The sequence below is a fragment of the Erwinia pyrifoliae DSM 12163 genome, from assembly GCF_000026985.1.
GTDB lineage: Bacteria > Pseudomonadota > Gammaproteobacteria > Enterobacterales > Enterobacteriaceae > Erwinia > Erwinia pyrifoliae.
This window is the reverse complement of the sequence record NC_017390.1, coordinates 3,920,608-3,978,278: the sequence shown is the minus strand read 5'-3', so window position 1 is coordinate 3,978,278 and position 57,671 is coordinate 3,920,608. Positions and strand designations below refer to the sequence as shown.

Sequence of the window (57,671 nt, the reverse complement as noted above, 5' to 3'; positions counted from 1 at the left end):
CGGCGACAAACATCGCCATCGCTTCCCCAATGGTGACGGCATCCAGCGTGCCGTTGGCATCAATAGTCATGTCTTATCCCTCGCGCAGCTGGTCAACGTAATGCCGGGTTATCGCCACCAGGTCGGGGCCTTCCAGCGGAAACTCGATGGCACGCGGCACGTCGTTCGGCAGTAACGCCAGCGTTTCACGCCACAAGCTATCGGCCTGGTCGAGAGGCAAAGCACGCCAGCCGTCACCGTGCGGCGCAGCGGCCTTTACGTGGATGTAATGAACATGGCGGCTCAGAGATTTCGCAGCGGCGAGCGGCTGGTCGCCCACCCACAGCCAGTTACCCATATCAAAAGTCATGCCGCTGACGATACGGCTCTCTTCACCGGCATGGAAGAAGCGCTCAAGGGCGGTCAGCCTGCCGCAGTCGGTCTGATCGTTTTCCACCACCAGCTGTACCGTTTTCCCCGCCAGCCTGTTGCGCAGTTCGCCGTCATCAAAACCCGGCTGAAAATGGCCCAGGGAATATTTTAGCATGCGCGCATTCAGCTGCTGCGCTTCAGCAAAGTGTCGATCCAGCCGTGGGTTAGGCAAGCCATCCGGCATAAATAGCGCCTCCGGCACCGAGTAAAATGCCGCCAGCTGCGCAGCCGCAATCGCCTGTGCCAGCTGCGGTAACTGTGTCAGCTGCTGTGCGGTAAACAGTTCACGGCGGATCTCCACGCCATCAGCCCCGGCGGCGGCAATCATCGGCAGCAGCGCCTGCTGGCCACCCAGCGCGGTGACCTGCTGCTGACCGTAGGCCGCAGTCACGACAATCACATCTCTTTTCATGAATCCTCCATTCGCATAAGAAAAGCGTAGATGGAACCGGTTCCAAAGAAAAGGAACTGAGATGTAACTTATGATGACGCTCACGATGTCGCTATTTTGAGGTAGAGATTTTTCTTAAAGTGATAGGGGGGACGATCGGCAACGGGAGTCAATCAGGAAAATGGCAAAAGCACGCTCTTATGCCCGTTTCGCATGCTCAGACTATTATTGTGAAAGGGTGAAAAAATGCAGTGGAAAATAATAATAAAAATCATCACCAGTGAGTGAAGAAAAAAGGGAATAACGTTTATTCAGCTATTAATCCTCTTTTCAATCGCGCTTGGTGATAAATAGGTTGAGTGAGAAAATTTAATATATTTAACAGATCATCTGTAAAGGGCTGAGCGAGTTTAAGGTGAAAGTTTATTCAGCATGGCGCAGGCATAATGTTGTTTTATGATACATTTCTCCGCCTTTATCATTACAATATTGAGTGATATCAGACAATCGCGTTTTTTAGTTAGCTGTGGAAGAGATGCCTGATATCAGGAAGAAAAGTGGCTTCAGGAAAACACGACATTTTTTATTCAATGATAATAGTCATAAGGTGACGGCAATGAGAATTGAAGGACAATCACAACCCTCCCAACTTACTGAAGTTATACCAGGTAACTCGCAAGAGCATGTCAGAGCGCCACAAAATTCTGTCGTGCCCCGTCTGCAAAAAATCAGGAATACACAAAAAAATCTTTCCTTAAAATTGCCAGAACAAAAATATGGCAAATCCGTTATCTTAAAAACGGTTCTTCATGATAAAAACGACCAGCTAAAACCTTCGGGCAAGAACGATCCCCGCTATGTTAGCGAAGGAGACAAGAAAATTAATCGTTTTGACAATATACCATCAAGAGTTGAAACCCTGGTAGATAAGGGCCTTAATGCTAACTATATTACTATCGCTAATGAAAGAGTTGCTATTGCCTCTCAATATCCCTTAACGGGACACCTGGAGAAATATCTTGAGATGATAGTGGATCAAAGAACTCCCGCGATCGTGGTTCTGGCATCGAAAGCTGAAATTGATGAACCGCGTAATGAAATGCATAACTATTTTGGCCGTTCCGAGAAACACGATAAGATTGAAACGATATCTGAAAAGACGGGAAATTACGAATTGGTCGATAAGACAAAGGTGGAGACTTATAATCTGATTATCAAGGGTCATGGTAATGATTTCCCTGTTAAAGTATACCATGTCACCAACTGGCCTGACCATGGGACTATAAGCGCAAAGGCAACCAAACAGCTTGCAGGCTACATCAATGAAGTACGAGACAGGAATGAAGGCGTGCCAGTTATACACTGTCGTGCGGGTGTCGGGCGTACCGGGGTGGTTATTTGTGCCCAGGCCATAGGGAAAGAGATAAGCGTGGAACGGGCGGTAGTGAGTTGTCGTGAATGCAGAAATCATCATATGGTTCAAACCGACGAGCAGATAGATTGCTTAAAAAAAATAGCCGAGGATAACGGATATCCAATACTCAAAGAAGATGAACCAGGGAGTAAAACGCAACAGAGTACACCTGCGTTGTTAAAAGCCATCCAAAGCGCCGAGGGGAAAAGTGAAAGCGCAGCGGATTCACAAACCCGTGATCCTGTTCAAGAAGCGCCTCCAATACTGCCTCGTTCGACCAAAAATAATAACGTAAACAGGGAAGTTATGAGTAAAGCTCCCGTAAAAACGGGCGTGGAGTCTGTTAATTGGATGCCTGGTAAAATAATTAATGGTGAAGGTAAAAAAGGCGCTTTAGAGATCGACCTCCACGTACTTAAAAATTCGAGGGATTTCATGAAAAAGATTTTAGATAACCGCACTCCTTTAATGGTTATCTTTGAGCCGCATAATGAAACTTCCTCAATAGAAAGTGTGGGTAATTTTTTATCTAAAGGTAAAGATTATACCAATGGACTTAAAATTTTCCCAACGGGGAAAAAAATTAAACTATTTGATCAGTTAGGTCGTCCTTTTTACTCGATGAATCTCGTGCATAAGGGAATCGAAGAAACTAAAATAACGATCCCCGTGATTTATGTTGATAATTGGACCCGTAATTATAGTTCAGGTGATGAGTTAATCAATCTGCTTGCAGATCAAATCAATCATCATTTAACAGATAGCGTCAATTTCTATATATACAACGGCAGCAGTGCTGTTGGTGATCCAAATAAATTATTGCCTGTATTTGCTTACTCTCAAAAATCAAATGATGAGCGAGGACTGATTGATGCCGTGATAAAGCGCATTAAGTAGAGAAACACCCTCACAGTCGCTTACCGCGATTATCGGAAATAAACTGCTTTACGGCTTTTCTTCGTCTGGTGAGAGACATCTAACCGGATGTAAAAGACAGCCGTAACGAAGAATGATTTGCCCACTTCATTATTCTGGCAGTGGGTACGAGTGTTCCCACGGCTAAAACTTTACCTCTCTCCCAACCGTCGACCCCCGCACAATCAGTTCGCCGCTAAACAGCTGTTCGTGCACCGGTGCATCATCACCTTCAATGCGCTTGAGTACCTGCTCCAATGCGGCGTAGCCCATCTGCCAGGTCGGCTGTTTCAGCGTAGTGATGCCCACGCCCGCCAGCTCGGCCCAGTCCAGTTCATCGAAGCCCAGCAGGCCGATTTGCTCCCCCCAGTTGAGGTTCAGACGGCGCAACGCGCGGGCCACCTTCAGCGTCAGTGCGCCGTTAACCACCATCACCGCGCAGGGGGCGGCGTGATGGCGCTGATGAAATTCGCACAGCACCTGCTCCAACTGTTGACTGTCACCCGATGCGATTTCAGCCAGCTGCGCAACCCGATCTGGCTGCTGTGCCATACACTGACGGAAGCTGTGTACGCGCTCCAGCCGGGTATTGACCAAGCCCAGCGGTTCGCTGATAAACAGCAGCGCCCGGTAGCCCCGTGCCAGCAGGTGTTCGGTCGCCTGCCATGCAGCGGCATGATTATCCAGACCGATAACATCACAATGAAAGTCGGCAATTTTACGGTCGATCAACACCATCGGCAGCTGCGACTGTTGTAGCTGGCTTAGCGCCTCTTCGCGCATCCCCACCGCATTAACCACAATCCCCTCCACCTGGTAGCTGTTCAGCAGATTAAGGTAGTGCTGTTCCAGGTGGATTTCATTATTGGTATTACACATTAGCAGGGTGAAGCCGCTGGCGCGGCAGGCGGCTTCAATACCGCTCAGCATATTGATTGAATAGGGATTGGTGATATCCGCGATAATCAGGCCAATCAGGCGTGTGCGCCCGCGTTTCAGTCCACGCGCCATCTGGCTGGGGCGATAGTTCAGTTGGGCGATGGCGCTTTCAATGCGCGCTTTAAGATCGGTAGATAGCGCGCTTAGCTCGCCATTAAGATAGCGGGAAACGCTGGTTTTTCCGGTATTAGCGGCTTTAGCAACATCGCTGATAGTGGCTTTGGCGGCTTTACGGTTCATGGTGCTCCCCGGGGTTAATCATAGATCGAGACTATCATAACTGCCGCACCAGTGCAGGTTTCAGCTTAATGGCCAGGCATCTGAAGGGCAGAGATTTTTTCACTTTCGGTTGGTCGATATTCCGTTTCTGACCCAATAACAAACTTGCCCGCTCAGCGTTTGCTTATTCATGGCCATTCGCTTTCATCACCGCAGACGGGCGAATTGCCCGTAAAGCAGGCAATTATGGCGCTGAATCAGGGATGAATGGGTTAAGTTAATTCCCAAATTTGCCCGCCGGGGCTACTTTTTGTAGTCGGGATGGCTAAAACAGCCGGTGGCGTGCTCGCAAAGCAGCCCGCATGCTTGCATAAATGAGTAACAGGTGATGGAGCCGACAAACCTGAAGCCGCGCTTTTTCAATGCTTTTGACATGGCATCGGAAGTTGCGCTGGTGGTCGGTATGCGGCGATAGTCGCTAAGATGGCTTATTTGCGGCCGATGTTCGACGAAGCTCCAGATAAACGCGTTAAAAGGTTCTCCGGCTGCTTCCATCCGCAGCAGGGCGCGGGCATTAGCGATAATCGCTGCAATCTTGCCGCGATGGCGGATAATCCCGCGTTCTTGCATAAGCCGCTCGATATCAGCCTCATCCATCTTTGCCACCGCCTTTACATCAAAACGGTGAAACAGGCGACGATAGTTCTCACGTTTCTTCAATATCGTCAGCCAGGACAGCCCGGCGACCTGGCCTTCAAGACAGATCATCTCAAATAATGCCTGCGTGTCGGTGTGGGGAACGCCCCATTCACCGTCGTGATAGGCAATATACAGCGGATCTTCCGATACCCAGCCACAGCGTTGCATCGTTATCTTCCTTACTCAGTCAGCTGGCGGGCGGCTCGGTACGCGCAAAGCTGTCACGCTGAAACAGGGTTGTGACCAGCGCGACCAGCTGTGGGCGGCCCACGCACCAGTCGGGTGCCACCCGGCGGAAATTCAGGTAGCCCAGCGTGCAGGCCGTGGCGATATCCGCCAACGTGAGCTGCGAGCCGTTTAACCCTGTGCCCTCTGCGGCTGCGGCTTCCAGCGCGTCCAGCCCACGCTGGATTTTCTCGCGCTGGCGCAGCATTTCATCTGCGCACTGCTGGCTCGGGTCTTTTTGCTGTTCCCGCACGATAAGTAGCGCGGCATCACATATCCCATCGGCCAGCGTTTCCAGCTGGCGCACGGCCAGCGCTGATGGGGGATCGGCAGGCAAAAAGGCCGGTTCAGGATGGTGTAGTTCGAGCCAGGCGGCGATAATCGGCGAGTTGAACCAGGTGCTCCCCGCGTCGGTGACCAGCGCCGGGACCTTGCCTAACGGGTTGTAGTCTTTAACATGGCTTTCAGCGTGCCACGGAGACTGGTTAACAAACTCAAAAGTAATGCCTTTTTCCAGCAGCAGCACCGAAATTTTGCGGACATACGGGCTGGTATAATTTCCAATGAGCTTCATTGTTTATTCCCCCCGGGAATAAAAAAGGATTCAAACTGCTACGGGCAAAACCTTCCTGCTCCATGCGTGCATCAAGGATAAGCGATGCCAGGTCATCCGCAACCGGGTCGACCGCCGGGTCTTTTTCCTGATACAGCAGTTTCAGCCACGTACCGCAGTCACCGCAGCTTTCAGCCTTTATCGCCGCACTGTCGAGCGACCAGTAATGCAGGTCACGCGTTTGTTCACAGTGGCTACAACTGGCCTCCACCACATGCCACTCGCTTTCGCACAGATTGCAGTGCAGGTAGCGCACGCCGTCCATATGCACCATGCCGGAGACCGGCACGCTGGCACATACCGGGCAAAACTGGCGCTGCCCACCAGCCTGAACTTGCGCACTGCCTGGAATAAGCGCCGCCATCTGCGCCTGGCAGAGTGACAGAGCGGCCCAGATAAACGGCGCTTTATCACTGTTTACCTTAGCGAATTCATTAGCAAACAGCGCGCTGGCCATGGCTTCCAGCTCGGCTGATGACGATTTCTCCAGGTTTTCCAGCACCGAGAGCGCCTGACCGGTCATTTCCGGCTTAAGCTCGGCAATTAGCGAATGCAGCAGCCGCTGCCAGTGTGCATCGCGTGGCTGGGTGGTGATATCAAGCGGAGGTCTGCCGAGGCGGGCGCTTTCCTCCAGGCGGGCGCGCAGATCCATCCGCAGTGGATGGTCGTACAGCACGATTTCCTGCGCGCTGGCAATCACCGCAGCAAAACGCAGGTAGTCGCCTAAAGGGTTTTTTGCTGCCAGCTGGCGTAAGCGCGCGGCGCGACGGCTGTAAAAATGCTTCAGCCTGGGGAAAAGTAAGGGCGGAATGGCATCTTCCACCGTCCGATCGCTTTTCTCCTGTGGATTCTGCGGGATAATGCGCATCGTCATCAGAGACCTTTTTTCGGTTGTTTATACCTGTTTTGCCGTATGTGCAGGCTGCAATGGCAACGGGCCACGTTAATTTATCTCGCCTGACCATCGCGGCGAAGTTATCGCACCAGGATGAAACGGGGCAGTTATCATCAAGAATACGCGCTTCTGGCCGAGATTATAGTCCCCGCCAGCGCCGGATTCTGCTTTTTTGCCGGGATCAGCCCTGTGCATCGTGCCAATGCTTTCGATTCGTCTGTGGCGCACGGACAATATAGCTGCGCTGATTCAGCGCTGCTGAATAATTTTTGCGGCATTGATGTTGAAGGCTCACAATGAAGAAAATGCATTTTTTACGCGCATATGACAACAACCCGGCCACCGCAATGTGTGGCGCAGATGATGAGTGCATTCCGTGAAAGACGAACAGCAAGAAAGCGAAAAGCAGACCGGTGCACGGCAGGCGATGGTGTGGCAGCGTGATGCGCGACAGCCGCAACCGGACTGGCTGGCGGAAGAGGTGCCGGTGGCGCTGGTCTATAACGGCATCTCGCATGTAGTGATGATGGCTACGCCAAAGGATTTAGCCGCCTTTGCTGTCGGCTTCTCGTTGTCGGAGGGAATTATCGCGGTGCCGGGCGATATTTTCGCCATTGATATTGTGCCAACCTGCAACGGTATTGAAGTCCAGGTGGAGTTGTCCAGCCGCCGTTTTATGGGGCTGAAGGAGCAGCGGCGTGCAATGGCCGGGCGTACCGGCTGCGGAGTATGTGGCGTGGAACAGCTGGCCGAGATCGGCAAACCGCTGCGGCCGCTGCCGTTTACCCAGCATTTTGACCTTGGTCAGCTGGATAGCGCACTGCGCCAGCTAAAGGATTTCCAGCCGGTAGGGCAGTTAACTGGTTGTACCCACGCAGCGGCATGGATTGCTCCGGACGGACGGCTGCGCGCCGGCTGCGAAGATGTTGGCCGCCATGTGGCGCTGGATAAGCTGCTCGGCATCCGCAGTAAGGCCGAATGGGCCAGCGCAGACGGCGCACTGCTGGTCTCCAGCCGCGCCAGCTATGAAATGGTACAAAAAGCAGCCATGTGCGGGGTGGAGATCCTGTTTGCCGTCTCTGCCGCAACTCGCCTGGCGGTGGAGGTGGCAGAGCGCAGCAATCTGACGCTGGCAGGCTTCAGTAAACCGGGGCGCGCAACAATTTATACTCATCCGCAGCGGCTGATCGAGGCCAGTATCACCTCTGGCAGCACCTGATTCAGGGCAACCAGCGCCGGCAGCGCGGCCGCGCTGCTGTCGGTCACCAGCGTGCTGACCTGATGGATGCCGGCATAGTTCAGGCGGCTGCAGATGCCAAGTTTACTGTGATCGGCCAACAGGATCAGGCGGCTGGCCTGGAGAGTCATCGCTCTGGCAATCGCGGCTTCATGGGGATGAAAGCTGCTGGCCCCGTGATTTTGCTCAATTCCAACCGGGGAGAGCAGCGCCACATCGGCGCGATAACGATAAATCTCACCAACGGTCAGCTCGCCGCGCGTCTCCTGTGCACCGGCCTGCATACTGCCTCCCAACAGGATCACCTGATTGTTCAGCGTTTCATCCTCTTCCGCTGCGCAAAGCTTCAGGGCGGCATTCAGGCTGTTGGTAATCACCGTCAGGCCGGACATCGTACGCAGCTCTTCCGCCAGCATGGTGGTGGTACTGCCGGCATCAAGGAACACCGTCTGACCGGGCTGCAACAGACGGGCGGCGGCGCGCGCAATCGCCCGCTTCTCTTTCGCCATCACCGAACTGCGCACCGTTAGCGGCGGTTCAGGCGTGGCGTCCAGCGCCACCAGCCCGCCGTGAACGCGTTTAGCCAGCCCCTGTGCTTCCAGCACAATAATATCGCGCCGGGCGGTTTCCCGAGAAATGCCCAGCTCTTTGATGATTCGTTCGGTGCTGACCTGGCCCAGGGTGCTGAGCAGCGCCCGGATGCGATGTAAGCGTGTTTCCTGCAGCATAGTTCAGATTCCCTGACGACAACTCACGGCGACAGCCTAACCGATCATGCGCCACTCTGCATGTGTATTTTATTGCGTTTGTGTATTTTATTGCATTTTATTCAAAATTTGCCATGATGGGGTCAGACAGCGCTGACTGCCTGCCGCCAGGCGAACCTCAATTTTGCAACGGGAGTGATCATGGCTACACGTTCAACCATCATGGATACCAACAGTTTTCGCGCCGAGCATGCCGACGGCCTGAGCGCAGACGTGCGCAAACTGACGGATAAACGCAGTAAGGTGTTGGGCGAGTCTTACCGTCTTTTCTACCGTAAGCCGGTTCATCTGGTGCGTGGTAAGGGCCAGTATCTGTGGGACGCCGCCGGAGATAAGTACCTTGATGTGTATAACAACGTAGCCAGTATTGGTCACTGTCATCCGGCGGTGATTGATGCGGTGTACCAGCAGATGAACCAGCTGAACACCCACACCCGCTATCTGCACGAAGCGATCCTCGACTACTCCGAACAGCTGCTGGCTACCGTCCCGGCGGCGATCGACCGCGCCATGTACATGTGCACCGGTTCGGAAGCCAACGACCTGGCCATCCGCGTGGCGCGGGCTTACAGCGGCGGTAGCGGGATCATCGTCACCCAGGAGTCTTATCATGGCACCAGCGACCTGACGTCCGGGGTTTCCCCGGCGCTGGGCAGCGGGCAGCCGCTGGCGGCCACCACGCGCCTGGTGCCGCCGCCCGATCGCTACCGCGTTGATGCGCCGGATCTTGGCGCCTGGTTTGCCGAACGGATCCAGCAGCAGATTGATGATATGGCCGCACACGGCATCAAATTTGCCGGATTCCTTGCCGATGCGATCTTCTCCTCCGACGGCGTGCTGCCGGGGCCAAAAGGGTTCCTGCAGCAGGCCATTGATGTGGTACATCGTAACGGCGGCATCTTCATTGCGGATGAAGTACAGCCCGGTTTCGCCCGTACCGGCGAAGCGTTCTGGGGCTTTGCGCGACACAATGTGGTGCCGGATATCATCACCACCGGCAAGCCGATGGGTAATGGCATTCCGGTGTCCGGGCTGCTGGCGAAAAGCGACGTGCTGACAGCGTTCAGCGATGATATTCCTTACTTCAACACCTTTGGCGGCAACCCGGTGGCAATGGCGGCGGCACAGGCGGTGCTGAAGGTCATTAAAGAGGAAGAGCTTCAGGAACATAGCCGCGTCGTCGGCGCGAAATTGCTCGCAGAGCTGGCAATGCTGAAAGACAAATATGAGTGCGTGGGCGATGTGCGTGGCTCCGGCCTGTTTATTGGTTTTGAGCTGGTTAAAGACAAAGCCAGCAAGACGCCGGACAAGCAGCTGGCGCTGGATGTCACCGAGATGCTGCGTGAGAACCGCGTGCTGACCTCGGTCGCCGGGCCGTATGGTAATGTGCTGAAGCTGCGCCCGCCGTTGGCGTTTCAGCAAAGCGACATCGACTGGCTGGTGGGCGCGCTCGATAAGTCGCTGGCGGCACTGAGCCGTTAAAAGCGTCTTAGATCATTTGCTTGTACTGGTGGATAAACGATATAACGCCGTTACCGAGCGTGTTATCACTGATACCCTTATAAATTGCGGGGCATTGATAACCCTTTTACCCCGGGTTTATTTAACTATAATGACCCGACTGCTTACGTGGTGCTGATGAGCAACTCGCCGCACCGCCCTACATGACTGGAGATGAAGAATATGAGTTATACACTACCATCCCTGCCTTATGCCTACGACGCACTGGAACCCCATTTCGACAAGCAGACGATGGAAATCCACCACACCAAACACCATCAGGCCTACGTGAATAACGCCAATGCCGCGCTGGAAGGTACCGAGTTCGCTAACCTGCCGGTTGAAGAGCTGATCGCCAAACTGGATCAGCTGCCAGCCGATAAGAAAGGCCCACTGCGTAATAACGCGGGTGGCCACGCTAACCACAGCTTCTTCTGGAAAGGTTTGAAAACCGGCACCTCTCTGGGCGGCGATCTCAAAGCAGCCATCGAGAAAGATTTCGGTAGCGTTGACGCCTTCAAGGCAGAATTCGAAAAAGCGGCAACCACCCGTTTCGGTTCCGGCTGGGCGTGGCTGGTGAAAAAAGGCGACAAGCTGGCGGTGGTTTCTACCGCTAACCAGGACAGCCCTCTGATGGGCGAAGCCATCTCTGGCGCATCCGGCACCCCGATCGTTGGTCTTGATGTGTGGGAACACGCCTACTACCTGAAATACCAGAACAAACGCCCTGACTACATCAAGGCTTTCTGGGATGTGGTGAACTGGGATCAGGCAGCAGCGAACTTCGCCGCCGCTAAGTAATCAGATTCACAATAATAACCGGCGGCCCGTTCGCCGGTTTTTTTGCCTGCTAAACGGCATCCCCCTTTCCGATCTGATTATTTACTCGCCTAAATATCGCCTTAAACCAGCATAACCGCCCTTTAATAGAAGAAATACCGATGTTTTCTGCTGATTAAACACCGGGCACCAGCGCTAAAGGCTGTAGTTTATAGACATCTGGATGGCTAAGAATAGTTTGTGTTAGCTTATTCTTTTTCGTTTGTTGCTTACCGTGACAATCCATTAAAAAATGCGGCTCGTTCACTTGTTTCAGCCAGAGAAAATACGCCTATGACAGCGATAAATCGTCTTGAAATGCGCCAAATTTCGATCGGTTTCGGCGGTTTTGCGGCGCTTAAATCCGTCGATTTGACCCTTGAAGGGCATTCTGTCCATGCGTTGACCGGAGCCAACGGCGCCGGAAAGTCCACGCTGATGGCGGTGCTTGCTGGCGCGCACGACCACTACAGTGGAGAGATCCTGGTTGACGGCCAGCCGGTGACGATTCGTAGCCCACGCGATGCCAGGCAGATGGGCATTCACCTGGTGCAGCAGGAGGTGGATGTGGCACTGGTTCCCGGCCTGAGCGTGGCAGAGAACATTATGTTGGATCGGCTGGCGGAAGGGGGGCATATCTGCCGCTGGGGCAAGATGCGCCGTCAGGCACGGGCGTTGCTGTCGCAGCTTGGCGTACAGACAGACGTGCGCCGCAAGGTGGAACGGTGCTCGCTGGCAGAAAAACAGCAGATCCTGCTGGCGCGCGCGTTGTCGCATCACTGCCGTTTTCTGATCCTTGATGAACCCACCGCACCCCTTGACCAGCAAGAAAGCGCCAGGCTGTTTGCCGTGGTGCGTCAGCTGCAAAGCCAGGGGATTGGCGTGGTGTTCATCTCCCACCGCATCAACGAACTGAAGGCAATCTGCGACCGGCTAACGGTGCTGCGCGACGGGGAGCGGGTCGGAAGTAGCCCAATGCAGGGGAGCAGCGCGGAACAGATTATTGAGATGATGATCGGTCATCGGCTTGGCGACATCTACCCGCCGCGCCGCCCGCCGGTCAGCACGGAAAAGCGGCTGCATATTGCCGGGCTGCACGACGAGAAACTGCTGCAGGATATCAACCTGACCTTGCACAAAGGCGAGATCCTTGGCGTTGCCGGACTGGCCGGAGCGGGCAAAACCGAGCTGTGCAAGGCGCTGTTTGGTGCTAGCCGCAGCCGGGTACAGCACGCCGAGCTGCACGGTCAGCCCTGGAAACCCTCCTCCCCCCATGCGGCGGTGGAAAACCGTATGGCGCTTATCCCGGAAGAGCGTCGCAAAGAGGGCGTTTTTATTGCCGAGTCGGTGATGATGAATCTGAGCGTGAGCGCGGATAACCGTTTTTCGCGCTGGGGTCTGTTCGGTCATCGCCAGGCATGGCGCTGGGCTGAAGAGGTGATTGCGCGTTTAGGCATCCGTACAACCGGACCGCAACAAACGCTGCGTAGCCTGTCTGGTGGCAACCAACAGAAGGTCGCCATTGGCAAATGGCTGTGCAATGACGCGGATATTCTGATTTTTGACGAACCGACCAAAGGCGTGGATATCAAGGCCAAAACCGATCTGTTCGCCCTGATTGACGGGCTGGCGCGCGAAGGCAAAGGCATCATCTATGCCTCGGGCGAATTTGCCGAGCTGATTGGCCTGTGCGATCGCATCTGCGTACTGTGGGATGGCAAAATTGTGGCGGAAATAGCCGCCGTCGACGCCGATGAAGAGACTCTTTTACTTTATTCTACCGGAGGAACGCCTGCGTGAGCAGCAAAGAACTTTCCCTGAAAGCGGCTCCGTCCGCACGGCATCAGCTATTTGATTTTCTCTATAAGTGGGGGATGTTACTCACGGTAGCCGCATTAATTGCCGGTTTCGGCACCGCCTCGGACAGCTTTCTTGAACCGACCAACATCATCAATATTTTACGCTCGATAGCCATAGTGACGGTGATGGCGGTTGGCGTATCGATATCGCTGACCATCGGGGGTTTTGACCTCTCGGTTGGCTCCACCGCATCGTTGGCAAACTCGCTGGTTATCTCGCTGTTCGTCTGGTACGGCTTCGGCCCGACTCAGGCCATCGCTCTCACCCTGCTGCTGTGTACCCTGGTTGGCCTGTTTAATGCTTTTATGATCGTGGTGCTGAAGATCCCCGATATGCTGGCAACGCTTGCCAGCCTGTTTGTGGTACAGGGCGTGGCGATGACATACAGCTATGGAGGTTCGATTACCGAAAATATGGTGCTGCCGAACGGTGATATGGCCGAGGGGACCATTCCAGCGGCGTTTTCACTGCTCGGGCAGGTGCCGATCATCGTTATCGTGATGCTGGCGGTGACGATAGTGGCACAGCTGTTGATGTCGCTGACCAAACATGGCCGCCGCATGTATGCCATCGGCGGTAACCCTGAGGCAGCGCGGCTTTCCGGTATTCGCACACGGCGTTATCGTGTTCTGGCCTATGTGATGTCGGCTTTGCTGGCCGGGCTGGGTGGTATTTTGCTGGCCTCACGCATAGGTTCATCCCAGGTTAACGCCGGCGGCGGTTATCTGATGGATGCCGTGGCAGCGGCGTGGATTGGTTTATCGCTTGCTGGTGCGGGCAAGCCCAACGCGCTGGGAACACTGCTGGGCGCGGTCATTCTGGGGGTATTACAAAATGGTCTGGTGATGCTGTCCGTGCCTTACTACGCGATGGATATTATCAAAGGCCTGGTGCTGGCGGTTGCGCTGGCTATCACTTACGTTCAGCGCGCGCCGGGCGCGTAGCTTCCAAACAGGGTTAAAAATATGAAAAAATTCACCTTATCTCTGCTGGCGTTGAGTCTGCTCACTGCCTCACCGTCCTTCGCGGCCGTACCTGCGGCAATCGCTAACCACGATGGTCCGGTGCGTATTGCGGTGATCCGCAACCTCGGTTCCGACGATAACACCACCCAGTTTGTCGCCGGAGCGGTTCAGGAAGGCCGCAAGCTGGGCTTCAAGGTCAGTACGTTCCTGAGCAACGGGGACGACGCTCGCTTTCAGGACTTTGTGAATCAGGCCATTAGTCAGAAGTACGACGGGATTATTCTGTCTCATGGCAAAGATCCTTATTCCACCGCCCTGGTAAAACGCATCTCTGATGCCGGGATCAACGTGTCGGTGTTTGACACACCCGTCAACCAGCCGATTGCTGGCGTGACGGTGACGGCACAGGACGATGCTTCGCTGGCGCAACTCTCCCTTGACCAGCTGGTGAAAAATAGCAACGGTAAAGCGAATATTGTCAAACTGTGGGTCGCGGGCTTCCCGGCGATGGAACGGCGCCAGGTGGTTTATGAGAAAGTGCTGAAAGCGAACCCGGGCATTCACCAGCTGGAGTCAATTGGTGCGGTTTCGTCTGATGTGCAGGGCGACACGGCCAATAAAATGGGCGCTATTCTGGCGAAATATCCAAAAGGCAGGATTGATGCAATCTGGGGATCGTGGGATGCGTTCGCCCAGGGGGCTTATAAAGCGCTGCAGGAGAACGGGCGTACCGAGATCAAACTTTACAGCATTGATGTATCCAATCAGGACTTGCAGCTGATGCATGAGAAAAACAGTCCGTGGAAGCAGACGTCTGCGGTCGACAGTAAGCTGATTGGTGCGACAAATATGCGACTTATTGCCAATAAAATTGGCGGCGAGGCAACGCCGGCCAGCTATCAGTTTAAAGCTTCTGCTATCTCACAGGCCGATCTGGTTGCCCAAAGTGGGGCGGTGAGTGTTGCCACTCTGAGCAAAATTATTCCGGGCTGGGGGGCGTCGAACGACTTTGTGGCACCGTGGTTTGCCGACCTTGAAGCGAAGTACGCGAAAAAGTAGTACAGGCAAGTCATCTTATAAAGTAAGGGTTTATCTGCCTCAGGGGTAAACCCCACAATCAGCCAGAAAATGCTGGCCATTAGTGGTAGTCAGCAGACTGGCGTGGCAAGTTCAAAAGAGTGTAGTAACTCAACGTAGTTAAAAGCTTGAGCGAACCTGTCGCCGCTAACGCATGGTTACAGCGAAGTGATGAGTTAATGGACTTATCTTGAACAGCACCTCGCCATTCAGGATGCACCAAGAATATTCTCAAGTGACTGCAGTTGTTACAGGAATGGCGTAAAATGCAGTTATTGTCTATAAGGCGAGAAAATCAAACAGAAATGGGTCTTAACTGAAATATGATTGTAGCGCTGCTTCTGTGTTGATCAAATATTAAGCGTTCAATTTATACTAATGCATAACGATATTTAATTCGTTAAATCAGCCAGTGCCTGGCGAAGATTTTACCACTACCTGCCAAACCGGAAGAATTAAAGTCAATCCACTGCTGTTGTGGTGCTGGATATAAAACCAAGAAAAACCGGTTTTAAGTTATGAAGCTAAAGTTTTTTTTTCTTATTCAATGGTGCTAACAAGGCTTTCAGGTTGGCAATGATAAAGCCTGATTGACGATGGGCGGTTTTTTCGATACTGACCACGGCATCAAGTCGAAAACCGACTTTAGGGATGGTGGTAATCATTATTTCTGTGACTGCCAGTTGTGAGAATGCTTTTCTCAGCAGGCTGATATGGTTGCTTAGGTTGCTGCCAGAAGGGGTGAGATCGTGATCTTCCCACACTTTTTTGATCAAATCCTCGCGCGTCATTATTTCACCAGCGTGAATAATTAATTGGGTCAATAATCTTGTTCCAGGCCTGGATAACTGTAAAGTTGAATCACTGTTATCAGTAAGTTTCAGTAACCCATTTGATGAATCAAAACAGAGGTAATGATTAATAATGTAGTTCATTTTTCCACCAGCCAAATAAGTTTTTGTCATCGCACCGTCTTCACCGCGTAAGAAGTTTGCGGCTGCTTGTAACTAATGGTAATCAAAATATGGTTAAGCTACGTTTGACATTCAGAGCATCTTACGCATAAAGCTAATTTTTTAGGTGATTTGTTTAATATTATTGGTGTTATCACCACTTAGAGATATTTTATTCTTAAAATTCATAATAAAGTAACCGATAATAATAATATGACTTAATAATTGAGATTAAGTTTTTTTTTGCTATTCAGCGTATTATCATTGGTGCGCTATGTTTTTACCGCTTTTATAATTTGCAAATAGATTCGGCAGGAGCCGGGTATAACAAAAGGAGTAATGCAATGCGTGAGAACAGCATCAAGAACATTAAGCGAAGAATATCTGTAGATAAAGTCATGAGTGCAATAAATGAATTCTTTGAAGAACATAATGCTGATAACGCGCCGTCAGTTTTTGCCAGTACAAGAGATATCGCCAACAGATCGGAATTGAGCATATATAATGCCAGGCATATTTTAATTAAACTAGAGCAAGAAGGTGTTATCACCTCATTCAAACTAAACAATAGCAAAAGTTTGTACTGGAACAAGACGGAATCTTTTAAGAATTAATTCAATCGCCTGCTAAAAATGGCGTATTCGTTTTGTCCGAATACGCCACGATCGATACGGGAAAATAAACGCTTCGCCACAGTCATTGAGCTAACTTAACTGCCACGCAGGGATTCACACCAGCCCTCCTGAATTAACCAGTAGCTAAGCTCTGCGGGGCGAACCATATTGAGTTTCGACATGATGTTTCTCTTGTGCGCACTGACCGTTTTCTCACTGATATTCAGGAAGCGCGCGACGCCACCGTTGCTAATACCACGCGCCAGATAACGAAGAATCTCGGTCTCACGGCGCGTCAGGTTATTACTGGAACGATTAACGCCTGAAGGAGTCAGCCTGGTGCGAAAGTTATCCAGCTGTTCCATCTGATCGTTGACTACCGCCAGTATATTTTCGACTGACTGATTACGATAAATTGTCGAATGATGATGAATACCGTCTGTTGTGATATCCAGATGACTCTCTTGATTAGGGTTATTCTTAATAATAAAAACGCAGAGGGGGCGCATAGACATGCGACGGTTCAGATAGTGAATATTTGCTACGGATAATGACTCTTCTGCCAGAAAGATTATTTTCGCACGGCTATTAAAAGCAGACTCAGTGTAATCAGCGTTTATGCCCTGTTCTAAAAAATTCTCGTAAACGCTACTTTTTAACCCTTCAAGGTAAAAGCGGTTCGGATCGTTGATGACAATCGTGATGTTGTTTTTTTTCATGGCCAATTACCTGAAGATATCCCTAAACAGAGGCATTGATTAAATGCCTCTACGCAGCTCCTGAATAGTGCCTTTCTAAAATATTATATTGAAAATAAACTCCTGACGATATCAATGTTCGCCTTTCGGTCTATTACGACATTTGATTTTGTTTTGATGCTTTTGGACTGCCAGATAAATCGCGAGTGTGAATTATTATTTTATTTTCGACACTAAATATCGAGATAAAACAATTCTGTTTTTTATGTAATAATTTTAGCACTGGCGACTTTCGTCCCGGAAGGCCGCTGGTCGTCTTCAAGCAATACGACTCATCAAGTCTGAATTCAGGTGCGCATGCCCATTGCGCCGCCGGCAAAACGCGGCTGGGCGGGTTAGTTGGATTGTGATACAGAGATTGAAGATTGAGTGAAGGAATGACTTAATATCAACATGCAGCCATCACCACGTATCGTATGATGCCGTTGGTGGTGAGGAGATGACGAGAGATGCGTTGGCAAAACATGAGCAGGCAGGATGGAAGCATCCTGCTTGCTACATCACCAGCATCTGGTGGGACTCAGAACGCGGTTTTTGCGAAGCCGGTCATCTCTTTCAGGCCCATTTCTCGACCTAGCGCGCTGGTAGGGTGAACAATCAACAATCCGCGCACGCTCTTTTTCAGCGCCCCCATATTGGCCTGTTCTTTTTTAGTGATGGGTCGGCTAAATGGCAGCTTGTTGAGCTGTTGTGCTTCTTTGCTCAACTTCTCGGCACGTACGCCACGCAGGCGCTCGATTTCGGCCAGTAGTTTATCTTTTTCTTTGAGCAGCTCCCCCAGTTTCTCACTGTCACCAGAAGCCAGCAGGGCCGGTTCTTTGTGATTCAGCGCGTCCAGTTTGTCACTGAGTTCTTTGATTTCTGCCTGTACTTGTTCTTTCATTGTTCTTAACCATTAAATGGAGTCATTGCAGCAAAGAATACACGAAAGCGGGGCAAAGAGGGAAAGGAGTAGGCTACTTTTTGAAAGCCTGCCTGAGGCTGAGCAGTGAAATTAGCGCAGTCAGCGACAGCACCATTGTGGATCGCACCACCTGCTGATAGCGTTGATGCTGCATAACGCGCAGTTCGGCATCATGGCAGGCAAAATCAGGAAAGGACGGCAACGTACTCACGCAGTGCAAGGCGCTAAATGGCTCAACGATTTTATCGTCCGTGAAACGGTACTCGCTACCATCATGGTTCAATGCTTCGCGCAGTGCCATCAGGCGTTCACAGTCTTCATATTCGTTTCGATTAATGACCCCAAGGCCATAAATTAGCTTCAGACGAACTGACAGCTCACCCAGCGGACCATTGCCGTGCAACAGAGGTTCCACGGCGTACTTAACGGCATAATCGTCTTGGCGAAATACCTGTTCTACCAGCATATTAACCGCTTCTGCCAGCATTTCTACGGCGGCGATGAGCAGACATCTCACCGAGCGTCCTGCATTCAGGCGTTCAAGGACCCGATTTTCGACATCCTGAGATTGCCCTGTTAAAGACTGTAATTCATTCATACAGATTCATTTTTTTCGCAGGCACAGCGGTGCTGTGCCCCGTCTGTGCATCCGTAAGGAGCGGTTGCACAGACATTATGCCAGGGTGTTCCAGGCTTTCACTACCGCTTTAACCACATCGCTGTCGCTATCCAGTCCGGAGATTTGAGCCAGCGTGGAGGCGACATCCTGGCTGGACAGCAGTGCGGCTAGTTCGAGCGCCTGCGGATCCTGGTCGTTGCGGTAATGCAGTGCTGCGGCAATGCCGGTGACCAGATTATCATTCGGCAGATGGTACTCCAGGGTGCCCAGCGTAGGTTTAATCAGGCGGTCGCCCGCACTCAGCTTGCGGAGCGGCTGGCGTCCCACGCGCTCCACATCATCGTTCAGATACGGGTTTTCGAATCGGTTAAGGATTTTCTGGATATAGGCAGCATGTTTATCCGCCGCAAAACCGTAGCGCTTAATCAGTACCGCGCCGCTCTCTTCCATGGCTCCTTGTACAACCGCCCGCACGTTCTTATCCAGTATCGCTTCGCGAATTGTTTTATGGCCGGCCAGCTGGCCGAGATAGGCGGCAATAGCGTGACCGGTATTGAGCGTAAACAGTTTGCGTTCGACAAACGCCATCAGATTGTCGGTCAGTTCCATACCGGGAATAGTTGGCAGCTCGCCTTTAAATTGGGTTTTATCAACAATCCACTCGCTAAAGGTTTCAACCGTTACTTCCAGCGGATCGCTGCTGTCTGCTGCAGAAGGGGGAACTATACGATCCACCGCAGAGTCGACAAAGGCGACGTGTTCTTCCAGCCAGGCGTGATACTGCCCGGGCAACGCGCGTAGCACATGCGCTTTAAGCTGCGTGGTGCCGCGCACCATGTTTTCACAGGCGATAATATTTAGCGGTCGGGAATTAGCGCTATCACTGCGTTTGGCAATACCTTTTGCAATGCCGCCGGCTATACGTTCAAGGATTTGCGGGCCAACCGCCGTGGTAACGATATCAACCTCAGCCACCAGCGCAATAACCTCATCGCTGGCGCTGTGCACGGCATTGACGCCTTTTACCCTTTCAATCTGCGATTGCTCACCGACGACGTGAACCGGATATTCGCCACGGGCGTTGAGGGCATCCAGTACGATCTGATTGACGTCGGCGAAAGTCAGTTGAACTCCGGCATCGGCCAGCAGTTTACCAATAAAGCCACGGCCGATGTTACCGGCACCAAAATGTAATGCTTTCATAAATATTCCCGTATTAATGATGCAAAGCTCATGTATTCCCGAAGCAAAAAAGGGCCAGGCATTCCCAGCCCCCAGAGAGGTATCATGCTCAAAACGGCTTATTGGCTGGTTTTACCGGACAGGAGCTGCAGAACTTCCTGCACATCTGTCGTGGTAGCCAGGCGTGCAATCACATTTTCGTCATCCAGCGCGTTAGTCAGGCTGGTAATGACCTGGATATGCTCGTTATTGCGCGCGGCGATACCAATGACCAGCCGGGCGATGTCTTCAGGCTCTTCACCGAAGTGAACTCCGGCAGGGTATTGGCAGAATACCACACCGGTTTTTAGCACGCGGTCTTTCGCTTCTACTGTTCCGTGTGGCACGGCGATAGATTCACCGAGGTAGGTTGGCGTCAGTTCCTCGCGTGCCAGCATTGCCTCTACGTATTCCGCTTCTACGTATCCACCCTTGACCAACTGCTCACCGGCGAAGCGAATAGCCTGCTCTTTATTGCTGGCGTGATTGCCAAGAAATACGTTGCTGGCGCTCAGTTTGAACAGGTTTTGCTGGTTTTCATCAAGGCTGTCATTGAGTACCGCGCTGACTTTCTCATGATGTTCGGCAGTGCGGGCTGCCTCCGTCAAACGCGCCGTCAAATCATTATACAGCCCGCTATCAAGGAAGTTGGTCAGCGAAATATGCTGCGCATGAGGTGCCTGGCGCATCGCGCGTTCAGTCAGATCGCGATGGGTGATCACCAGGTCTACATCGCCCGGCAGGCTGTTGATCGCGCTGTTAGTGACGGAGATATTGCTCAGTCCCGCTTCATTCACTTTCTTACGCAGTACGCCAGCACCCATTGCGCTGGAACCCATACCGGCATCACAGGCTACGATAATTTTGCGTACGTGACTTAGATCACCTTGCAAGCCTTTGTTACCCATTGGCGCAGGAGCAGACGGGTCTTTGGACTGGGATTTCATCTCCTGCATGCGGCGAGTTGCTGCTTCAATATCATCAGACTCTTTCGCCCTGCTGGTTTTCAGCAGAATAGCCGCAATCACGAAGGAAACAGCAAAGGCTGCGGCAATCGCCGCGATGTTAGCGAAGTAGGCTCCTTTTGGCGTCATGGCCAGTATGGCAAGGATAGATCCCGGTGAAGCCGGAGAAACCAGGCCGCCGTTTAACAGTGTAAGGGTGAAAACGCCGGTCATACCACCGAGGATCACGGCGAGGATCAGGCGAGGGTTCATCAGCACATACGGGAAGTAGATTTCGTGAATACCGCCGAAGAAGTGGATAATTGCTGCCCCACCGGCTGATTGTTTGGCACTGCCACGGCCGAAGAATAGATAGGCCATTAGCACGCCCATTCCAGGGCCTGGGTTAGCTTCAATCAGGAAGAAAATCGATTTTCCGGCTTCGCTCGCCTGCTGAATTCCCAGCGGCGAGAAGATACCGTGGTTGATCGCGTTATTGAGAAACAGAATTTTCGCCGGTTCCACAAAGATGGAGGTCAGCGGCAGCAGATTATTTTGTACCATCAGATTAACGCCGGCGGCGAGAATATGTGACAGTCCCTGAACCATTGGGCCAATCGCCAGGAAGGCGAGAACCGCCAACAGCATGCCGATGATACCGGCAGAGAAGTTGTTGACCAGCATTTCGAAACCGCTTTTGATTCTACCGTCAATCCGGCGGTCGAAGGTTTTGATTGCCCAGCCGCCCAGAGGACCGGCAACCATCGACCCGAGGAACATCGGCATGTCAGCACCGGCGATAACGCCCATGGTAGTGATCGCCCCCACTACGCCGCCGCGATCGCCGCCGACCAGACGGCCACCGGTATAACCAATCAGCAGTGGCAGCAGGTAGGTGATCATTGGCGCCACCAGTTTCGCCAGCGTGGCGTTCGGCAGCCATCCTGTTGGGATAAATAGCGCGGTAATGATACCCCAGGCGATAAACGCCCCGATATTTGGCATTACCATATTACTCAGAAAACGACCAAAGCTTTGAACTTTGACCTTGATGTCTGATGAGGACATATAAACTCACCTCTTATAAGTACGCGCTAACCCAATAAGAGAGCGCGTTGATTTTTGTATGAGACGTTACGGCGTGGCCGCTGGTGTCACTGTATGCCGGCAGACTCTATCATGTGGATATGGCGTTTGCGTAGCCAGGGGATTAAGTGTGATGTTCGTCACTGAAGTGTGGGGGGGATAGGATTGTTTTTAGTGATTTTAATCACAAATAATAAAGTTATATGCGGCTAACTGCAGGGAAATGGGTTGAACATAGCCTTGTTATGTGATCCTTGTCACATAAAAACGAATGGTGTTTGTTCTTATAATGTGAATTAGATCACAAAAATGACTTCGTCCTTATTAACCCGCCCACGACAAAGAAGACTGACCCGATGGGGTTAAGCAGTGAGCTTGCGAAAAAGTTTATCGCCAGCGGAAAAGGAGTCATTGAGATCGGAACGTATTGACCAACCATGTTGATAGCTAATAGGTTGTAAAAATACTTTCTTTAAATGAAAATTTAATATGACTATTAAGGGATTATATTTAGGTTGAATTCAGTAATAGCCTGGAGATAAAAGTCATTTTATGAATGGTATCCATTAGATAATGCTTGTATGTGATTTTTAAAGCAGGTAGTCTGCGCAGCAAAAAAGGTTTTATGATGTCTGGCAAAGTCTGCGCGTCACAGTAAGCGCAATAAGGCATGAGGCACTGTAAATACATAGTGCATACGACACTATTCCTTCGTGATTTCAGCTATGACCGATACCTGTTTTGACCACATGGAAAATGCTTAAGGTAATGCAAGATTATATTTATTCTTATTCTTACAAGGGTTTGTGAGTGAGTCATTATGTCGGTGAAGTTTGTGGTCAGGGAAAGTAATTGGGCATGTGCCTTATTTGGGGTTTTTATCGCGTTGTTTTCAGTTTTCTGATAAAAAAAGAATAGAAAACGATTATTTCCTTCGGAAAATCAGAATAATGGACTTTTTACTAAAATATTTTTCATCTTAATTTGTTACTATTCATTTGGCCAACTACTATTGGCTAAATATTATTTCACTTTAAAAATGGAGATATAAAAATTGGGAATTCGTGAAATTTCGTCATCTGAAGTAGATCTTGTTTCAGGTGCTGGCAATGCGTTCGTTGACGGGGTGAAAGGGTTTGAATCCATTTCCTGCATTGCCTCGCTTTATAATAACACCCATGATTGGCGTTTTGAAGTAGCGACTAATTATTATTTGAGAGGTAGTATGGTGCAGTATCTTAACGATATGGGTCTCGATGGCCATAAAGTTCTTAATAATTGGGCTGTGGTTCACGCACCTCAACACGCGTAATTAAATATTAAGCACTGCGGCAAAAAGGGCAACGGACGTTGCCCTTTTTTTATTAACTGCCCCGTCCTCAATAGCGCGTTGACACATTTTACTTGCATACTGAGGAAAATGTGACGAACCAATATGTTAAACGCACGCAACGCGATTACCCTCTATCCTTTAAATTAGTCATTGTCGAACAGATCGTAAAAGGTGAAATGACCTGGCGTCAGGCGCAAGAGCGCGACGGTATTCAGGCAGTTCAACCCTCATCAAGTGGCTACGCAAATACGGTCAACTCGGCTGGGTTTCCCCCTCTTATGCAAGAATGAGCGGAGTTAACATGCCCAAAATACCCCTTAATCCCGAACAGCGGATGAAAGAACGGGAACAGCAACTTGCTGAATCAGAAGTCAAAGCTCACTTTTTTTGAAGCGCTTGTAAAGGTAATCAATACTGAGTTCGGAGCCACGCTGACAAAAAAGCCATGCAGCGGCTGCACCGGTCGTTAAAATGCAAAGCGCCCGATGAAGTTCATCAGGCGCTTTAAGGCTGAAAGCGTCAACCTATATCAGGACTCGTCACGGACAGTTACTGAACGCCGGCCTGTAGCACGCGCTGCGCCTGGGAAAAAGCCTGAACGTTATTGCTCAGATTACTCATCAGCGTATTGTACTGCGTTGCCTGCTCCTGAGTAGGGAACTGGATAGCCGGGCCGTTAAAGCTGACTCGTGCTCCCTGCTGTTGCAGGAAGTCCCCGGTTTGCACCACATCCTGACTCAGGGTTTGTAATGCCGGCAACAGCGGGGACAAGGAAGCGGCAGGCTGAGTCACCACTTTATTGAACACGTTATCGTACACCGTTTTCAGGTCTTCAGGCTGCTTCAACGTGGCTTTGCTGCTGTCGGCCTGGGTTTTCGCTGTCTGGATCTGCTGACCGAGCACGCCGAGAGAACCGCTCGCCTGGCGCAGCGCATCGCGGTGCGTCAGATAATCCTGCGGTGTGCGGATGGTAGAAAGCTCATTCACCACCGGCTTCAGACCGGAATCTACCGCCCGATTAATCTGTTGGGCGAAACCGTAGAGAATGGCGTAGTCACTGACATAATTGCCGAACTTCTGCTTCTGATCTTCGCTCAGGCTTGGTAAATGCTCGCCGCTACGCATCACGGTATTTTGCAGAAAATCGACAAACGCTTTGCGCTGTTCGGCTTCTTTATCGCCGCAGCCGGTCAGCTGCGTCACCAGCAACAGTGCCATAAACGGCACCAGCACGCGCGTCCAGATGCGTGATAATCCTGTCTTCATAAGAAATGGACTCCTGTTAACAGATTCCTGTCGGTTTTGCCTGCACAATTAATCTTGCGTAAAGAATAGTCGAAATCAATTTTTATGGATAGTCGTGTCTTAGCAACAAAATTCTCATCCTGTTGACTTCCGCCGGTGCAGCCGCATCAGGAAAAATAATGTAAAAGCATGATCAAAACTTCAAAAGTGATCTAATACTTAGGGTTCTGGCGTTTTCCATTTTGCTGTCCGAAAGCGTCGCTGTGGCAAATGTCCGCCAGTATTCAGAACCTGAGCCTCAGGTTCTACCCCTCTGGTTGTTCACGTTTATGTGAGTTTATTGAGGTGTGCCGATGGAGACTAAAGATCCAATGTACGAACTGCTGTCAAGTCTGGAGCAGATAGTGTTAACCCGTGATGGGATACCGGCGGTAACCGCCTCTAAGGACAGTATGGCGATGCCCGAACCGCAGCGGATCCGGGAAATAACCGGCCTGAAGATTGATGAGTTTGCCCAGGTGTTAGGCGTGAGCGTATCGTCGGTAAAAAGTTGGGAAGCCAAACGAACCAAACCGTCACGCAGTGCGCAAAAGTTAATGAAGTTGATTCAGTCGAATCCGTATCTCAGCAGAGATCTGCTGAACTAAGAGAATGGACCCGCCATCAAGGCGGGTTTTTGCCTCTTAAGGCTATTTACCGGCTTTCATATCGATGACAAAACGATATTTTACATCCCCTTTCAGCATCCGTTCAAACGCCTGTTTGACTTCATCCAGACGGATCACTTCAACCTCAGACACGATATGGTATTGTCCGCAGAAATCGAGCATCTGCTGTGTTTCATTAATACTACCTATCGACGTTCCTGAGATGCTCAGGCGCTTAAATACCATCGGCATGACGTCTGGTGATTTATGCGGCGTATCAGGAATACCCACCAGAACCAGATGCCCGTTGGTCTTCAGCGCGCTAAGGTACGGGCCGGGATCGTGCGGCGCAGCAACACAGTCGAGGATCATACCCAGGCTGTTTTCACGCTGGCCATCTGTGGAAGAGTAAAATGAAATGTCTGATAAACGCAGCAAGCGGGAAAATTTAGCCGCCCGTCTGTTAGCGTATTATGCTGATACGGGTAGCGGCGGAAACACGTTATTCCGCCGCTTGCGACATCAATTATTGCAGCAGAGAGATATCGGCCACCTGTAGGAACAGCTCACGCAGCTTGGCCAGCAGCGTCAGTCGGTTGATACGCACTTTTTTATCTTCGGCGTTGACCATCACTTTGTCGAAGAAGTTATCGACCGTTTCGCGCAGCTGCGCCAGCTCAATCAGCGCATCCTGGTAACGCCCTTCGGCAAAGAACGGCTGCAGTTTGCTGCTCAGGGCGGTGACATAAGTCGCCAGTTTGATCTCTTCATTCTCTTTCAGCAGCGATGCCTGCACGCTATCGTTCAGCGGTTCGGTAGCCTTAGCGAGAATATTGGAGACGCGCTTGTTGGCTGCCGCCAGGCTCGCCGCCTGCTCCAGCGTACGGAAGTGAGATACCGCTTTCATACGTGCATCGAAGTCTGCCGGGCGCGTTGGGCGACGTGCCAGCACCGCCTGAAGGGTATCGACGCTGTGGCCCTCTTCCTGATACCAGGTGCGGAAACGGCCCAGCATAAAGTCGATCACTTCATCGACCGCTTTAGCGTTAGACAGCTTGTTGCCATACAGACGCACCGCTTCTTCGGTCAGTGTTTGCAGATCCAGTGGCAGATTCTTCTCGACGATGATACGCAGCACGCCCAGCGCAGCACGGCGCAGCGCGAACGGGTCTTTATCGCCTTTCGGATGCTGACCGATACCGAAGATGCCCGCCAGAGTATCCATCTTGTCCGCAATCGCCAGCGCACAGGCCACCGGGTTAGAGGGCAGCTCATCACCGGCAAAGCGCGGCTGATACTGCTCGTTCAGCGCTACCGCCACGTCTTCGGCTTCACCGTCATGACGTGCGTAGTGCATACCCATCACGCCCTGCGTGTCGGTAAACTCAAACACCATATTGGTCATCAGGTCGCATTTGGATAGCAGGCCAGCCCGCGTGGCGTGATTAACGTCAGCGCCAATCTGCGCAGCAACCCAGCCGGCCAGCGCCTGAATGCGGTCGGTTTTCGCACGCAGGGTGCCCAGCTCTTTCTGGAACAGCACGGTTTCCAGACGCGGCAGGTTATCTTCCAGACGGCGTTTGCGGTCGCTGTTAAAGAAGAATTCAGCGTCAGCAAGACGTGGGCGCACCACCTTCTCATTACCGGAGATAATCTGCTGCGGGTCTTTCGACTCAATGTTGGTCACAAAGATAAAGTTCGGCAGCAGCTTGCCCGCCTTGTCATACACCGGGAAGTATTTCTGATCGCCCTTCATGGTGTACACCAGCGCTTCGGCAGGAACCGCAAGGAACTTCTCTTCAAACTTCGCCGTCAACACAACCGGCCATTCAACCAGCGAGGTGACTTCTTCCAGCAGGCTGTCGCTCAGGTCAGCCACACCGCCAATTTTCGCGGCTGCCGCTTCGGCATCTGCTTTAATGATGGCTTTACGCACTTCGTAGTTCGCCTGCACTTTACCGCGCTCCAGCAGGATCTGCGGGTACTGGTCGGCATGGTCGATGGTGAACGCCGGCTCGCCCATAAAGCGGTGGCCGCGAAGGGTGCGCGCCGAATCGATGCCGAGAATATTGGCGGGGACCAGCTCATCGCCCAGCAGCAGCGTCACGGTGTGAACCGGGCGCACGAACTGCACCTCGGACGCGCCCCAGCGCATCAGTTTCGGGATCGGCAGTTTTGCCAGCGAAGTGGCAATCATCGCGGGCAGCAGTACCTGGGTGCGCTCACCGGTGACCCGGGCGCGGTACATCAGCCATTCACCTTTATCGGTGCTCAGACGCTCGGCCTGGTCAACGGTAATACCACAGCCGCGCGCCCAGCCTTCAGCGGCCTTGGTGGCCACGCCGTTAGCATCAAACGCCGCCTGGATCGCCGGGCCGCGTTTTTCCACTTCGCGATCCGGCTGTGCGGCACTCAGATTAGCGACTTTCAGCGCCAGACGGCGCGGGGCGGCAAACCAGCTCACTTCGCCGTGGGGGAGGCCCGCAGCGTCAAGCTCGGCGGTCAGATTGGCGGCAAAGGATTCGGCCAGGCTGCGCAGCGCTTTCGGAGGCAGTTCTTCGGTGCCGATTTCCACCAGAAAAGTTTTATCAGTCATGGCTGCCTCTTATTTCTTGTTATTGCACATCGGGAAGCCCAGTGCCTCGCGGGAGGCGTAGTAGGCTTCAGCCACGGCTTTGGTCAGGGTGCGGATGCGCAGAATATAGCGCTGACGCTCGGTGACGGAGATCGCCTTGCGCGCATCCAGCAGGTTAAAGCTGTGCGCGGCTTTCAGAATACGTTCATAGGCCGGCAGCGGCAGCGGTTTTTCCAGCGCCAGCAGGCTCAGCGCCTCTTTCTCGTACTGCTCGAAGCAGGTAAAGAGGAAATCGACGTCGGCGTATTCAAAGTTGTAGGTCGACTGCTCCACTTCGTTCTGATGGAACACGTCGCCGTAGGTGGTTTTACCCAGCGGGCCGTCGCTCCACACCAGATCGTAAACGCTGTCGACGCCCTGAATATACATCGCCAGGCGCTCCAGGCCGTAGGTGATTTCACCGGTAACGGGCTTACACTCCAGGCCGCCAACCTGCTGGAAGTAGGTGAACTGCGTCACTTCCATACCGTTCAGCCACACTTCCCAGCCCAGGCCCCATGCGCCGAGCGTTGGGTTTTCCCAGTTATCTTCCACAAAGCGGATATCGTGAATGGTGGGGTCCATGCCCAGCTCTTGCAGAGAACCGAGGTACAGCTCCTGAATATTGTCCGGCGAAGGCTTGATGATCACCTGGAACTGATAGTAGTGCTGTAAGCGGTTCGGGTTTTCACCATAGCGACCGTCGGTTGGGCGGCGGGAAGGCTGCACATAGGCAACCGCAGTCGGCTCCGGGCCGAGTGCACGCAGGCAGGTCATCGGGTGGGATGTTCCCGCGCCGACTTCCATATCCAGCGGTTGGATAATGGTGCAGCCCTGGCGGGCCCAGTAATCCTGTAAGGTCAGGATCAGCCCCTGAAAGGTCTTGGTATCAAACTTTTGCATGTTGATTTCGCACGCGATACGAGTAGTGATAAAAGTGGGCATCAGTATACCCTTTGACCGGGGTGATTACCAAAATGGTATCTGCTCTTGCGGCCTGCTGCGCAAAATGGGTGGCTGCGCGTTTTTCAAGTTTCCGCGTATCGTCAGTGCGCCTTCATCCTGTTCCTAATTTCTCGGTTACGACTTGTTGAAGGCCGCCCGCCTGGCTACCCTGAATTTCGCATTAAGGCAGGATTAACCGGGTAACAGAGGACGAGATGTCGCAAAAAATCGGTTGGATAGAGAATTTACGCGCCGTGGCCTGTCTGATGGTGATTATGATCCACACCACCACCTGGTATGTCACCACCGGCATGTCGGTAGGTGAGCGTAGCTGGGATCTGTCCAACCTGTTGAATTCTGCCTCACGCGTTTGCGTACCGCTTTTTTTTATGATTTCCGGCTTCCTGTTCTTTGGCGAGCGCAGCGCACAGAAGCGACATTTCCTGCGAATTTTTTTGTGCCTGCTGTTCTACAGCGCGGTGGCGCTGGTCTATATCACGCTGCTGACGCCGATAAACGAAGTGCTGTCGGTTAAACACCTGCTGCAAAAACCGGTGTTCTACCATCTGTGGTTCTTCTGCGCCATTATCGTTATCTATCTGTTCTCACCCTTAATTCAGGTCAAGCCGGTGCGTGCTGGCTATCTGGCTGCGGTAACGGTGGTATTGGCTATCCTCGCCAACCCGAATACCGTCGACGGTTCGATAGCCCGCTTCCACTGGTTACCGGTTAACCTGTATATCAGCGGCGACACCATCTACTACCTGTTGTACGCGTTGATGGGGCGAGCGATAGGGATGATGGAAACGCAGGGGCGCGGCGTTAGCTGGCTGGCCGGGGGAAGTTTTGTTCTCTGCATCGGATTGATAGCATTCGGCACTAAGCGACAGTTTGCGATAAACGGGGCTTTTGCCGATACCTGGTATCTGTATTGCGGGCCGGCGGTGTTTATTGCCGCCGTCAGCCTGCTGGTGCTGTTTAAAAACACCCTTAACCAGCGCGTTAGTCCATTTTTTGCGCTGATTTCACGCTATTCATTACCGATTTATGGCTTCCATGCCCTGTTTATCCATTTTATGCGCACCCATCAGCTGGATAACACCGACCATCCGCTGCTGGACATCCCGCTGGTGTTTACCCTCACCCTGTTGGGCAGCCTGCTACTGGCGGCGGGGCTGAAGCGCATCGATAAATATCATTTGGTGAGCTGACGTTTTTTATCCCGACGGCGCATCCCCGGTGTCACCAGCGGACGCAGACGGCTAATGCGTGGATTGAGGATCACCCCCGGCGTACGCACCAGCCGACGTGGGTTCGGGTTACGCGTTGGGCGCTCGTGCCACAGTTTGAGCATAATGACCGTCAGTGCCAGTATCGCGGTGATAGCATTAGCGGCCATCACCGGCACATCGTGCATGCGGTGGCCGTACCACGTCCAGCAGGAAACACCGAAGAAAAGCGCGGCCCACATCCCCAGCGACAGTCCACTGGTATCTTTGTTTTTGACGATATGCATTACCTGCAGGCAGAAAGAACCGGTGGTCACCCAGGCCGCCAGGGTTCCCAGCCATACCGGCCACGGGCTAAGGAAGATGATCGACAACAGCGCCAGGGCTATGGTGGCGGCCACAATTAGCAGATTTTTCATGCACTTTCTCGCATCTTATGTAGGCCTTTATCAACGTTATCCACAGCGGCCGCCAGATCGCGATACAGTTCAGGGCGGCCAGCCAGAGAGCCAAATAATTTCTTTTGTTGAGTAAATGCCTGTAGCGGGTTGTCAGCGCGGTAAATGGCAGTAAACGGCACCTCATCCAGCGCACGATCTTCATAGTCAAACGGCAGCGCTCCGGCGTGATGCTGCTGCATAAAGCGGAACCATAGCGCAGGCAGGATCAGCGTTGCCGCAGGAGTAGCGCCCTGTTTGTAACGGGCTTTCAGCGTTGGCACGATAAACTGCTGTAGCTTGGCAATGCTGTCTGAAGAGACGCGCTGCGTGGTATCGCGCACCCATTTGTTGCTAAAGCGGTTTAGCGTGGTTTCGCCATAATGCGCCAGATCGATGTCGCAAGGCTGCAACGCCGCCGCCACATCCTGCAGCACATAGTCGCACATCCACTGTTTGATCTGCGGTTGCAGACTCTGGTCAATATATTTTTTACCCAGCAACGCACCGGCCCAGGCAATGCCGCTGTGGCTGGCGTTCAGGACGCGTATTTTAGCCTCTTCATACGGCGTGACGCTGCTGACAAACTCAACCCCGGCATTTTCCAGCGCCGGACGGCCGGCAATAAACTTATCTTCCAGTACCCACTGGGAAAAAGCCTCACAGGAGAGCGGAGCGCCATCATCTTTGATGCCCTGTTCAGCCAACCGATCAAACAGCGCTGCATCAAATTTTGGCGTGATGCGGTCAACCATGCCGTTAGGGGCAGAGGTATTCTGCTCTATCCACGCCAACAGCTCCGGATAGTCCTTCGCTTTAACAAACTGAGATAAACCGCGTGCCACGCTGTCGCCGTTATCGCGCAGGTTATCGCAGTTAAGCAGGGTAACCGGGCCGGTCTGATTGCGCATACGCTCACGCAGAATTTTCACCAGCGCACCGTACAGCGTGCTGGTTTCCTGCTGCCCGGCGAGATCGGCCTGGATCGCCGGGTGCGTCAGGTCAAGCTCGCCGTTATCATCAAGAAAGTAGCCGCCCTCGGTGACGGTAAACGAAATAATTTTCGTTTCCGCACTGGCACCTACGGCAACCAGTGATTGCAGGCCTTTATCCCAAAGAATGACGTTTTCGACCGCTTCAATCGGCTGATAGGCGATTTCACCTTCGGGGGAGATGATTTCCAGCGTGTAGCGGCCCTGTTGTTTTGCCAGCTGTTGGAGGGTTTTTTGCGTACTGCTGTTGCGAATATTGGCGAGGGAAAGTGTCCAGCTGTTGTCTCCCTGCTGGTGGAGTTGGTTCAGATACCAGCTCTGGTGTGCGCGGTGAAAGGCGCCAGCACCAAGGTGTAACCAGTTCGATTTTTTATCGTTGTTGCGGTGCAAACCTTATCCTTAATCTGAAACAGATAGTGACAATGTTACCTGTAACCGTAGCACAGAATATCAACGTTATAAAACCGGCGGCAAAAGCCCCTGGCGGTGGCGCCCGAAAAAAATCACTTCTTCCGGCGCTGCAGGGCGCGGCACAGCTGGCGTGAGGAAGAGAACCCGGCTGGCAAGGTTTCAGGCAGTGGCTCGATATGGCTGATGTACATCCCGGTAGAGGTAAGGACACTTTCATCCGGGCCGATATAGCGCAGGGAAAAGGCATCTCCGCCCGCTTCAGCGTTTCTGCCGGGCCGGTCAGATCCAGCGCCATCACGCCGGGCAAATTGATAAACCACACCGAAATAGTCATGTTATACAAACTCCTGCAGGCAGCCCTCAACGCTACGAATGGTGGCAAAACGGCCGGTCGGTACGCTTTCGGTGCGGTGGCGCAAATCAGCGGTGCTCAGGGTGATACCGTTATGGGTCATCGGAAATGCCAGCGTTGCTTCGTTCACATAGGTCACGCGATAGCCGAAGTCCGACGCCACGCTGGCAGTGGTTTCACAGCACTGCTCGGTGCGCAGCCCGCTGATAATCACCTGCTTCACCTGGTGCTGTTCCGGCCACTGCTGCAGGCCGGATTCTGTCAGGGCGTTATGCACGGTGTTTCGGAAGGTTGCTGCCGCTGGTGCTGCAGGAAAGGCAAACGCACCACCATACCGCACCCATCAGCAAAAGCGCCATCTGGCTCTGTATGCAGGATATCGACAATCGGTACGCCTCTGGCCTGGCAGCCGGCAACCAGCTTGCTCAAAAGCCGGGGTTTCAGGCGCATCGCCATAGCCACGACGGTAAAAAGGATTGCCGTGCATCAATGACTAACAGAACGCTATCGATCATTTACGGACCCTTGCCTGATTGGGATTAGCCCTATCATTGCAGAGAGATAAAGCACATAGAAAGTCAAACAAGGACACAACGTTGTTGCTGGGGGACAGGATTAGAGTATAAATGGCGCAGTTATCTGCCAAAAGACTTCGGCTGCGCAGCAGACGAGATCACACCACAGTCGTGCTACCGTTCGTCATCATAGAAAACATTATTTCCTGTGGCAATGAATGCGGTGTGGATATATCATGAAGTATAGTTTTTACTGTTAAGATTAGGTCGTTAAATTGAGATATTTAGGGAATAAGGAAGCCATCGTTTCCAATATAATAGAATTATTAAAAGAAAAGAATATCATCAAATATGAATATTCATTTTTTGATGCTTTTTGTGGTACTGGATCAGTCGCTGACGCATTAAAAAGTGACTATAGTAAAATTATTATTAATGATAATTTAAAATGGAGTACGTTATATGCCTCAGGCAGGTTGCTATCTGGGAAGTGCGAGTTTAATAAATTAAATTTCAATCCATTTGATTTCTTTAATAATAACTGTGAAATCAAAAAAGGATTTTTTTATGAAAACTACTCACCTGGTGGTTCTGCGCGGATGTATTTTTCCGCTGAAAATGCAGGGAAAATAGATTTTATTCGAGAGAATATAGAAAATTGGTTTTTAAATGGCCAGGTAAATGAAAGTGAGTATAACTATCTTTTAGCTAGTCTGATAGAATCTATATCTAAAGTGTCCAACACAGCAGGAGTTTATGGAGCATACTTAAAGCACTGGGACTCCAGAGCGTTAAAAGAAATTGAGTACATGCCTGTTGATTATAGCGATGGAAACTGTAACAAGTTAACTGTGTTTAACGAAAAAATAGAAGACATCATAGAAAATGTTGAATGCGATGTTCTTTATTTAGACCCTCCATATACGCAAAACCAATATGGAACTCAGTATCATCTACTTGAAACATTGATCTTAAATGATTCACCTGGCATTAGTAAAATAACAGGTTCCAGATCAACAACGCCGATGAGGTCAGATTGGTCAAAGAATTTCAAGTGTCATATCCTTTTAGATAAAATAATAAGCAAAACTAAAGCTAAGCATATATTATTAAGCTACAGTGCTGATGGCTTTATGTCAAAAGACTTTATTGACTCTGTCATGATGCGATATGGTGAGAAAAGCAGCTACGAATGCAGGAAAATAGTTTACAAGAAATATAAAAACCATAAATCCAAGGGTGATTTAGAACATTTTGAGTATTTGTTTTATATAAAAAAAAGAGAAGAAGGTAGCGTGCGATATGAGTCGCCGTTAAATTATATTGGAAGTAAATCTAAATATATTGATTTCATAAAATTTGCGTTGCCAAATAAATTTAATAAATTCTATGATGTTTTTGGTGGAGGCTTCAATGTTGGAATTAATATTGATGCTGACAGTGTTGTATATAATGAATATAATTTCTTTATTAAGGAGCTAATTGAGTCAATTCATGACATTGACACGTATAAATTTATAACTAGCGTTAAAAAGTTAATAAAGAAATATAATCTTGAGCCGGAAAACAAAGATAATTACCTAAAGGCCAGAAAAGATTACAATAGTAATGCTATTGATAAAAGAGATCCGATTTTATTGTACACCATAATATTATATGGATTTCAGCAGCAAATAAGGTTCAATGGGAATTATGAGTTTAACAATCCGACTGGGATGCGGTGGTTTAATAATAAGGTCTTGGAAAAATTAATTTCTTTTTCTAGAAAAATAAAAGAAATTAATGTGTCCTTCTATAAGGGTGATTATAAGCTTTTGATGAACTTAATTAATAACGATGATTTTGTTTACCTCGATCCACCTTATAGACTTACAACCGGTTCTTATAATGATGGAAAAAGAGGGTTCAACGGTTGGGGTGTTGATGATGAATTAAATTTATTTTGCTTTTGTAATGAATTAAACAATAAGAAAATAAAATTCATGCTGTCTTATGTATTGGAACATGGTGGAGAATACAATCATCAGTTAAAATCATTTATAGAAAGTAATGATTACAAACTAATTGAACTCCCTGTTGTCTTAGGGCGAAATAGGAAAGAGGTGATAATCATTAATTATGAAAAATAAAAAACCACTTTTTACCATCAGAAGAAAATCGCAAAAAGGTACATTTTTATTCTCTGATGTTTTTACCAATGACGTTTTGTCTGATATCTGCTATAAGATAACAGGACGAAAAGACTATCATGTTATGTATGATAATGATGGTTATAATAAAGGGCGTTTAGCAAAATTAGAGTTCAATGGAAAGATCAACTATATTTCTATATCGGAAAATAAAGCTGAAGGAAGAAACTCCAGCTTTCAAAGTGCACCTAGTGCATTAGTTGCATATCACAAGGAGCCATTGAGAAATAAAGAGATATTTTTTTATTTTGTTAATTATGAAGGAAATATAAAAACAAAATATTTTGACTTTATGTATAGATTAATGGCAACGGCAGGATTCGTTTTTTTAAATGATGACATTGCAGTTGGAAAGAAAGTAACGCCTTTCAATAACATAGGTGACTTGATATTAAATAAAGATTTATTGCGAAGTAAAAACAAGGCTAATAATTCATCATACATAACTATAAATGATAAAAACACCACTCAAATATATGCTAAGACATATGGAGCAAATAAAAAAGAGTCAACTTTAATGTGTTTAGCCTTAGCTAAACTTGATTGTAAGCGGGTTGAACTCATTCAAGTATCCGAAGGAAGTTTAACTAAGCTAGCAAAACCAGATTTATCCGTTATCCAAAGTGCAATTGATATATTAGAAATTCAGTCCAATAAAGATATGGAGAAAGATGAATTCATAAAAAACGATAGTCTTCGATCTCCTACATTGATATATAACTTACTAAATAAAATGGGGCAAAAAAAATGTTCCTTCTGTGATTGTGATATCCCTCAAATAATACAGGGCGCTCATATTTGGCCTGTATCTGAGATAAAAAAGATAAAGTTAAGTGATGATGAAAAACTTAAGCATGCTTTAAGTGAAAATAATGGGATTTGGTTATGTGAAAACCACTATAAATTATATGATAGAAATATTATTGTTATAAATGAGAATGGGAAGCTCTTGGTAAGAGATAAAATTTTAAAATCGCATAAGAATTACATTAATACAATAACAATGAATAAATTATTACCTGATTCAATTCTTAATGACGATATTATTCTATATATAAATAAAAGAAATGCGGGTATTGAAGGAATGAAAAATGATTTCTTCTAAATAGCTGTGCGGAATAGTGCTCTATTTCAAACCTTATAGAAAAAGGTATTGGGATGTTCTCGCTGCCGAGATGTGCTGTATCGGGCTTCAGATGCGTTGCCTTAGGCGACTGGCGCAGGCCAAAAATGGCAGATGCAGCGGTATCAGGAACAGCCATTTAGGATGCTGAGGGAGCCTGTAATTTAAATTGTGTATCTGCCTGTTTTTGATATGTTCATTCCAACAACGGAGACAGGCACATTATGGACGAAAAGAAACTCAAGGCCCTTGCGGCTGAACTGGCTAAAGGCCTTAAAACCGAAGCCGANCTCAATGCGTTTTCCCGCATGCTGACGAAGCTTACCGTTGAAACAGCACTCAATGCTGAGCTGACTGACCACCNCGGGCACGAGAAAAACGCCCCAAAAGCAGGCTCCAATACCCGCAACGGCTATTCGTCAAAAACTCTGCTGTGCGATGACGGCGAGATTGAACTCAGCACACCGCGTGACCGTGAAAACACCTTTGAACCTCTGCTGATAAAGAAAAACCAGACGCGTATCACGCAGATGGACAGCCAGATTTTGTCCCTGTACGCCAAAGGCATGACGACCCGAGACATCGTCGCCACGTTCAGGGAAATGTACGATGCGGACGTGTCGCCCACGCTGATTTCAAAAGTCACGGATGCCGTTAAAGAGCAGGTTGCTGAATGGCAGAACCGCCCGTTGGATGCACTTTATCCCATTTGTTTATCTTGACTGTATCGTGGTGAAAGTTCGTCACGATGGCAGCGTGATTAACAAGGCCGTCTTCCTCGCTCTGGGCATTAATACCGAAGGCCAGAAAGAGCTGTTGGGCATGTGGCTGGCAGAAAACGAAGGCGCGAAGTTCTGGCTCAGCGTGCTGACAGAGCTTAAAAANCGGGGCCTTCAGGACATCCTGATTGCCTGTGTGGACGGACTGAAGGGCTTCCCGGATGCGATAAACAGCGTTTATCCTCAGACGCATATCCAGCTGTGTATTATTCATATGGTGCGCAACAGCCTGAAATACGTGTCGTGGAAGGACTACAAAGCCGTCACCGGCGGGCTGAAAAAGGTGTATCAGGCTCCGACAGAAGAGGCGGCGCTGATGGCGCTGGATAAGTTTGCAGGCATCTGGGACGAGAAATACCCGCAAATCAGTAAGAGCTGGCGCACACACTGGGAAAATCTTAATACGTTCTTCGGCTATCCGCCCGATATCCGTAAGGCTATCTACACCACGAACGCCATCGAATCACTGAACAGCGTGATCCGCGCAGCCATCAAAAAGCGAAAGGTGTTCCCGACAGATGACTCGGTGAGAAAGGTCATTTATCTGGCGATCCAGTCGGCGTCAAAAAAATGGAATATGCCGATCCAGAACTGGCGGCTGGCAATGAGNCGTTTTATTATCGAGTTCGGTGANCGCCTGAGCGATCACCTTTAATACGGTGGCAGTTACACAGAATTATTTACAGGNTCTGCTGAGGCCGCCCCCGCTGTTAAACCTGTTAAAATAACCCTATTCTGTATTTTAGTCCCATTATGTAATAGAAAAAGTAGCATAATAAATAGCGCAGTGTGCATCATTCCATCATTCCATCATTCCGGCGTCTCCCGGCTCGGGCATCCCTCTGACTTCGGTAGTGACATCCAGTACCCGGTGATAAACAGCGACCCCTTTTTGTGCTGAAATGAAACGTATTGTCATTTGTCTGTCAGATTCCATGTTTGGTCGCCGTGCATATTCATTATGGCCGCAATCTCGTCGTCCATTTTCGCCGTCTGCCAGGCATGAAACTCGCTGATACTGGTCATTACCGCTGAGAAATATTCGCAACGCGTGATGGTCAACGGCTCGCGGTCAGTTGCCTGCCGTAAGACCGCCGCCAGATTCTGGCGAGCATCGCTGACGTTGATCTCTTTTATATTGACCTTAATGGCACAACCCCTCGGCACAGGTTAATTGTACCAGTGAAGCGAAGCCGCATTTTAACGCCGCTGTTGATGTGGGCGCATCCGGCGGCTTGCGGCTTCATTTTGTATCCGCATTACGATGATTCTTTCCCTTGCGTTAGCGGGCTGGCCAACGCGAAGTAACGCCCGGCAAAGTCGTTCAGCATGCTTTCCCGGCCGCGTATATCACGCAGATATGCCGGGTCCAGCTCTGTCACGATCACTTCTGTACTGTCTGCGCTGGCCTCGGCAGCTATCTTGCCGTAAGGGTCCCAGACGGCGCTGCCGCCGCAGGCCTGCCAGCCCCCGGTCGTACCAACGTGATTGGACATTAACACGTAGAAGGTGTTATCCAGCGCCCGCGCAGGCATCCAGATTCGGGATTCATGGTAGCCATTTCCGCAGCTGAACAGGGCGCTGACCAGATAAGCATGGCACCCTGATAGCGCCGCTGCGCGGGCATGTTCGGCAAAACCGCTGTCGTAGCAGATCGCCATCCCCAGCGACCATCCTTCGACCTCAATCGCCACTGCCTGCTGGCCAGGCTGGAAAAATTCCGCTTCGCTACTGAACAGCGCTCGTTTGTGATAACGGGCAAACAGCTCGCCCTGTGGGTTAAAGCACAGCGAGGTGATGCACACCCCCGTTTCTTCCTGGGTAGCCGCACCAATAACGGCGAAAATAGCCGCCTGACGACATGCCATTGCAATCGGCTTCAGCCGCTCGTCGTTAGCGCTGATGGCATAGCGAGCGGGATCGGCTTTGATTAACGAGGGTTCATAGCCGCTAAGAAATTTTTCCGGCAGCAACACTACTTTCGCCCCCAGCTCTGCGGCCCGCGCGATTAGGGTAACGGACTGCTGCACATTGGCCGGAATATCTCCTGCTACAGGCTCCGCCTGCGCGACGGCCACTTTCAGTTTATTCGCGGGACAGGTAAAACGATATGCGCACATAGTTCAACTCCATAAAGCGTGAGATCATCGCCAATCGCACGTCTGATTTAGCTCAGAATAATTTGACCCGTTCAGCGACCCGCAAAGACGGGGGGCGCATAAAATAGTGAACTCACGCAGCATATTACAGGTAACCCGCGGCTGCCAGCGCTTACCCCCGGCATCTAAAATAGTGTGGATCATGGCCTGACCTGATGCGGCGTCTGAATAGGATATTTCTAAAGCGTCGGGTTGCAAGTGCATAATATTGGCTACTTGAAAAAATTACCCCACCTTACAGGATAGTGACGTGCTCAAATAAAAAATCACTGTTGAATATCTCCTGATAAATATTTAAGACGTTATATGAGTGGTTTCCGGGCTATGGTTGACCTAACGTTGATCGTTATGGTGCGATATTTAACCTGATTTATCGACTTCGACTGGAGTACTTAATTAAAAGGATAACATATGAATAAAGCTAAAACGTTTTTCTCATTTATTTCTATCCTCGCGGCTTTAGTCTCTCTGCCAGCTTATGCTGCTCAAAGCGAATATTATTGCAGCGGTTCTTATGGTGATAATAACGATAGTGGGTTGTGGGACTTGACCTTTACAGCCAGCAGTGAAAAAGATGCGGCCAGGCAAGCGAAAGAAAAATATATTCTCAATATGCCGGGAGCATGGGTGAAAGTATTTCAGTGTCATGCTCTGAAATAGACTCAATCTCTTTCTGTTGCCATTTATCACTCTGGCCACGGTATAAAAGGTGCCGGTAGGCGTTCGTTCTACTGGCTCCGATAGCGAGCGGATGCTTAAGGCTTATTTAAGAGCTGGCAACAGCATTTATCTCATCCACAGCTTTAATTGCCCGTTGTGGTCATCATCGGCCGCGTCTCTCGCTTAGCGGTACTTAGCTTCCTGGTATTCGAACCAGCTGGCCGGGACGTTGTGCGGCGGCTGCTCCAGTTGCCGTATACCCTGTTCGACGATCTGTTTAGCCTGCTGCAACAGGGCGGCGTTGCCCGCCGTAAGAAGTGCTATCTGTACGCGTTTTTCAATCAGATAAACCGGTGCAAACTGCGGGTCGTAATGAACGATTGAGCGGGTATTGTCGATAATATCGGCCAGTTTGATGGTCTGCGCTTCAGGACTGGCCTGCTGCGTATGATGGAAATGAGCAACTTTACGCGCAACCCGGTTCTGACCAGCCGTGTCACCCCGGTTGGTCAGCATCTCAACCAGGCTGGCAATGGTATCACCAAAGTGACGGCGAATATCGTTCACCGTGCTGGCAGTATCTTCGACCGTGTCATGCAGCCACGCTGCTGCCAGCATCTCTTCAGTGTGGCTGACGCTGCGTACCAGCGCCACAACCGCTGCGGGATGCACGATATAAGGCTCGCCAGTATATTTTCGCCGCTGTCCGGCTTCGGCATGGGCTTTACTGGCATAGCGACGCGCTTGTTCTTCCACGGTATGCATGGTTTTACCCCCAGGTAATAAAAGTCGCTTGCAATTATATAGTGCACTATCTATCATCTTAGCATGATGACCGATAAAGACGATAAAAAAGTGACGACCGCGCCATTGTTGCTCGACCAGCAGCTGTGCTTTGCGCTTTATTCTGCCAATCTGGCGCTGCATAAGCGCTACCGGCAGCTGTTGGCTCCGCTGGGCATCACCTATCCGCAATATCTGGTGATGATGGTGTTGTGGGAGCAGGATGATGTCACGGTATCTGAGATCGGCGCGCGGCTGTACCTCGATTCAGCTACCCTGACGCCGTTACTGAAACGCCTTGATACAGCAGATCTGTTAAAACGTCATCGTTCGCGTAAAGACGAGCGGCAGGTGGTGGTTACGCTGACAGAACGGGGAAAAGCATTGCGTCAGCAGGCGCTGGATCTACCCGCATCCGTCTGCCGTGCCTCGGCCTTTAAACCGGAAGAACTACAGTCGCTGAAAAGCGAGCTTGAAATACTACGCGATAACCTTAATGGTTGAGCGTGCTGGTACCGGGAAAATGCCGTCAATAATTATTATAAATAGTGTGCGATTTAATCGCAAGCAAACCAACTCAGGAGCATTATTATGTCATTAGAAAAAGTTGTATATACCGCAAAAGCAAAAGCCACCGGTGGACGTGACGGCCGTGCGACTTCCTCCGACGGCGTGCTGGACATCAAACTCGGCGTACCAAAAGAGATGGGCGGTGCAGGTGGTGAAGCAACCAACCCGGAGCAGCTGTTTGCTGCCGGTTATTCTGCCTGTTTCCTCGGCGCGATGAAGTTTGTTGCTGGCCGCGATAAATTCACCATGCCAAAAGACGCCTTTATCGAAGGTGAAGTCGGAATTGGTCCGTTACCGACAGGGTTTGGTATCGAAGCCACGCTGAATATTCATCTGCCGGGTATGGACAGCACGGCAGCACAAAAGTTGGTAGATGCGGCACATATCGTCTGTCCTTATTCCAACGCCACGCGCGGCAACATCGATGTGACGTTGAACATCATCAACTAAGCCTGCGTTAAGTGATAAATCCGGGGCTGCCTGCCCCGGATGCGTGTACCTTCCTTGCTTTAATCAGAAAGTCCTTATATTTGTCGCAAAATTGCTAATTTTGTCCTGTAAACAGACGCGCAGGCGTAAGTATGTTTAACTAGCGGCCTGCAACGTCACCTCGTCTTCCTCTTGGTTATCAGATTCTTCTGTTTATACCTGTTCCTGAGGTTTAACGGTCAATCCGGTGAACTCTGGTGTCCAGCCAGGGTCTGATTAGCGTTCAGATGGTGTGTAGCAATTGTTCAGATTAGGCCAGGATTAAGGTTGAATGAATTATATTAAAATATGTACTCAGCAAAAGCTGTCGCTGTTGTTGGCTCTCTATATCGGGCTGTTTTTGAATATTCCGGTCTTCTATCGTCGCTTTGACCCCTTCCTCGCTAAGTTTGCAACCATGCAATGGCTGTCCGCGCTGGCTGAAGTTGTGGCTACCGTGCTGCTGACTTTCTTCCTGCTGCGCCTGCTGTCATTAGGCGGGAAACTCTTCTGGCGCGTGTCCGTCAGCCTGGTGGTGGTGATCTCCGTCGCAGCCAGTTACTACATGACCTTCTTTAATGTCGTCATCGGCTACGGCATTGTCGCCTCGGTGATGACCACCGATACTGACCTGTCAAAAGAGGTGGTTGGCTACCACTTTGTGCTGTGGATGGTGCCGATCAGTCTTATCCCGCTGATACCGATCTGGCGCAGCAGACTGCGCCTGACCCTTCTGGAACAGATAAAAACGCCGGGGCAGCGCTGGAAACCCCTGTTGACGCTGCTGTTGGCCGTGCTGCTGGTTTGGCTACCTATCCGTTATTTCGATAAGGCACAAAGCGCCAACGAAAAACAGACCAATATTGACCTGCCAAGCTATGGCGGCGTCGTGGCACACTCCTACCTGCCATCTAACTGGCTGACGGCGCTGGGGCTGCTTGCTTACACCAGCTACGACGAGCATATGGATAGCGATCACCTGTTCGATCCGGCGAAAAAGTTTACTTATCACGCCCCTGACGGGTTGGATGATACCTATGTAGTGTTCGTGATCGGTGAAACCACGCGCTGGGATCATATGGGCTTGCTGGGTTATGAACGCGATACCACGCCGAAGCTGGCGAAGGAGAAGAATCTGGTGGCGTTTCGCGGTGAGTCCTGCGATACCTCCACCAAGCTCTCGTTGCGCTGCATGTTTGTGCGTGAAGGGGGAACGGAGGATAACCCGGCCCGCACGCTCAATGAGAAGAACGTGTTTGCGGTGCTGAAAGCGCTGGGCTTCAGTTCCGACCTGTACGCGATGCAGAGTGAAGTGTGGTTTTACAACAATACCAATGCGGGCAGTTATGCCTTCCGCGAGCAGATTGGCTCAGAGCAACGCAATCAGGGTAAATCGGTAGACGATATGCTGCTGATACCGGAACTGAAGTCATCAATAGATGACCATGCCAAAGGTAAACATCTGGTCATACTGCATACCAAAGGCTCTCACTATCTCTATTCGCAGCGCTATCCACGCGAATTTGCCCGCTACCAGCCGGAGTGTATGGGCGTGGACGATACCTGCAGCAAAGAGATGCTGATCAACGCTTACGACAACTCCATTCTGTATGTCGACACCATGTTGGATAGCGTGTTTGACCAACTGCGTGATAAGAAAGCGATTGTGTTTTATGCCGCCGATCACGGCGAGTCGATCAGCGACAATATGCACCTGCACGGTACGCCGCGCAATATGGCACCGCCGGAGCAATTCCGCGTGCCGATGATCGTCTGGGCATCGGATAAGTATCTTGCCGACGCGCAAAACAAGCGTGCTTTTGCGCAGCTGCAGGCACAGCAGCGGGCGGGTAAAACCCACCGCCATGTTGAACTGTTTGACACCATTTTAGGCTGCCTCGGCTACACGTCCCCCGATGGCGGTATTAACCCGGCTAATAACTGGTGTGCCGTACCATAATCTCCAGGGGCCGTTTGCACCATAACGGCGGCCCCTGCATCCCGCTAAATATTGATACAGACTTGCCTTTCATGGTGCCGGAATGACAATAGTTGCAGATGAAAGGTGCTGACTATTGCCTGGCTCATATTCCTTCCGCGAGATAAAAATTCATATTTCGCGCCTTATTTAACCCTACGCGCAACACCATTTCTTTATCTTTTTACTCATATGATTAACGCTATTATTTCATCAGGCTATTAACTGTTTTATTTATTGACAGGAGATGTGATATATTCGGTAGCGCTGTCAGAAATATTTCAGACTCACCCATAAGAGATATTGATTAGCCTTCACGCTTTATTTTTAAGCTGCCAGAAAACCCCGGCAGTGATGCATGACTAAAAGTGTGAATAAAGCGTACATAATTCGTCGAGTGAAAAAGTGACTTTTTATATGTCATTTTTGATACCATCACCCGTAGACTTTGTGAGAGCACATCTGTTGCACAGTACCTATTCAGCCTGTAGGTGCGCGATAACAGATTACAAAAGCCTCCAGTTTGCAAATAAACTGCTTTCAGTTAAAAATTAGCGGGTAGACTGCAAACTGAAAAAGGTAAATTTAAAAATAAAGTGGGAAAAGGCCCGGGGAGATTTTAGTAAGAAAATTAAATACATGGAAATAAAAACAAGTCTGCTGATCAAATCGAATAAATATGAATCTCTGTCAAAACAGCTTTCGGTTATTGAGGAATGCAGAGAAAAAGAAGTATTTGTATAAATATACCAGGATAGATGAAAGTGGTTCCCCACTAACGCCTTATGCATAAGCCGTAAATCCAAACGCGGATCTCCCCCCCCGGTCTTATCTGTAGCTGCTGTGGAAAAGTGCCCATCCTGGATGGGGACGAAACGCTTAACTAAGCTATCTGGAGACAGCAGCCAGTCTTCAGCCACTTAATTCGCTGCGCATTTTACTTATGGTCAACTTCGGCAAGTTGACCATTTTTTATCTCTGCGGTGCAGCGTTTTTATCTGTCATGGCGCGGTTTATATCCGTTTATCGTGCGTAACGGCGCTGTTTGCAGATTATTTCACACGTTTATTCGCAGAGTAATGCACTAGCAATATGCCTTTTTAAAGTTGTTAAGACTGGCTATTTGGCTTAACGCGTTGATCTTTCCGCTGGAGAAAGGTCTTAATGGCTTTTTTATATTTTGTTGCTGATTCACACACTCTGAGTAAAAAACTGACGCCCGTATTGACGTTCCTTGCAACAATTGACAAATTGAAGCCTCATTACAAAAGGTATGGGAAACTTCTGGCCACCTGAAGACAGCAGATCCCGCCGTTTACTGATGCCGTAAGGCGACACGCACAGGCCATCCAAAAAAACTATCGGCCGGCGTACTGCACACAACACACACCACTACTGGAGTATAACAATGCGTATTCCCCTGGCTAAATTCGGCATGCTGAAAGTGGCTCTCAGCGCCCTTGCACTGACGACCGCTACAGGCGTTCAGGCGAAAACTCTGGTTTACTGTTCTGAAGGTTCGCCAGAAGGTTTCAACCCACAGCTGTTTACATCGGGTACCACCTACGACGCCAGTTCGGTGCCGATCTACAATCGTCTGGTGGAGTTCAAAGTCGGTACAACCGAAATTGAACCCGGTCTGGCGGAAAAATGGGATGTCAGCGCCGATGGTAAAACCTATACCTTCCATCTGCGCCAGGGCGTGAAGTGGCAGACCACCAAAGAATTCAAACCCACGCGTAATGTTAATGCCGACGACGTGGTGTTTTCGTTCGAGCGCCAGCTGGATAAGAACAACAAATATCACGGGGTTTCCGGCGGCAGCTACGAGTATTTTGAAGGCATGGATATGCCGAAGCTGATTAGTAAAATCGTCAAAGTCGATGATGCTACCGTACGTTTCGAACTGACCCGCCCGGAGTCGCCGTTCCTTGCCGATCTCGGTATGGATTTCGCATCGATTCTCTCCGCTGAATACGCCGATAATATGCTGAAAGCCGGTACGCCGGACAAGCTGGATCTCAATCCGGTCGGCACCGGCCCGTTCCAGCTGCTGCAGTATCAGAAAGATTCGCGCATCCTGTATAAAGCCAACCCGGATTTCTGGGGCAGCAAACCAAAGATTGACCGTTTGGTGTTCTCCATTACGCCTGATGCTGCAGTGCGTTACGCCAAAATGCAAAAAGGCGAATGCCAGGTGATGCCGTACCCGAACCCGGCCGATCTGGCGCGTATGCGGGAAGATAAAAAATATTAACCTGATGCAGATACCGGGCCTGAACGTCGGTTATCTGTCGTTCAACACCGAGAAGAAACCGCTGGATAACCTGAAGGTGCGTCAGGCATTGACGATGTCGGTGAATAAAAAAGCGATTATCGAAGCGGTCTACCAGGGGGCTGGCCAGTCGGCGAAGAATCTGATCCCGCCGACGATCTGGAGCTATAACGACAGTATTCAGGATTACGCCTACGACCCGGAAAAAGCCAAAGCGCTGCTGAAAGAAGCAGGCATGGCAGATGGCTTTACTCTCGATCTGTGGGCGATGCCGGTACAGCGCCCGTATAACCCGAACGCGCGCCGTATGGCAGAAATGATCCAAAGCGACTGGGCGAAGATTGGCGTCAAAGCCAAAATCGTCACCTACGAATGGGGTGAATACCTGAAGCGTGCCAAAGCCGGTGAACATCAGACCGTGATGATGGGCTGGACCGGTGACAACGGAGATCCGGATAACTTCTTCGCCACCCTGTTCAGCTGTGCTGCCGCCAAAGACGGATCGAACTACTCACGCTGGTGCTATAAGCCGTTTGAAGAGCAGATCCAGCCGGCGCGCGCCGAGGCCGATCACAACAAGCGTATTGAATATTACAGGCAGGCACAGGTGGTGATGCACGAGCAGGCTCCCGCGCTGATTATCGCGCACTCGACGGTGTACGAGCCGGTCAGCAAAAAAGTATCGGGTTATATTGTTGATCCCCTGAGCAAACATCACTTCGAGAACGTCGATATCCAGGAATAATGTGTCAGCCGGGTGATACCGGCTATACACCTTTGCAAAGGGCCGGGGATATACGGCCCTTCTTGCCATCGAGCAAAACGGTCGTCAAGGCGCATTTTTCGCGTCGCGAGTGGTTAACTACCCACGGGTATAACTGCGCGCAAGATGTGAGCAATAATAATTCTGTCGGTTACGGCTGGCGGGAAACACAAGAGAATCCGGAATATGCTGCAATTCATACTCCGACGTCTGGGGCTTGTCATCCCGACGTTTATTGGTATCACCCTGTTAACCTTCGCGTTCGTGCATATGATCCCCGGTGACCCGGTGATGATTATGGTCGGCGAGCGCGGTATCTCCGCCGAACGCCACGCGCAGCTGATGGCCCAGCTTGGCCTGGACAAGCCCCTCTGGCAGCAGTACATCACCTATATCAATGGCGTGATGCATGGCGATTTGGGGCTGTCGCTGAAGAGCCGTGTGCCGGTGTGGGACGAATTCGTACCGCGCTTTAAGGCCACGCTGGAGCTGGGTATCTGCGCGATGCTGTTTGCCATTGCCGTCGGTATTCCGGCTGGCGTGCTGGCGGCGGTCAAACGCGGTTCCATTTTTGACCATACCGCCGTGGGCATTTCACTGACCGGCTACTCAATGCCAATTTTCTGGTGGGGCATGATGCTGATCATGCTGGTGTCGGTGCAGCTCAACCTTACCCCGGTCTCCGGGCGAATTGCCGACACCGTGTTCCTCGATGACAGCCAGCCGCTAACCGGGTTTATGCTCATCGACACCCTGATTTGGGGTGAACCCGGCGATTTCAACGATGCGGTGATGCATATGATCCTGCCGGCCATCGTGCTGGGAACCATTCCACTGGCGGTGATTGTGCGCATGACGCGCTCGGCGATGCTGGAAGTGCTGGGTGAAGATTATATCCGTACCGCGCGCGCCAAAGGGCTGACGCCAACACGGGTGATTGTGGTGCACGCGCTACGCAATGCCATGCTGCCGGTGGTCACGGTGATCGGGCTGCAGGTCGGTACGCTGCTGGCCGGAGCCATCCTCACCGAAACCATCTTCTCCTGGCCGGGCCTCGGGCGCTGGTTAATCGATGCATTACAGCGCCGCGACTATCCGGTGGTTCAGGGCGGGGTACTGGTGGTAGCGACGCTGATTATCCTCGTCAATCTGCTGGTTGACCTGCTTTACGGCGTGGTTAACCCGCGCATCCGTCACAAGAAATAAGGGGCCAACATGTCTGTTGTGGAACCAGGCAGCGTCCATGCTGCACCCAAGCCGATGACCCCGTTACAGGAATTCTGGCACTACTTTAAGCGTAACAAAGGCGCCGTCATCGGCCTGGTTTACGTGGTTGTGATGATCGTTTTCGCCCTTTTTGCCAACGTGCTGGCCCCGCATGCGCCTGCTGAGCAGTTCCGCGATGCGCTGCTGCGCCCGCCGGCCTGGCAGGAAGGCGGCAGCTGGCAGTATGTCTTTGGCACCGATGACGTGGGTCGTGACGTGCTGTCGCGCCTGATGTACGGTGCGCGCCTGTCGTTACTGGTCGGCTGTCTGGTGGTGGTGCTGTCGCTGTTAGTGGGGGTGATATTGGGCCTGATCGCCGGTTACGTTGGCGGCGCGATTGACGCCGCCATTATGCGTCTGGTGGATATCATGCTGGCGCTGCCAAGCCTGCTGCTGGCGCTGGTGCTGGTGGCCATTTTTGGTCCGTCCATCGTCAATGCCTCGCTGGCATTAACCTTTGTGGCGCTGCCGCACTATATCCGTCTGACCCGCGCAGCGGTATTGGTTGAGGTGACGCGAGATTACGTCACCGCATCGCGCGTGGCGGGGGCCAGGATGCTGCGCCAGATGTTCGTTAATATTTTACCAAACTGCCTGGCACCGCTGATCGTGCAGGCATCTCTCGGTTTTTCCAACGCCATCCTTGATATGGCCGCGCTGGGTTTCCTGGGTATGGGCGCGCAGCCGCCTACGCCGGAATGGGGCACCATGCTCTCCGACGTATTGCAGTTCGCGCAAAGTGCCTGGTGGGTGGTCACCTTCCCTGGGGTGGCGATCCTGCTGACGGTACTGGCATTTAACCTGATGGGCGACGGTTTACGCGACGCTCTGGATCCGAAACTCAAACAGTAGGCAGCGAGATGGCACTATTAACTGTAGATAAGCTTTCGGTGCATTTCGGCGACGAAAAAGCACCCTTCCGCGCCGTAGACCGCATCAGCTACCAGGTTGAACAGGGCCAGGTGGTGGGGATTGTGGGTGAGTCCGGCTCCGGTAAGTCCGTCAGCTCGCTGGCGATCATGGGGCTGATTGACTATCCTGGTAAGGTGATGGCGGAACGGCTGATGTTTAATCAGCGCGACCTGCAACGCATCTCTGAAAAAGAGCGCCGCCAGCTGGTGGGTTCTGAAGTGGCGATGATTTTCCAGGATCCGATGACCAGCCTTAACCCGTGTTACACCGTGGGTTACCAGATTATGGAAGCCATTAAGGTGCATCAGGGCGGCAACCGCCGTACCCGTCGTCAGCGCGCTATCGATCTGCTGAATCAGGTCGGCATCCCGGACCCGGCTTCGCGACTGGACGTCTACCCGCATCAGCTGTCTGGCGGGATGAGTCAGCGCGTGATGATCGCGATGGCGATTGCCTGTCGGCCAAAACTGCTGATTGCCGATGAGCCGACCACCGCGCTGGATGTGACCATTCAGGCGCAGATCATTGAGCTGTTGCTCGATCTGCAACGCCAGGAGAATATGGCGCTGATCCTGATCACCCACGATCTGGCGCTGGTGGCAGAAGCGGCGCAGCATATCATTGTGATGTACGCGGGCCAGGTGGTGGAAACCGGTAAAGCGCGGGATATTTTCAACGCCCCGCGTCATCCCTATACCCAGGCGCTGCTGCGTGCACTGCCGGAGTTTGCCGCCGATAAAGCACGGCTGGCGTCATTGCCTGGCGTGGTGCCCGGCAAATATGACCGTCCGAACGGCTGTCTGCTGAACCCACGCTGCCCGTATGCCAAAGATCGCTGCCGTAGCGAAGAACCCCCTCTGCGTGATATTGCCGGGCGTCAGTCCAAATGTCATTTCCCTCTGGACGATGCCGGGAGGCCCTCTTATGAAGCCTGAACACGATAAACCGACCCTGCTGATGCAGGCCATCGATCTGAAAAAGCACTACCCGGTGAAAAAAGGGCTGTTTGGTCAGCAGCAGCTGGTGAAAGCGCTTGATGGCGTATCGTTTGACCTGGAGCGCGGTAAAACGCTGGCGGTGGTGGGGGAATCCGGGTGCGGTAAATCCACGCTTGGCCGCCTGTTGACCATGATTCGAAACCCCGACCGAAGGTCAGCTGTTTTATCAGGGGCAGGATCTGCTGCAGCCCGATCCGCAGGCAGAGAAACTGCGCCGTCAGAAAATCCAGATCGTATTCCAGAACCCTTACGGGTCGCTGAATCCGCGCAAAAAGGTCAGTCAGATCCTTGAAGAGCCTTTAGTGATTAATACCCGCCTGACCCGTGCCGAACGCCGGGAAAAAACGCTGGAGATGATGGCGAAGGTGGGGCTGAAAACCGAGCATTACGACCGCTATCCGCATATGTTCTCCGGCGGCCAGCGGCAGCGTATTGCCATCGCACGCGGGTTAATGCTTGACCCGGACGTACTGATTGCCGATGAGCCGGTATCGGCGCTGGACGTTTCGGTGCGTGCGCAGGTGCTAAACCTGATGATGGATCTGCAGCAGGAGCTTGGCCTGTCTTATATCTTTATCTCACACGATCTGTCGGTCGTGGAGCATATTGCCGATGAAGTGATGGTGATGTACCTCGGCCGCTGCGTCGAGAAGGGCAGCAAGGAAGCAATATTTGCCAATCCGCGCCACCCTTACACGCAGGCGTTGCTGTCGGCGACGCCTCGCCTTAACCCGGATCGACGCCGCGAGCGCATTAAACTGAGCGGAGAGCTGCCAAGCCCGCTCAATCCACCGCCCGGCTGTGCGTTTAATGCGCGCTGTCGCCGCCGCTTTGGCACCTGTGTACAGCTGCAGCCTCAGCTGCAAAACTTCGATGGCCAGCAGATCGCCTGTTTTGCCGTCGAGCAGGACGAAGGTCGGTTACCCTGAATGCTGCATGGGGGGCGCTTATTGCCCCCTTATCGTCACACGGTCCGGCAGTCAGCCACGTTCTTACCCATCCTCCGTTCTGAACAGTGATTTTATTTATCATTCCCCCGCGTTTTTGCCCATTTGCCTGACAGACAGCGTGACATGCTTAAGGAAAATGCATGATTCCTCCACGGCTGCTCAGCTGTATTAACAGCAGACTGGCGGTTACTGATGCTGTCCGGTTGCTCTCTGGCAGTGAAACTCATTTAGATTGAGGAGCTTTGCCGATTGTCACGGCAAATTTATCAATAAGTCGGGGAAAACAGCGGATGGTGAGATAAAGAAAAGGGAAATGAGATGTGGAAAAAAAAGGTAAATGTTTTTAAGCATCCTAATAACATCAATCAGGATATTGTAACGCCATGGAATAACGTGGCTAATTAATGCCACCGTTTTGTTTAAAATAATTGGCGTCATTAAATAAATTAATTACCGGCTGTCGGTTATTCTTAATGATTTTTTTCAATGGGATTACTCTCAAGTTGTAAGAATAATCTTATATAGCATTATGTCTTATTGTCGCTGTTGTGTTACATTCGTGCCAAATTTCCTACCTTGGGCGATCATACTGATGAAAAGTTATGATGACCTGCAGCGTTTTAAAGAAAAAACACAAACAAAAACAATTGATTTTAAAGACATGTCCGAGCATTTTTTTAATGCCAAAAATAGCCCCTGGCGGTTGATTAAACAGCTTGCGGACGAAGGTGCAGGGTCAATATTGGATGACATCCCACGAATTGATGTCCCGCAGGCGGTGGGGCCTGCTGCCTTTACGGCTTGCCCGGTCAGTGAAAAACCGCTGCAGCCCTTCAGCAGCCGGCCATTCACTGCTGCTGCGCCGGGGGCTTCAGATAAGGTCGGTGCAACGCTGCTGGACAGTATTGCTGCGTCTTTACCATCGACTGAGGCTGCTTCGCTGGCAGTGCAACAGGCTGTTGAAGTGGAAGTTAACGAAGACGCGCCCGCAGCCCCGCCTGCCGCCGTTTCTGGATTAACGCTGTTGCAGCAGCTGGGCACGGTTCAGTCACCCCCACCGGCTGCGGATAACTCTCCGACCATCCCGTCTGCCTCCGCCGCAGCCTGGCCAGAGATCGCTGCGGCGCGGATCATCCCCGGCAGCAGTCAGCTATTCCGTTCCCCCGCTGCATCGCCGCCCGGTGCTTTGTCCAAAGACACGTTGTTATCCCCCCTGCTGGAGAAAATTGCCTCATGCCGTTAGTTTGTGTTTGCTCACCTAAAGGCGGAGTGGGTAAAACCACCCTGGTGGCTAACCTCGCCCACGCTCTTGCTCGCGGCGGCAGTAAAGTGCTGGCTATCGACTTTGACGTACAGAATGCTTTGCGCCTGCACTTTGGCGTACCGCTGTCTGACAGTCGTGGTTTTGTGGCGAAATCGACGCAGTCATCTGACTGGAGTCAATCTATCCTCACTACCGACGGCAATATTTTTGTCTTACCTTACGGTGAAGTCACAGAGGAACAGCGCCTTGATTTTGAAGATCGGCTGACCAAAGACGCTAACTTCATTGCCCGGGGTCTGCACACGGTTCTCAACTATCCGGGGCTGATCGTTATTGCCGACTTTCCACCGGGGCCGGGGCCGGCCTTAAAAGCAATGACGGCGCTGGCTGATGTGCATTTGGTGGTGTTGTTGGCTGATACCGCCTCGCTGGCGCTGTTGCCACAGATTGAAAATGAAAAAATGATCGGCGGCGTGCTGAATCAACGTGCCGGTCACGCCTTCGTGCTTAACCAGGCTGACAACCGCCGACATATCAGCCGTGATGTGACCGCCTTTATGCAGCAACGCCTCGGCGAAAAGCTACTGGGCGTGGTAAACCGGGATGAAAGCGTGGCAGAAGCTAACGCGTCACAACAGTCTGTTTTTGAATTTAATCCGGTATCCGCTGCGGCCTTTGATATTGAACTGATCGGTCATCGCCTTATGGCATTGCTTGATATCAAAGTCGGTAACGGGGAAATGCACGCTCCGTTAAATAGCCCGTAGCTGGCGAATTTATTGTCGGGCAGGGAGGCCCGAAGACGTGTGGCAAGTTTGTCACCTATGATAACGAGATGTCTTCCAGGATGACTTATGAATAAAGTCCTGTTTTATCTGTTGTTGCTGATATTGTTCCCGCTCGCTGTGGTCATTGTGATTGTTCCTATGGATAGCCAAAAGCAATATATCTTTGGCCTGATTTCCATCGCCCTGCTGTTTCTATTAGGCTTCAGCAAAAGCAAAAAAATTTCCCTGGTGATGGTTGTCTTCTCCTCGCTGATGTCGACCCGCTATATTTACTGGCGAGCCACGGAAACGCTGCACTTTAATTCTGAAGTGGAAGCGATTCTGGGTATCGGCTTATTTATTGCTGAACTCTATGTCTGGCTTATTTTAATCCTCGGTTACCTGCAAACATCATGGCCGCTTAAACGCACCATCGAACCGCTGCCGGACGATGTCAGCCTGTGGCCCACGGTTGATGTTTATGTTCCCAGCTACAACGAAAGCCTCGATGTCGTACGCGATACCGTTCTGGCCGCGCAGTGCATCGACTATCCGCAGGATAAGGTCAAAGTTTACCTGCTGGATGACGGTAAACGCAGTGAGTTTGCGCGCTTCGCCGCCGACGCTGGCGTCGGCTATATTACCCGCGATAACAACAGCCACGCGAAAGCCGGTAACCTCAATCACGCCATGCAACTCACACAGGGTGAGCTGATCTGCGTATTTGACTGTGACCACGTTGCGACCCGTACTTTTCTGCAGGCAACGGTGGGGGCGTTCCTGAAAGACGATAAGCTGGCGCTGTTACAGACGCCGCACTACTTCTATTCGCCGGATCCCTTTGAACGTAATCTGAAAGCGGCGCGTGAGATCCCCAATGAAGGGGCGCTGTTCTATGGCCCGGTACAGCAGGGTAACGATAACTGGAATGCCACCTTCTTCTGCGGTTCCTGTGCGGTTATTCGCCGCAGCGCGCTGGAGGAAATTGGCGGTTTTGCGGTAGAAACGGTGACCGAGGATGCGCATACCGCGCTGAAGATGCAGCGCCGGGGTTGGGGAACCGCTTTCCTGGCTATCCCGCTGGCGGCCGGTCTGGCGACCGAGCGCCTGGGTCTGCACATCATTCAACGTACCCGCTGGGCGCGCGGCATGACGCAGATATTCCGCGTCGATAACCCGCTGCTGGGCCGTGGTCTGCAATGGCAGCAGCGCCTGTGCTATCTCAACGCCATGCTGCATTTCCAGTTCGGCCTGCCGCGCGTGGTTTTCCTGATGGCCCCGCTGGCTTACCTGTTGTTTAACCTGAATATTATTCACTCCTCGGCCAGCCTGATCTTTGCTTACGTGTTACCCCATCTGGTGATGTCGCTGTACGTTAATGCCCGCATGAATGGCCGTTTCCGCGCCAGCTTCTGGGGGGAAATATACGAAACGGTGATGGCGTTCCATCTGGTTATCCCCACGCTGCTGACGATGATTTCGCCCAGGCACGGCAAATTTAACGTGACGGATAAAGGCGGTCTGCTCGACGTCGGTTTCTTCGACTTTAACATCGTGCGCCCGCATGTCATTTGCGCCCTGTTACTGTTTGCCGGCGTGGTCAGCGGCATCGTGCGCGCCACGGCACAGGACTACTTCGGCGTTGACCGATACGTGATTGCACTCAACGTGGGCTGGGCGACCTTCAGCCTGATTATTCTGATGGCGGCGATTGCCGTCGCGCGTGAAACTAAACAGGTACGTAAAACTATCCGCATTGATGCCGATCTGCCGGCGATTGTGCACTATGCCAGCGGCATCTCATCACGCACTCATACCATCAACCTGTCGATGGGCGGCGCACAGATACGCGCGCCGGATCTGCGCCACGAAACTGACGATATCGAAGCCATCGATGTGATTCTGCACGCTGCCGCCATCTCGATTCCGGTGCAGTATGTCGACGCGAAAGACGGTGTTATCCGCCTGCAGTTTGAGGAAATGCCGCTGGCGCGGCGGCGTGAGCTGGTGCGCGTGGTGCTGTCGCGCGCCGATGCGTGGCTGAATCCGCAGCCATACAAAGATAACCCGCTACGTTCGCTGCTCAACATTGTTCGCACCGTATTTGAACTGTTCTGGCTGTCATGGACAGACCGCCGCGCGAAGAAAAAACGTCAGGCACAAACGAAAGAGGATGGCGCGGCATGAAGCAATCAATCGCGCGCACGCTGTGGCTGTGGCTGGCGCTCACCTTGGGGAGCGCTCAGGCAGAACCGACCAGCGCGATCGGCGACAGCGCCGCGCTGGCCGATATTCCCCCGCCGGCAGATGTCACATCCTCTGCGCCTGCACCAACGGCGTCTCCGGCGAGCAACGATCCGCAGCAGGATCGTGCGTATGACGCGGCGGCGGGAAATAAACAGGGGCTGCCGCCCCTTCCTGCCGTGGCAGATGACCTGCCTGCTACGCCGATGGCCGTGCTAAATCAGCCGACTTCCAGCACCATCAGCGTGGCCGGCATGGGGCAGAAGCAGGGGATTACCCTTAACGGGGGGCAGCTGCAGTCCGGCATTATCTTCACCCTGCCGAACGACGAGGTGGTCACACATGCGCAGCTCAACCTGTCGCTGAAGGTGTCGCAGGCGCTGGCCGCGCGCAATGCCTCGCTGCAACTGATGCTGAATGGCCAGCCGCTCGGTACGCTGCCGCTGAGCGCGACGGAGAGCAACAGCCAGGATTACGCACTGGAGATCCCGGCGGCGATGGTGGTTTCCCGCAACAATCTGAGCTTCAAACTTAACGATGCGGATCGGCTGATGTGTGAGCGCGACAGCGCGCGGTTATATCAGGTGACGATCCTGGCGCAATCCACGCTGGCGCTTGAAGGGCAGCGGCTGAATATCGGTAACAGCCTGCTTCATTTCCCGCGTCCGTTTATCGATCCGCTGCGGATGAGCCAGGCCAGCGTGACCATGGCCTTTGGTCAAAACGTCACTTCGGGAGGCGTCAGCGCGGCGGCGGTGCTGGCATCCTGGATGGGAATTCAGGCCGATTATCGCGGCGTCAGTTTCCCGGTGACACGCGGCCGGCTGCCCGAACAAAATGGGGTGGTATTTGGTCAGCCCGGCGAGAAAATCGGCAGCCTGACATTGCCTGCCGCCGCAGGGCCGTTACTGCAAATTATCGACAACCCGGACAACCCGGTGTACAAGCTGCTGCTGGTCATCGGTAAGGATGACGAAGCGCTGCGTCAGGCCGCCTGGCGTCTGCTGCAACCGCTGGAGCTGGACGCTCCTCAACTGGCGGTAGCCAACCAGGATATACCGCTGCGCCAGCCGTATGATGCCCCGCGCTGGATCAATACCAATCGCCCGGTGCGCCTTAGCGAGCTGCTGCGCAAGGATCAGAGCCTGACCACGACCGGAATCTGGCACGATGCGCTACGCGTCAACTTCCGTGCCCCCCCGGATCTGTTCCTGTGGGACGGCGACAGCATTCCGGTCCAGCTGAACTACCGCTTCCCGTCAGAAAGCTGGATTGATGAAGATAACTCGCTGCTGAACGTCACGCTGAACGGGACTTTTCTGCGCAACCTGACGGTGAACAAGGTCGGCCTGCTGGAGAATATCTGGCACCGTCTCGGCAGTGATGCCCGTCTGGAGCAATATACCCTAAGACTGGATCCGTATCTGATATACGGTGACAACCAGATGCAGCTCTATTTCAACATCAAGCCAAAAGCCAACGCCCCCTGCAGCGTACTGGCCAACAACAACATCAAGAGCCGTATTGAAGACAACTCTTTTATCGATCTCAGCCATACCCGTCATTTTACGCTGCTGCCAAATCTCTCTTATTTCGTCGGCGCGTCTTTTCCGTTCTCCCGCCTTGCCGACTACTCGCAGACCGTGCTGATGCTGCCTGAAAAGCCATCTGATGGCGAAATCAGCACCCTGCTGGATATGGCGGGCCGTTCCGGTAATGCCACCGGCGTAGCGCTGCTGCACAATCGCGTGATGTTTGGCATTCCGTCCGGCGGCGCGCTGCGTGAACGGCTGGTAAATAGCGATATTCTGGCGGTTTCCACGCTGGATCAGAGCGAATTTAACCGGCAGATGCTGGCCGACTCCCCGTACACGCTGAATGACCACACGCTCGGCGTCAAAGTTCCCGGTATGCTGAATAAGCTGCGCGGCTGGCTGAACGGTGACTGGTATCGCCAGACGCTGAACGCAGACCGTTATCTCTCTTCGAACGAGGAATGGCGTGGTTTTATCAGCTATCGCTCACCGTGGAGTAGTAGCCGTCTGGTGGTGATGGCCGTGGCGACCGACGACCAACAGCTGTCACGGCTGCATAACGACATGACTTCCATGCGAATTAACGCCGGTATACGCGGCGACACGGCGATCATTACCGATGAAAACGGCATTCGTAGCTTCCGCGTCGGCGCACAGTTTCCGAGCGGTGAAATACCCTGGTACATGATGGTGGTGTGGTACGCCAACCAGCATGCGGTGCTGCTGTCATTGCTGGCCCTGTTTTGTTCAGCCATCGTCGGTGTGAGCGCCTGGGTTCTGCTGGAGCGCCATGCGTGGCGTCGTTTGCATCCTCAGGGCAAATCCCGTCCCTCTGACGAGAATCAAGAAAAATGAAAAACAAACTTGCCCACGTCCCTTCCCGCACGCGTGCCTGCTGGCGGGTTGGCAGCAGCCTTGTGCTGTCAATGATGGCGTTGCCGGCGCTGGCGCTGGATAACAATCCGGCATTGAAAGCGCTGTTCGACCAGGCCAGATACTGGCATGACAAAGCCCATGACGAATTAGCCTATGAGGCGCTGCAGAAAGTTTTGATGGTTGACGGCAGCAACGCGCAGGCGCTGTATCTGATGGCGCTGTGGTCGCAACAACGGGGCAACGCAGGCGAAGCGGCCATATGGCGCGCCCGACTGAGTGAGGTTTCCCCACAGGATCCGCGCCTGGTCGATCTGGACAATGCCCGCCAACTGCAAACGCTGCCCGCA

Annotated in this window: 46 protein-coding genes and 6 pseudogenes (2 of these 52 only partly in view); 28 read left to right on the top strand and 24 right to left on the bottom strand. The window is 51.7% G+C overall.

Going from position 1 to position 57,671, the window contains the following annotated elements; translation table 11 throughout:
* Both EPYR_RS18180 and EPYR_RS18175 read right to left on the bottom strand, forming a co-directional pair.
* Positions 1-70, bottom strand: partial view of a sugar kinase gene (locus tag EPYR_RS18180; RefSeq protein ID WP_014539947.1) — the start only. It extends 884 nt beyond the left edge of the window; the window shows 70 of its 954 coding nt (coding positions 1-70); the start codon lies at positions 68-70; its stop codon lies beyond the left edge, outside the window.
* Positions 71-73: 3 nt separating this feature from the next.
* A complete protein-coding gene (locus EPYR_RS18175) occupies positions 74-823 on the bottom strand; it encodes a sugar phosphate isomerase/epimerase family protein (protein WP_014539946.1) in 750 nt (249 codons plus the stop codon).
* 595 nt (positions 824-1,418) lie between these two features.
* On the opposite strand from EPYR_RS18175, the gene EPYR_RS18170 reads away from it, so the two are divergent.
* Positions 1,419-3,113: a protein-tyrosine phosphatase family protein gene (locus EPYR_RS18170; RefSeq protein WP_014539945.1), complete on the top strand. Its 1,695-nt coding sequence runs from the start codon at positions 1,419-1,421 to the stop codon at positions 3,111-3,113.
* Between the two features lie 162 nt (positions 3,114-3,275).
* On the opposite strand, the gene EPYR_RS18165 is transcribed toward EPYR_RS18170, so the two are convergent.
* The 4 genes from EPYR_RS18165 to fdhE form a co-directional block, all read right to left on the bottom strand.
* Positions 3,276-4,310: a LacI family DNA-binding transcriptional regulator gene (locus EPYR_RS18165; protein ID WP_014539944.1), complete on the bottom strand. Its 1,035-nt coding sequence runs from the start codon at positions 4,308-4,310 to the stop codon at positions 3,276-3,278.
* A 282-nt stretch (positions 4,311-4,592) separates the two neighbouring features.
* The gene (locus EPYR_RS18160; protein WP_014539942.1) at positions 4,593-5,156 is read right to left on the bottom strand and encodes a DNA-3-methyladenine glycosylase I; all 564 of its coding nucleotides are present in this window, start codon (positions 5,154-5,156) and stop codon (positions 4,593-4,595) included.
* Between the two features lie 19 nt (positions 5,157-5,175).
* Positions 5,176-5,787, bottom strand: a complete 612-nt coding sequence (locus EPYR_RS18155) for a glutathione S-transferase (RefSeq protein ID WP_014542807.1) — start codon at positions 5,785-5,787, stop codon at positions 5,176-5,178.
* Positions 5,708-6,700 carry a formate dehydrogenase accessory protein FdhE gene (gene fdhE / locus EPYR_RS18150; protein WP_014539940.1) on the bottom strand — a complete coding sequence of 331 codons (993 nt, stop codon included), beginning with the start codon at positions 6,698-6,700 and terminating at the stop codon, positions 5,708-5,710. Before fdhE ends, EPYR_RS18155 begins: the two co-directional genes overlap by 80 nt.
* A gap of 448 nt (positions 6,701-7,148) precedes the next feature.
* Here fdhE and fdhD point away from each other — a divergent pair, with 448 nt between their 5' ends.
* Complete coding sequence (gene fdhD / locus EPYR_RS18140; RefSeq protein ID WP_015899192.1) at positions 7,149-7,940, top strand: formate dehydrogenase accessory sulfurtransferase FdhD; 792 nt, start codon at positions 7,149-7,151, stop codon at positions 7,938-7,940.
* Here the strand turns inward: fdhD and EPYR_RS18135 are convergent.
* The gene (locus tag EPYR_RS18135; RefSeq protein ID WP_014539937.1) at positions 7,892-8,686 is read right to left on the bottom strand and encodes a DeoR/GlpR family DNA-binding transcription regulator; all 795 of its coding nucleotides are present in this window, start codon (positions 8,684-8,686) and stop codon (positions 7,892-7,894) included. The genes fdhD and EPYR_RS18135 overlap by 49 nt on opposite strands.
* A 180-nt stretch (positions 8,687-8,866) precedes the next feature.
* On the opposite strand from EPYR_RS18135, the gene EPYR_RS18130 reads away from it, so the two are divergent.
* The 5 genes from EPYR_RS18130 (at position 8,867) to EPYR_RS18110 (ending at position 14,928) form a co-directional block, all read left to right on the top strand.
* Positions 8,867-10,207: an aspartate aminotransferase family protein gene (locus tag EPYR_RS18130; protein ID WP_015899191.1), complete on the top strand. Its 1,341-nt coding sequence runs from the start codon at positions 8,867-8,869 to the stop codon at positions 10,205-10,207.
* Between the two features lie 201 nt (positions 10,208-10,408).
* The gene (gene sodA / locus EPYR_RS18125) at positions 10,409-11,026 is read left to right on the top strand and encodes a superoxide dismutase [Mn] (protein ID WP_012443098.1); all 618 of its coding nucleotides are present in this window, start codon (positions 10,409-10,411) and stop codon (positions 11,024-11,026) included.
* Positions 11,027-11,338: 312 nt separating this feature from the next.
* A complete protein-coding gene (locus EPYR_RS18120; RefSeq protein WP_015899190.1) occupies positions 11,339-12,844 on the top strand; it encodes a sugar ABC transporter ATP-binding protein in 1,506 nt (501 codons plus the stop codon).
* A complete protein-coding gene (locus tag EPYR_RS18115; protein WP_014539932.1) occupies positions 12,841-13,848 on the top strand; it encodes an ABC transporter permease in 1,008 nt (335 codons plus the stop codon). Before EPYR_RS18120 ends, EPYR_RS18115 begins: the two co-directional genes overlap by 4 nt.
* 21 nt (positions 13,849-13,869) lie before the next feature.
* Positions 13,870-14,928, top strand: a complete 1,059-nt coding sequence (locus tag EPYR_RS18110) for a sugar ABC transporter substrate-binding protein (RefSeq protein ID WP_014539931.1) — start codon at positions 13,870-13,872, stop codon at positions 14,926-14,928.
* 542 nt (positions 14,929-15,470) lie between these two features.
* Here EPYR_RS18110 and EPYR_RS18105 read toward each other — a convergent pair.
* Positions 15,471-15,911 carry a winged helix-turn-helix domain-containing protein gene (locus EPYR_RS18105; RefSeq protein ID WP_014539929.1) on the bottom strand — a complete coding sequence of 147 codons (441 nt, stop codon included), beginning with the start codon at positions 15,909-15,911 and terminating at the stop codon, positions 15,471-15,473.
* Positions 15,912-16,243: 332 nt separating this feature from the next.
* Between EPYR_RS18105 and EPYR_RS18100 the strand changes: the two genes are divergently transcribed.
* Positions 16,244-16,513 (top strand): FaeA/PapI family transcriptional regulator, encoded by a 270-nt coding sequence (locus EPYR_RS18100; protein ID WP_014542797.1) that lies wholly within the window; start codon positions 16,244-16,246, stop codon positions 16,511-16,513.
* A 95-nt stretch (positions 16,514-16,608) separates the two neighbouring features.
* On the opposite strand, the gene EPYR_RS18095 is transcribed toward EPYR_RS18100, so the two are convergent.
* The 5 genes from EPYR_RS18095 to EPYR_RS18075 all read right to left on the bottom strand — a co-directional run bounded on the left by EPYR_RS18095 (position 16,609) and on the right by EPYR_RS18075 (position 22,027).
* Positions 16,609-17,232: a helix-turn-helix transcriptional regulator gene (locus EPYR_RS18095; RefSeq protein ID WP_014539927.1), complete on the bottom strand. Its 624-nt coding sequence runs from the start codon at positions 17,230-17,232 to the stop codon at positions 16,609-16,611.
* A 559-nt stretch (positions 17,233-17,791) separates the two neighbouring features.
* Positions 17,792-18,154, bottom strand: a complete 363-nt coding sequence (locus EPYR_RS18090) for a YibL family ribosome-associated protein (RefSeq protein WP_014539926.1) — start codon at positions 18,152-18,154, stop codon at positions 17,792-17,794.
* Positions 18,155-18,227: 73 nt separating this feature from the next.
* Positions 18,228-18,773, bottom strand: coding sequence for an MltR family transcriptional regulator (locus EPYR_RS18085; RefSeq protein ID WP_014539924.1), 546 nt, complete (start codon positions 18,771-18,773; stop codon positions 18,228-18,230).
* 75 nt (positions 18,774-18,848) lie between these two features.
* On the bottom strand, positions 18,849-19,997 hold the full coding sequence (locus tag EPYR_RS18080; RefSeq protein WP_014539923.1) for a mannitol-1-phosphate 5-dehydrogenase: 1,149 nt from the start codon (positions 19,995-19,997) through the stop codon (positions 18,849-18,851).
* Positions 19,998-20,095: 98 nt separating this feature from the next.
* Entirely contained in the window at positions 20,096-22,027 is a 1,932-nt protein-coding gene (locus EPYR_RS18075) for a PTS mannitol transporter subunit IICBA (RefSeq protein WP_014539922.1), read from the bottom strand.
* 1,072 nt (positions 22,028-23,099) lie between these two features.
* Here EPYR_RS18075 and EPYR_RS20510 point away from each other — a divergent pair.
* On the top strand, positions 23,100-23,357 hold the full coding sequence (locus EPYR_RS20510; RefSeq protein ID WP_015899189.1) for a hypothetical protein: 258 nt from the start codon (positions 23,100-23,102) through the stop codon (positions 23,355-23,357).
* Positions 23,358-23,927: 570 nt separating this feature from the next.
* On the opposite strand, the gene EPYR_RS18070 is transcribed toward EPYR_RS20510, so the two are convergent.
* A complete protein-coding gene (locus tag EPYR_RS18070; RefSeq protein ID WP_014539918.1) occupies positions 23,928-24,644 on the bottom strand; it encodes a DUF3053 domain-containing protein in 717 nt (238 codons plus the stop codon).
* Positions 24,645-24,976: 332 nt separating this feature from the next.
* Here EPYR_RS18070 and EPYR_RS18065 point away from each other — a divergent pair, with 332 nt between their 5' ends.
* On the top strand, positions 24,977-25,270 hold the full coding sequence (locus EPYR_RS18065) for an HTH-type transcriptional regulator (protein ID WP_015899188.1): 294 nt from the start codon (positions 24,977-24,979) through the stop codon (positions 25,268-25,270).
* A gap of 42 nt (positions 25,271-25,312) precedes the next feature.
* Here the strand turns inward: EPYR_RS18065 and EPYR_RS18060 are convergent.
* From EPYR_RS18060 to glyQ, 3 genes and pseudogenes are all read right to left on the bottom strand, one after another.
* Positions 25,313-25,657: pseudogene (locus EPYR_RS18060) on the bottom strand (zinc-binding dehydrogenase); the annotation flags it as partial.
* Positions 25,658-25,796: 139 nt separating this feature from the next.
* Entirely contained in the window at positions 25,797-27,866 is a 2,070-nt protein-coding gene (gene glyS / locus EPYR_RS18055) for a glycine--tRNA ligase subunit beta (protein ID WP_014539914.1), read from the bottom strand.
* 9 nt (positions 27,867-27,875) lie between these two features.
* Positions 27,876-28,787, bottom strand: a complete 912-nt coding sequence (gene glyQ / locus EPYR_RS18050) for a glycine--tRNA ligase subunit alpha (protein ID WP_015899186.1) — start codon at positions 28,785-28,787, stop codon at positions 27,876-27,878.
* Positions 28,788-29,044: 257 nt separating this feature from the next.
* On the opposite strand from glyQ, the gene EPYR_RS18045 reads away from it, so the two are divergent.
* Positions 29,045-30,040: an acyltransferase gene (locus EPYR_RS18045; RefSeq protein WP_014539912.1), complete on the top strand. Its 996-nt coding sequence runs from the start codon at positions 29,045-29,047 to the stop codon at positions 30,038-30,040.
* On the opposite strand, the gene EPYR_RS18040 is transcribed toward EPYR_RS18045, so the two are convergent.
* The 4 genes and pseudogenes from EPYR_RS18040 to EPYR_RS18025 all read right to left on the bottom strand — a co-directional run bounded on the left by EPYR_RS18040 (position 30,025) and on the right by EPYR_RS18025 (position 32,765).
* On the bottom strand, positions 30,025-30,477 hold the full coding sequence (locus EPYR_RS18040) for a SemiSWEET family sugar transporter (RefSeq protein ID WP_014539911.1): 453 nt from the start codon (positions 30,475-30,477) through the stop codon (positions 30,025-30,027). The two genes, EPYR_RS18045 and EPYR_RS18040, sit on opposite strands and share 16 nt — an antisense overlap.
* The gene (dalD, locus tag EPYR_RS18035; protein ID WP_014539910.1) at positions 30,474-31,877 is read right to left on the bottom strand and encodes a D-arabinitol 4-dehydrogenase; all 1,404 of its coding nucleotides are present in this window, start codon (positions 31,875-31,877) and stop codon (positions 30,474-30,476) included. Before dalD ends, EPYR_RS18040 begins: the two co-directional genes overlap by 4 nt.
* 164 nt (positions 31,878-32,041) lie before the next feature.
* Positions 32,042-32,232: pseudogene (locus tag EPYR_RS20505) on the bottom strand (GlxA family transcriptional regulator); the annotation flags it as partial.
* A 1-nt stretch (position 32,233) separates the two neighbouring features.
* Positions 32,234-32,765 (bottom strand): annotated as a pseudogene (locus EPYR_RS18025) (isochorismatase family protein).
* Between the two features lie 275 nt (positions 32,766-33,040).
* Here EPYR_RS18025 and EPYR_RS18015 point away from each other — a divergent pair.
* The 3 genes and pseudogenes from EPYR_RS18015 to EPYR_RS18005 all read left to right on the top strand — a co-directional run bounded on the left by EPYR_RS18015 (position 33,041) and on the right by EPYR_RS18005 (position 37,511).
* Positions 33,041-34,894, top strand: a complete 1,854-nt coding sequence (locus tag EPYR_RS18015; RefSeq protein WP_014539905.1) for a DNA adenine methylase — start codon at positions 33,041-33,043, stop codon at positions 34,892-34,894.
* Positions 34,884-36,059 carry an HNH endonuclease signature motif containing protein gene (locus tag EPYR_RS18010; RefSeq protein ID WP_014539904.1) on the top strand — a complete coding sequence of 392 codons (1,176 nt, stop codon included), beginning with the start codon at positions 34,884-34,886 and terminating at the stop codon, positions 36,057-36,059. Before EPYR_RS18015 ends, EPYR_RS18010 begins: the two co-directional genes overlap by 11 nt.
* A gap of 242 nt (positions 36,060-36,301) precedes the next feature.
* A pseudogene (locus EPYR_RS18005) lies at positions 36,302-37,511 on the top strand (IS256 family transposase).
* A 260-nt stretch (positions 37,512-37,771) separates the two neighbouring features.
* Here EPYR_RS18005 and EPYR_RS18000 read toward each other — a convergent pair.
* Together EPYR_RS18000 and EPYR_RS17995 are read right to left on the bottom strand one after the other, a co-directional pair.
* On the bottom strand, positions 37,772-38,023 hold the full coding sequence (locus EPYR_RS18000) for a type II toxin-antitoxin system Phd/YefM family antitoxin (protein WP_014539902.1): 252 nt from the start codon (positions 38,021-38,023) through the stop codon (positions 37,772-37,774).
* A gap of 92 nt (positions 38,024-38,115) precedes the next feature.
* On the bottom strand, positions 38,116-38,976 hold the full coding sequence (locus EPYR_RS17995; RefSeq protein WP_014539901.1) for a carbon-nitrogen hydrolase family protein: 861 nt from the start codon (positions 38,974-38,976) through the stop codon (positions 38,116-38,118).
* A 450-nt stretch (positions 38,977-39,426) separates the two neighbouring features.
* Here EPYR_RS17995 and EPYR_RS17990 point away from each other — a divergent pair, with 450 nt between their 5' ends.
* Positions 39,427-39,675: a hypothetical protein gene (locus EPYR_RS17990; RefSeq protein ID WP_014539900.1), complete on the top strand. Its 249-nt coding sequence runs from the start codon at positions 39,427-39,429 to the stop codon at positions 39,673-39,675.
* A 183-nt stretch (positions 39,676-39,858) separates the two neighbouring features.
* Here the strand turns inward: EPYR_RS17990 and EPYR_RS17985 are convergent, their stop codons facing one another.
* The gene (locus EPYR_RS17985; protein WP_015899183.1) at positions 39,859-40,440 is read right to left on the bottom strand and encodes an HD domain-containing protein; all 582 of its coding nucleotides are present in this window, start codon (positions 40,438-40,440) and stop codon (positions 39,859-39,861) included.
* A 63-nt stretch (positions 40,441-40,503) separates the two neighbouring features.
* Between EPYR_RS17985 and EPYR_RS17980 the strand changes: the two genes are divergently transcribed.
* From EPYR_RS17980 to EPYR_RS17920, 13 genes and pseudogenes are all read left to right on the top strand, one after another.
* On the top strand, positions 40,504-40,962 hold the full coding sequence (locus EPYR_RS17980) for a MarR family winged helix-turn-helix transcriptional regulator (protein ID WP_014539898.1): 459 nt from the start codon (positions 40,504-40,506) through the stop codon (positions 40,960-40,962).
* Positions 40,963-41,049: 87 nt separating this feature from the next.
* Entirely contained in the window at positions 41,050-41,478 is a 429-nt protein-coding gene (locus EPYR_RS17975; protein ID WP_014539897.1) for an organic hydroperoxide resistance protein, read from the top strand.
* Positions 41,479-41,788: 310 nt separating this feature from the next.
* Positions 41,789-43,456 (top strand): kdo(2)-lipid A phosphoethanolamine 7''-transferase, encoded by a 1,668-nt coding sequence (gene eptB / locus EPYR_RS17970; protein ID WP_014539896.1) that lies wholly within the window; start codon positions 41,789-41,791, stop codon positions 43,454-43,456.
* A gap of 1,426 nt (positions 43,457-44,882) precedes the next feature.
* Positions 44,883-46,494: pseudogene (gene dppA / locus EPYR_RS17965) on the top strand (dipeptide ABC transporter periplasmic-binding protein DppA).
* 204 nt (positions 46,495-46,698) lie between these two features.
* Positions 46,699-47,718, top strand: coding sequence for a dipeptide ABC transporter permease DppB (gene dppB, locus EPYR_RS17960; protein WP_014539891.1), 1,020 nt, complete (start codon positions 46,699-46,701; stop codon positions 47,716-47,718).
* A 9-nt stretch (positions 47,719-47,727) separates the two neighbouring features.
* A complete protein-coding gene (gene dppC, locus EPYR_RS17955; protein WP_014539890.1) occupies positions 47,728-48,630 on the top strand; it encodes a dipeptide ABC transporter permease DppC in 903 nt (300 codons plus the stop codon).
* An 8-nt stretch (positions 48,631-48,638) separates the two neighbouring features.
* Complete coding sequence (dppD, locus tag EPYR_RS17950; protein ID WP_014539889.1) at positions 48,639-49,625, top strand: dipeptide ABC transporter ATP-binding protein; 987 nt, start codon at positions 48,639-48,641, stop codon at positions 49,623-49,625.
* Positions 49,615-50,617: pseudogene (gene dppF, locus EPYR_RS17945) on the top strand (dipeptide ABC transporter ATP-binding subunit DppF). Before dppD ends, dppF begins: the two are co-directional and overlap by 11 nt.
* A 613-nt stretch (positions 50,618-51,230) precedes the next feature.
* The gene (bcsO, locus tag EPYR_RS17940) at positions 51,231-51,881 is read left to right on the top strand and encodes a cellulose biosynthesis protein BcsO (RefSeq protein WP_015899181.1); all 651 of its coding nucleotides are present in this window, start codon (positions 51,231-51,233) and stop codon (positions 51,879-51,881) included.
* A complete protein-coding gene (gene bcsQ / locus EPYR_RS17935; protein ID WP_014539884.1) occupies positions 51,872-52,669 on the top strand; it encodes a cellulose biosynthesis protein BcsQ in 798 nt (265 codons plus the stop codon). The genes bcsO and bcsQ overlap by 10 nt, the downstream gene beginning before the upstream one ends.
* 87 nt (positions 52,670-52,756) lie before the next feature.
* Entirely contained in the window at positions 52,757-54,856 is a 2,100-nt protein-coding gene (bcsA, locus tag EPYR_RS17930) for a UDP-forming cellulose synthase catalytic subunit (protein ID WP_014539883.1), read from the top strand.
* Positions 54,853-57,303: a cellulose biosynthesis cyclic di-GMP-binding regulatory protein BcsB gene (bcsB, locus tag EPYR_RS17925; RefSeq protein ID WP_015899180.1), complete on the top strand. Its 2,451-nt coding sequence runs from the start codon at positions 54,853-54,855 to the stop codon at positions 57,301-57,303. Before bcsA ends, bcsB begins: the two co-directional genes overlap by 4 nt.
* Positions 57,300-57,671, top strand: the 5' end (the start) of a protein-coding gene (locus EPYR_RS17920) for a cellulose biosynthesis protein BcsC (RefSeq protein ID WP_014539881.1). It continues 3,696 nt past the right edge of the window; 372 of the gene's 4,068 nt are visible here — the first part of the coding sequence; the start codon lies at positions 57,300-57,302; the stop codon falls past the right edge of the window. Before bcsB ends, EPYR_RS17920 begins: the two co-directional genes overlap by 4 nt.

Excerpts from the sequence above, each read along its gene's own strand:
- bcsO (WP_015899181.1), top strand. The coding sequence starts at position 51,231 with ATGAAAAGTTATGATGACCTGCAGCGTTTTAAAGAAAAAACACAAACA.
- dppC (WP_014539890.1), top strand. The coding sequence starts at position 47,728 with ATGTCTGTTGTGGAACCAGGCAGCGTCCATGCTGCACCCAAGCCGATG.
- glyQ (WP_015899186.1), bottom strand. The coding sequence starts at position 28,787 with ATGCAAAAGTTTGATACCAAGACCTTTCAGGGGCTGATCCTGACCTTA.
- EPYR_RS18105 (WP_014539929.1), bottom strand. The coding sequence starts at position 15,911 with ATGACAAAAACTTATTTGGCTGGTGGAAAAATGAACTACATTATTAAT.
- EPYR_RS18075 (WP_014539922.1), bottom strand. The coding sequence starts at position 22,027 with ATGTCCTCATCAGACATCAAGGTCAAAGTTCAAAGCTTTGGTCGTTTT.
- EPYR_RS17975 (WP_014539897.1), top strand. The coding sequence starts at position 41,050 with ATGTCATTAGAAAAAGTTGTATATACCGCAAAAGCAAAAGCCACCGGT.
- fdhE (WP_014539940.1), bottom strand. The coding sequence starts at position 6,700 with ATGACGATGCGCATTATCCCGCAGAATCCACAGGAGAAAAGCGATCGG.
- bcsB (WP_015899180.1), top strand. The coding sequence starts at position 54,853 with ATGAAGCAATCAATCGCGCGCACGCTGTGGCTGTGGCTGGCGCTCACC.
- EPYR_RS17980 (WP_014539898.1), top strand. The coding sequence starts at position 40,504 with ATGATGACCGATAAAGACGATAAAAAAGTGACGACCGCGCCATTGTTG.
- sodA (WP_012443098.1), top strand. The coding sequence starts at position 10,409 with ATGAGTTATACACTACCATCCCTGCCTTATGCCTACGACGCACTGGAA.
- EPYR_RS17995 (WP_014539901.1), bottom strand. The coding sequence starts at position 38,976 with ATGTGCGCATATCGTTTTACCTGTCCCGCGAATAAACTGAAAGTGGCC.
- EPYR_RS18095 (WP_014539927.1), bottom strand. The coding sequence starts at position 17,232 with ATGAAAAAAAACAACATCACGATTGTCATCAACGATCCGAACCGCTTT.
- EPYR_RS18085 (WP_014539924.1), bottom strand. The coding sequence starts at position 18,773 with ATGAATGAATTACAGTCTTTAACAGGGCAATCTCAGGATGTCGAAAAT.
- EPYR_RS18010 (WP_014539904.1), top strand. The coding sequence starts at position 34,884 with ATGAAAAATAAAAAACCACTTTTTACCATCAGAAGAAAATCGCAAAAA.
- EPYR_RS17990 (WP_014539900.1), top strand. The coding sequence starts at position 39,427 with ATGAATAAAGCTAAAACGTTTTTCTCATTTATTTCTATCCTCGCGGCT.
- EPYR_RS18175 (WP_014539946.1), bottom strand. The coding sequence starts at position 823 with ATGAAAAGAGATGTGATTGTCGTGACTGCGGCCTACGGTCAGCAGCAG.
- EPYR_RS18120 (WP_015899190.1), top strand. The coding sequence starts at position 11,339 with ATGACAGCGATAAATCGTCTTGAAATGCGCCAAATTTCGATCGGTTTC.
- EPYR_RS18090 (WP_014539926.1), bottom strand. The coding sequence starts at position 18,154 with ATGAAAGAACAAGTACAGGCAGAAATCAAAGAACTCAGTGACAAACTG.
- EPYR_RS18165 (WP_014539944.1), bottom strand. The coding sequence starts at position 4,310 with ATGAACCGTAAAGCCGCCAAAGCCACTATCAGCGATGTTGCTAAAGCC.
- fdhD (WP_015899192.1), top strand. The coding sequence starts at position 7,149 with ATGGTGTGGCAGCGTGATGCGCGACAGCCGCAACCGGACTGGCTGGCG.
- EPYR_RS18160 (WP_014539942.1), bottom strand. The coding sequence starts at position 5,156 with ATGCAACGCTGTGGCTGGGTATCGGAAGATCCGCTGTATATTGCCTAT.
- EPYR_RS18110 (WP_014539931.1), top strand. The coding sequence starts at position 13,870 with ATGAAAAAATTCACCTTATCTCTGCTGGCGTTGAGTCTGCTCACTGCC.
- EPYR_RS18170 (WP_014539945.1), top strand. The coding sequence starts at position 1,419 with ATGAGAATTGAAGGACAATCACAACCCTCCCAACTTACTGAAGTTATA.
- EPYR_RS17985 (WP_015899183.1), bottom strand. The coding sequence starts at position 40,440 with ATGCATACCGTGGAAGAACAAGCGCGTCGCTATGCCAGTAAAGCCCAT.
- EPYR_RS18130 (WP_015899191.1), top strand. The coding sequence starts at position 8,867 with ATGGCTACACGTTCAACCATCATGGATACCAACAGTTTTCGCGCCGAG.
- EPYR_RS18155 (WP_014542807.1), bottom strand. The coding sequence starts at position 5,787 with ATGAAGCTCATTGGAAATTATACCAGCCCGTATGTCCGCAAAATTTCG.
- eptB (WP_014539896.1), top strand. The coding sequence starts at position 41,789 with ATGAATTATATTAAAATATGTACTCAGCAAAAGCTGTCGCTGTTGTTG.
- dppB (WP_014539891.1), top strand. The coding sequence starts at position 46,699 with ATGCTGCAATTCATACTCCGACGTCTGGGGCTTGTCATCCCGACGTTT.
- EPYR_RS18135 (WP_014539937.1), bottom strand. The coding sequence starts at position 8,686 with ATGCTGCAGGAAACACGCTTACATCGCATCCGGGCGCTGCTCAGCACC.
- dppD (WP_014539889.1), top strand. The coding sequence starts at position 48,639 with ATGGCACTATTAACTGTAGATAAGCTTTCGGTGCATTTCGGCGACGAA.
- EPYR_RS18080 (WP_014539923.1), bottom strand. The coding sequence starts at position 19,997 with ATGAAAGCATTACATTTTGGTGCCGGTAACATCGGCCGTGGCTTTATT.
- EPYR_RS18070 (WP_014539918.1), bottom strand. The coding sequence starts at position 24,644 with ATGAAGACAGGATTATCACGCATCTGGACGCGCGTGCTGGTGCCGTTT.
- EPYR_RS18100 (WP_014542797.1), top strand. The coding sequence starts at position 16,244 with ATGCGTGAGAACAGCATCAAGAACATTAAGCGAAGAATATCTGTAGAT.
- EPYR_RS18045 (WP_014539912.1), top strand. The coding sequence starts at position 29,045 with ATGTCGCAAAAAATCGGTTGGATAGAGAATTTACGCGCCGTGGCCTGT.
- EPYR_RS18040 (WP_014539911.1), bottom strand. The coding sequence starts at position 30,477 with ATGAAAAATCTGCTAATTGTGGCCGCCACCATAGCCCTGGCGCTGTTG.
- bcsA (WP_014539883.1), top strand. The coding sequence starts at position 52,757 with ATGAATAAAGTCCTGTTTTATCTGTTGTTGCTGATATTGTTCCCGCTC.
- EPYR_RS18065 (WP_015899188.1), top strand. The coding sequence starts at position 24,977 with ATGGAGACTAAAGATCCAATGTACGAACTGCTGTCAAGTCTGGAGCAG.
- glyS (WP_014539914.1), bottom strand. The coding sequence starts at position 27,866 with ATGACTGATAAAACTTTTCTGGTGGAAATCGGCACCGAAGAACTGCCT.
- bcsQ (WP_014539884.1), top strand. The coding sequence starts at position 51,872 with ATGCCGTTAGTTTGTGTTTGCTCACCTAAAGGCGGAGTGGGTAAAACC.